This is a genomic window from Brooklawnia cerclae (assembly GCF_011758645.1).
Lineage (GTDB): Bacteria > Actinomycetota > Actinomycetes > Propionibacteriales > Propionibacteriaceae > Brooklawnia > Brooklawnia cerclae.
In genome coordinates this window covers 1,891,889-1,949,559 of the sequence record NZ_JAAMOZ010000001.1, presented here as the reverse complement: position 1 = coordinate 1,949,559, position 57,671 = coordinate 1,891,889, and the positions used below count along the sequence as shown (strand labels likewise).

Below are 57,671 nucleotides of genomic sequence, written 5' to 3'. Positions count from 1 at the left end.
GAGGTCAGAGAGGCCATGTGATTCTCCTTGTCATTGGCTCAGTATCGGTTCATGTAGGCGAGTTGGGTGGAAGGAGTGCCGGATCTCCGGGGGATTCCGACGGCTCACGAGGGATGGACGCCTTGCCGGTCCGGACGACTCCGGGGTGGGCTCGCTCCGGCCGGGATCGGGTCTCCGGCTGTCAATGGCGCACGGGGCTTCGCCCGCGCGGACTCGGCGAGCGGTCAGTGGCGGCGACAGGAGGACGGACACGCGAGCATGCCGCCGGCGTACTGCACGGTGACCGGGCCGCGGTATGACTGTGCGTTCATCGGTGTCCTCCAAGAACTGATGCTGGGACCGTAGCACAGCAGCCGAAGGACTATCGATCCCCGGCCGCCCGTGCGCGGGCGCGTCCTCACCCGCGATCGGAGGCCCAGTGATGGATCGCCTCGGCGTCCACGTAGTCATGTGTGCTCACGCCCGGGACGGCTTCGACGGTGTAGGTGCGCGGGGCATGGGCGGCCACGAAACGGGACGCGTCGTCGGCCGACCCGAAGGGGTCGTGCTCGTTCTGCACCACCGTCAGGGGCGGGAGGTCGGTCAGGTAGGCGGTGGCCTCGTCGCTGTCGGCCCAAGCCTCCAGGGGAAGACCCAGGAACACCTCCCCTGCGGGGTGCAGCAGCCCTCGCCCGATGGCCAGAGTCGCGATGAGCGTGCCGACCGACTTGGCCACCACCACGGGATCGGTCAACGTCGCAGCCGCGTGCGTCACGGCTGCCACCTCGTGCTCCACGTCGGTCACACGAGTCTGGTCGAGCCAGTTCGCGTACTCCAGTTGGGAGACACGGTGCCCGTGTGATTCCAGGGACGCGGCGATGGCGCGCGACCACTCGCGGTGGCGGGGGCTCTGGCCGCCGAGCAGCAGGATGTCCATGTCACCCAACTTAGGGGCTTCGCCAACCGTTGCCTGCCGAGGTCGCCTCGCGAGCCCCGCACGGGCGGAAGGCCTCACGCCGCGGGCGAGGCCGTCCCCTTGACGAGCCGTCCGTCCTTGATGATCGCGGAGAACGCCTCGTCCGGCCTGGCGATCAACGAGATGTCGGCCACGGGGTCGCCGTCCACCAGGATCAGGTCGGCGATCGCGCCCGTCTCGACGACGCCGAGCGTCCCCGGATACGGGTTCCGTGGCCCCGACAGCGACAGCAGTTCCGCGTTGCGCCAGGTCGCCTGCTGCAGTACTTCCGCCGGGCTGTACCAGCGGGTGAGTTTTGCCAACTGCGCTCCCTGGCGTGCGGCGAGGGCGGCGTCGAAGAGGGTATCGGTGCCGAAGGCGACCTTGACCCGGTGCTTGATAGCCAGTTCGTAGGCGCTGTCGGTGCTGGCGACCATGCGGAGGAACTTGTCCCGATTCGGGCCGGCGGGCGGGAGCTGATCGGCCTCCAGGGCGAACGGCTGCAGGCACCACCAGATGCCCTGTTCGGCCATCGACGCGACAGTCTGCTCGTCCAGCAGTTGGCCGTGCTCGATGCAGCGAACCCCAGCGGTGATCGCCGTGCGTACCGCCCGGGGCGTGTAGGCGTGCACGGTCACGTAGGTGCCCCAGTTCTCGGCGGCGTCGACAGCGGCGCTGATCTCGCGCGGGGTGTACTGGCTGACGTCGAGCGGGTCATAGCGGGAAGCCACCCCGCCTCCTGCCATCACCTTGAGTTGCGAGGCCCCCTGCCGCAGCATCTCCCGCGCTCCGCGGAGCACCTCGGTCTCACCGTCGGCGATGACCGCGGCGCCGACGATCTCGCTGTAGCTGAGATTCCCGGCTATGCCCCGTGGCACGTCGTTGGGCATGCGGAAGTCGCCGTGGCCCCCGGTCTGCGAGATGAAGGCGCCCGAGGGATAGATGCGCGGCCCTGGGACGGCACCCTCGTCGATGGCCCGCTTGATGCCGAAGGACGGGCCGCCGAGGTCGCGCACGGTCGTGAAGCCCCGCAGTACGGTGTCGCGCGCGCCGGCCACCGCCCGGGCGACGACGTAGCCGATGTCGCTGGTCGTGGCGACCATGGCCGGAACCGTGGAGAACGCCGTGTGCCAGTGGGCGTCGATGAGCCCGGGGATGACGGTCTTCCCGGTGCCGTCGATGATCGCGCCGCCGGAGTCCGTGGGCGAGCCGGGGAGACCGTCGCCCACCGGGGTGACCGCCGCTATCGTGCCGTCCGCGACGACGACGTCGAAGCGCCCGGCGATGCGTCCCGCCCGGGCGTCGAACACGTTCACGTTCGTGATACGAAACATGTCACCCACGGTCGTCCGTCCTCTTCCGGTCGAGGTGCGCGGCCGTGCGGGGCGCCCGTTTCCTGAGGGATGACCCGGCTGTGACCACGCCGTTTCCTGGGCCTCGCGGCCTCCGGCCAGGAGCCGCTCGGTTGCCGCGGGCCTTGTGTGTTCCCGCGGGCGAAATATGGCCAGCGGGAAGCGACGGTACCCGCGTGAAGCGTCCGGGACACCTGTCTCCCGGTGCGCGAGAAGTGCCGTCGGAGGTTTCGGCTGCGGCGGAAGCCGCGATGAACAATGGGGCGCATGATCACCTACGTCACCAGGCCCGCCTACGACGATCTGCCGCCTGAGGCTCGGAGACGTTGGGACGAGGAGCATGCGGCTCACGGCATGACCCACATGAAGCAGACGCTGCTCCGCTCGGCACCCGCGTTCGATGCCCTGATGACGTGGTATCCGTTGCGCGATGCCTTGATCCCGTTCATCGGCGAGCGGGGCACGATCGTCGTCAGCCATGCCATCTCGACCGCCAACGAGTGCCTCATCTGCTCCTTGTACTTCCGGCGTGCCCTGCTCGCGAGGGGGGACGATCCGTCCGGTGAGCCGCTGAGCCCCGAGGAGACCGACCTCGCCGAGTTCGGGCGGGGCGTCGCGTCCCAAGGCCGGGCGGACGACGCCGTCACCGCCCGCATCCGGGATCGCCTCGGTGAGGAGGGACTGGTGCTGCTGGTCGCGTTCGCCGGGCTCATGGTCGCCACCAACATCGTCAACGAGGCGCTGGGCGTCGACCCGGACCAGAGCGCCCTCGAACTGTTCGAGGGGCCGGACGATCCGTTCGCGGCCTTCGCAGCGGCTCCGACCAGGAACTTCGCCGTCGCACCGGCGGTCGCCGAGCAGATCTCGGTGACGGTGCCGGACGACGCGGCACCTCGTCCCGGGGTGGCACCGCATGGCGTCAAGGAAGAAGCACGACGCCTCGACGCCGAGCCGGTGGCCGCGGGGCCGCGTCCGGGGGAGTTCGCGGGGAAGACGGTGCTGATCACCGGGGCCGGGAGCGGGCAGGGACGCGGGGTCGCCCGCGCTTTCGCCGCACAGGGTGCGAACGTCATCGGGTTCGACCGCCTGGCGCCGCTGGCCTATCCGTCCTACCTCGACCACCAGGAGGACGGCCTGGAGGCCCTCGCCGCCGAGATCGGCGCCGATCACTTCCTCGCCGCCCGTGGCGACGTGCGCGACCTCGCGTCCCTGGAACAGGCGGTCGCGGCGGGCGTCACGAAGTTCGGTGGTCTCGACATCGTCTTCGCCAACGCCGGTATCTGTGCCTACGGTCTGTCGCACGAGCTGACCGACCGGGAGTGGGGCGACATGATCGACATCAACCTCGGCGGGGTCTGGCACACCACGCGCGCTGCGACGCCCGCGCTCGTCGAGCGGGGCGGCGGCGTCATCATCACGAACTCGTCCATCGGTGGCCTGCGCGGAATGCGGCGCCTGTCGCACTACTCGGCGTCCAAGTGGGGAGTGATCGGCCTGACCAAGTCGCTGGCGATCGAGCTCGCCCCGCATGGCATCCGGGCCGTGTCCATCCATCCGACGGGGGTCGACACCCAGATGAACGACGGTCTGGCGGCCATGGAGGGAAAGACGCCGGAGGAGATCGCCGAGGCCTCCGCGGGCAACCTGCTGCCGGTTCCGTGGGTCGAGACCGCCGATGTCGCCGAACTGGTGCTGTTCCTCGCCAGCGACCGCGCCCGCTACATCACCGGCGCCCAGTACGTGCTGGACGCCGGCCTGCTGACGGCGTGATCCCGATGACGCTGCTCCGGTCGACACCGTCCGGCCCCACCGATCATGCGGTGGACCTTCGTCGTCGCGTCCGCCTCGGCGGTCGTCCACAACAGATCCAGGTACTCGCCGCGCGGGTGGGCTTGCCTGTGCTCCTGGTGTTGCACGGAGGTCCGGGTTTCGCGAACGGACGGGCATTCCTCGACCGGCATGCGGCGCTCGCCGAGCATTTCACCCTTGTCACGTGGGACCAGCGGGGAGCCGGAGCGAGCTTTTTCGGCGCGGGCCGCTCGCGGCTCACGGTGAACACGCTGGTCGAGGACGCCGCCGAACTGGTCTCCCGGGTGGCTGCCAGAAACCCGGGCGCACCGGTGTACGTGCTCGGCCAGTCGTGGGGCAGCGAACTCGGCATCCTGCTCGTCAAACGCCACCCGGAACACATCGCGGGCTATGTGGGATCGGGGCAGGCGGTGGACGGGGTACACGGTGAGGCGCTCAGCTGGTCGTGGGCGCTCGACCAGGCCGTTCGCGTCGCCCGCGACCGGACGGTGGCTGCACGTACACGCCGGGCGGCCCGCCGCGACGTAGCGCTTCTGCACCGTGTCGGCCCCCCACGCCTGGCCCAGTACCGACCCGTGCTGCTGGGGCTCGCGATCCAGCGCTCTGTCCTGGGACGATATCTTCCCTTGCCCGGAGAATATCCCGTTGATGCCGGCGAGGACGCGGCGGCGGTCGTCCCCCCGCGTCGCCGCTACGCATGGCCCGTGCCGCTCGCCGAACGGATCGGCAGCAGGCTCGGGGTGGTGAGGAGCCTCAGCCAGCTGTGGCCGACCGCCACGTCCTATGACTTCCGGTCGCAGGCACCCCGGCTGGGTGTTCCCGTCTGGTTCTTCCAGGGACGCCATGATCACACCACGCCGTCGGACCTCGTGGAGGAGTATGCCGCGCTGCTCGAGGCGCCGCGGGTGAATCTCGTGTGGTTCGAGGGGTCGGGCCATTCTCCGGCCCGCGACGAGCCGTCGCTGTTCCGGCAGCGGCTCGTCGACGCCCTGACGCCCGGCGACCAGACCGAATCCGACGAATCACCAGGGGAGAACAGATGAGCGAGACCACGGCGACCCCGCGCGCACCGGAGGAGGCCGCCGCGCCACCCGGCGCCGGGCCCGGCACACCGACGAGCGTCCTGATCAACTTCTGCCTGGCGGACTTCGCCCGTGCCCTGCTCTCGGGGCTGATCACGAGCTATCTGATGGTCGTCTTCATCCCGCAGCCGACCTCGTCCCTGCCTGTGCTTCTGCCCGCCGCGGCAGTGACCTTCGCGGTGGTGCGCGGTGTGGGCAGCGTCATCGACGCCGTCGTCGACCCGCTCATCGCCTACGTGTCCGATCGTGCCGGGGGAGCCTCCGGGCGCAGGATCCCGTTCATGCGGTGGGCGGTCGTGCCGTGGGCCGTGTCGACGGCGCTGCTGGTGTTGACCCCGACGGGCCACGCCAGTTGGGTCAACACCGTGTGGGTCTCGGTGTTCATGCTGGTGAACCTGGTGTCGTCCTCGGTCTATCTCGTGCCGTTCTACGCACTCCAGGCCGAGTTGGTCACCGACACCCACCGCCGGGTGTGGTTCTTCACGCTCAACACGCTCTTCTATGTGGTCGGGAGCGCGGTGGTGTTCCTCAGCCCGATCATCAAGGGCGCGCTGGACGGTGCGGGGCTGAGCGAACTCGATGCCTGGCGGGCGACCTTCGCACTGTTCTCCGTCATCGGTTTCGTGTTTGCCGCCATCCCCGCGTTCACGGTTCGTGAGCGCCGCTGGGTGAGGTTCGAGCCCGCCTACGTGCCGCTGCTGTCGTCCTTCCGGGCAACGCTGCGTTACCCGAACTTCGTGGTCCTGCTCGGTGCGTACCTGATCATGTGGGTGGCATTCACCTTGTTCAACGCGACATTGCTGTACTACGTCACGATGCTGATCGGCGCGCCCGAGTCGTTCGCTACCGTGGTCTCGGGCCTGGCGATCGTCGTCGGAATCGCCAGCTACTGGCCCATCAACGCGCTGGCCAGGCGATTCGGCAAGAAACCCCTCATGGTGGGGGCATGCTTGGCCTACATCGTGATCTATGCGGCCATCTTCTGGTACCCGGTGGTGCTGCAGGTCATGGGGTCCACCACGTTCGCCGTGCTCATCGGGCTGCTGATCGGGTTTCCCATCTCGGTGACCAACATCCTGCCGGCCGCAGCTTTCGCCGACCTGACGCAGTACGACACGATCAAGACCGGGGTGAACCGGGCGGGGATGTTCTTCGCGTCGCGCAACTTCATCACCTCACTGGGCCAGTCGCTGGTGCTGTTCGTCACACCGGCGCTCGTGGCTCTCGGGTCGACGACAGGCCAGGCCACTGTCGAGGGCGTCAGGCTCACCGCAGGTGTCGCCGCGGTGGCGATCGCGGTCGCCTCGGTGCTGTATTGGCGCTATGACGACAGGCATGTGACAGCGACGATCGACGAGTACAACGCGTCGGCACAAGACCGCGTGGATCACTCGGCGGCCTGACCGGGCCCGGTGGGGTCGGCCGGTAGGACGCCGAGTGCGGCCGGCATCGAGGCGAAACGCACCCACGCGGCCGAGCAGTGGCGGCAGGTGCTGATGTGTTGCATCGCGGGGTTGTCCGGCGAACCGGGGAACTCGACCGGAATGACCTCCGGCAGGTGTCGCGCGGTGACATGGCACTCGGTGGATGCGCTCTGTTCGAGCATGACGCGGAGCATGTTGCGGCGGAGGTTGACGCGTGCGCGCCGGGTGAGCGAATAGATGGCGGCGGGAGGACGCCCGAGTCGTCCGACGAGTTCCCGTGGCTTGCAGCCCTCCACAATCGTGGCGATGATGGCCGTGCGCTGGTCCTCCGGTAGGAGCCACATGGCCCGGCGGACGTACTCGAACTCCTCGCTCAGCTCAGCCTGGTGATGGCTTCTTTCGTCCTCGATCTCGGGCTCTGGGACCGTGCCGAGGGGGAGCACCCGCGATCGCGGCGATCGAGACTCGTCGATGATGCGATTCCGCATCGCCGACACCACGTACGCCCGCACGTTCCTGCGTGGTCCGGTGCCTTGAGCCCACTTGGCGAGCAGGTTCGTGATCGCCTCGGCCAGGAGGTCCTCGGGATCCATGGTCGTGCCGGCGATACGGCTCGCCATGGCGTGAAAAAAGCTCCCATGCCTGGTGATGAGGTATTCGGCGGCCGCATCCATGTCGCCGTCGGCGGCGGCGAGAACCAGATCTTCGTCATGCGGGGGAGCCGAGGACGTGTGGTCAACTCCGTCCATGGCTCGCCTTGTGGCGTGTCGATGGCTGGGTACGGCCGCGCGAACCTCGCTGCGGGCTCCCCCGGTACCGAGCCATGCCTCGCGATGGGGGGCGTCTCCGGCGCGTCAGGTCCACAACGTCAGTCCGACCAGTGCTGCTCTTCAAACCTCGACTTCCCCCTGGGGGGCGAGTCGTGGTGGTGGCTGTGACGGCACAAGGAGGACGCCCCTCCGACAAGTAGGACGACGACACGCCTCAAACCTGTCGCCCGCGAAGGTTTGTTGCGGTGCCTGTGGTGTGATGCGGAAGACTCGTGACAACAAGGGACTATGTGGGCAACGGGGGAAGACGGCCTTGTCCGCGTACTTTGTGGACAAGGCCGAGAGCCTACCGATTCGCGGGTGATCGGAGGTGAGGCGCCCCGTATCGAGGCGCGATGCGAAACGGCGCGGCCGAAGGAAAGACAGACGGACTGGGTGCCGTCTGTCGATGGGCACCCAGTCCGCCTCGGCACTTTGGGGCGTGCCATTCAATCCCCACCGGGGGACAGTGGGGCCAACACAGGGGGAACCAGTGAAGGGTGGATCATCCACTATCTTTCAGGACGGATCAGCACCCGGAATCTGACGGGCAAGGCGATTCGCGCCGTCAGCGACTCTTGACCGGAAGCAATCTATTGAATAATCTACAACCAAATGGTTGTAGATAGAGGTGCATCGGACGCGCTCACCGAGGACGAGACCGACCGGGTCTTCGGTGCCCTCGCCGACGCCACCCGCCGAGACATCCTGCGTCGCACCCTCGCGAGTGATGCGACGGTGACGCAGCTGGCGGCGTCCTACGACATGTCGTACGCCGCCGTGCAGAAGCACGTCGCCATCCTGGAGGACGCGGGTCTGGTGACGAAACGATCGCGCGGGCGCGAACGCTGCGTGTATGGCAACCCCGACGCGATGCGCCGGGCGCAGTCCCTGCTGAACCAGTACGAGCAGATCTGGCGCGGGCGCGTGGCCCGGTTGGATGCACTGCTCGCCGACCCTGAGCACTGATCGAGCGACGAAAGGCTCCGACATGCCCATCACAGAGGTACGCAAAGACCCTGGAACCCTGACCCTGACCGTCATCGCCGAATACCCGGTTCCCGTCCGCCGCGTGTGGGACGCGTACTGTGACCCCCGACAACTGGAGAAGTTCTGGGGCCCGCCCGAATGGCCCGCCACGTTCACGCGGCACGACATGACCCAGGGTGGCAGGTCCGACTACCGGATGACCGGGCCGCAGGGCGAGAGTTCGCACGGCTACTGGGAGTTCCTCCTGGTCGAGGCGCCCCGCCGCTTCGAGGTGATCGATGGCTTCGCCCATCCCGACGGCTCACCGAATGTCGAACTGCCGACGACCCGCATGTCGGTCGGGTTCGAGCCCATCGGGGAGGGGTCCCGGGTCACGACCGTGAGCACGTTCAACAGTCTGGACGAACTCGAGGAACTGGTCCGCATGGGCATGGAGGAGGGCCTGCGGACGGCGATGGCGCAGATCGACGCCGTCGTGGCCGACCTGTCGTCCTTCGCCGCCGGGAACGCGGTGCAGGCCCAGATCCTCGGCGACACGCAGGTGCGGACGGGTCGGGTGATCCGTGGCGATCTGACGGACGTCTGGCGGGCGCACCACGACCCCGACATCATGAAGCGCTGGCTGCTGGGCCCGGACGGTTGGACGATGCCCGTGTGCGAGGTCGCCGTGGCCGTCGGCGAGAGGTATCGCTACGAGTGGGAGAACGACGCCGGGAATCGCTTCGGGTTCACGGGGGAACTGCTCGCATCGAGCCCGCCGCGTCGCGCGGTCACGACCGAGATCTTGATCGGCGGCGAGGCGCCGGTCACCGTCAACGAGATGACTCTCACCCCGGTCGACGGCGGCACTCTGCTGGTGATCGTCATCACGTATCCGAGTGCCGAGGCACGCGACGCGATCCTGGGTACCGGCATGGTCGACGGCATGGAGACCAGCTACTCACGGCTGGAGTCGCTGTTGCCGGAGATCACTCAGACGAAGTCGTCCGGGTCCTTGCCCACGCGCTGACCGTTGTCGAGACCCGCGATCTGCTCGATCTCGCCGCCGGTGAGCTCGAAGTCGAAGACGTCGATGTTCTGGCGGATCCGGTCCTCGTGCACCGACTTGGGGATGACGACCAGGCCGTTCTGGATGTGCCAGCGGATCATCACCTGGGCGGCGGTCTTGCCGTGTGCGGCCCCGATCCCGGTCAGCAGCGGGTCACCCAACAGGGTGTTCGGCTTGGACGCCGGCCCCCAGCCCTGCCGGTCGCTGCCCCCCAGGGGGCTCCACGATTCGGTCACGACGCCGTGGTCCTCATCGAATTCCCTGGTCAGGTGCTGGGGCAGATGAGGATGCAACTCGATCTGGTTGACCGCCGGGACGACCGAGCCGTGCTCGAACAGGGTCTGCAGGTGGTGCGGCTTGTTGTTGGCCACGCCTATGGCACGCGTGCGGCCGGACGCCAGGAGTTTTTCGAGGGCCAGCCACGTCTCGATGAACCGGTCGGATCCTTTGAGCGGCCAGTGGATGAGATACAGGTCGACGTAGTCGAGGCCGAGCCGCTGCAGGCTGGCGTCGAAGGCCGCGATCGTCGAGCCATCGCCCTGATCGGCGTTCCAGAGCTTGGTGGTGACGAAGATCTCCTCGCGCGGCACGGACGACTCCCGCACGGCCTTCCCGACCGCGGCCTCGTTCCCGTAGATCCTCGCCGTGTCGATGTGGCGGTAACCGGCCTCGTCGATCGCGAAACGCACGGCCCGCTCGGTGTCCGCGTCCCCGGCCTGCCACACCCCCAGCCCGAGTTGCGGCATACGCACACCGTTGTTGAGGGTGATCAGAGGAACCGGGGCAGGTGTCCCGGCTCCCGTCGTCACCTCGGGGTGCTCGTCGAAGCGCAGGGAACGGGTGGTCCCGGTATGCACGACAACAGCCTCGTCAGTCACGTCCGACCTCCTTGCCAGACCCGGGCCCGCCGCCCGGAGTCACATTCTCACGCTAGTCGCTCGTGGTGGGCAGCCGCTCGTGGTGGACGAGCCCGCCACGCCGAGCTTCAGCGGACGAGCCGGCCGATCTGGAACGCGTCGATGATCTGGGCGATGCCGAGGACGACGGCGAGCACGCCCAGCCAGATCCACATCACCGCGATGAGCATGGGGGAGAACAGCAGCAGCACGCCGGCGAGGATGCTGATGACGGCGAAGGCGATCGTCCAACCACGGGGTCTGGCGATTCCGTTGAGGCCGAAGGCGAGCTCCAAGATCCCTTCGGCGATCCATGCGATGCCGACCAACACGCCGATGACAACGATGAACGCATCGGTGGCTGCGCCGATGTTGGCGAAGGCGATGATGCCCGCGACGATGAGGAAGATGCCGAGCACGACCGATGCGATCCGCGACCACGTCGCGTGCATCGTCGCGCGAATCCCTGTGCCCACGTAGACCAGCCCCGTGACCACCGTGTAGATCGCGAGCAGCGCCACGAGCACCTCGGCGGTGCGTCCCGGCCAGATCAGTATCGCCAGCCCGAGCAGGAGCGTCAGAATCCCGCTGACGCCGAGAATGGTGCGTACCACACCCAATCCTCGTGCGACAGGGTCGAACGTGTCGGTGTCGTTGGTCATGGAGTCCTCCACCTCTGGACGGGGGTGCGTTCTCAAGTCACGGCCCATCTGCCCGGCCTGACCCGATCCACGAAACCCGCCCGGCATTGTGCGTAGTCAGGTCGTGTCGATCCAGTGCCTCCAGCCTAGATCGGCCATCTGCCCGGTGTGCTGGATTCGTCTTTTCGGCGTGCTGGGGCCATGCGCTGATGCCGACGTCTCACCGCGGGGCTCCCGGTCTCAGATGCCGACCAGTGCCTCGCTGCGTACCCGGAGCACCCCGGCGGCACGTAGCGCCCGTCGGTACCGAGCCACCGATCGGGGCGAGCCCGCGACGTAGGCGAGCCGTTTCCCGATATCGGGACACAGGCGTTTCAGGGCCTCCGCGTCGGGGACGGACCCTGTGAGCCGAAGCCAGTCCTCGGGCAGCTTCCCGTCCGTGTCGGGGCTGACCACGATCACACGGAAGCCGGAGAGCACCTCCGGATGGATGATCTCGTCGACATGCCGGACGCAGTGGATCAGGACCACGTCCCGTACCTCGCCGCGGGCGCGAAGCTGGTTGGCGAATGCGATGAACGGGGTGATCCCGACCCCGCCGGCGAGAAGCACGAGGGGAATGCCCGGGTCGCCGGGCAGCGTCAGATCTCCGCGAACACCTTCCAGGCGCAGGGGGGCTCCGTCGGTCAGCAGGCTGCGCTTGAACGAACTGAGCGGCTCGCCGGCGCGGAATATGATCTGCAATCCCGTCCCCGGGGTGCCTGTGGTGCTGGTGGGAGTGAACGCGCGACGGTTCCCGCGTGCTGTCCACGGCCCGGACGGTGCCGTCAGCTCCACGTACTGGCCGGCTTCGATGCTGATGGGACGCGAGGTGATCAGGTCGACCTCGACGATGTCGCCACCCAATGACCGCGTCGCACCGACCCGGGCGTCCACGGCCCGGCTGCGCCGCGCACGCAGCCCGAGAGCGACGAGGTTGCCCACCAGCACAGCCGTCGCAGGGGAGGACGACACGGTGAGGGCGCCGATGGACAGGCTGAAGGGAATCGCCAGCGCGATCCCGGACGCCACCCCCGCGACCACCTGGTGCAGGCGTCGTGCGGGCAGCAGTTGGGGATCGGTCACCATGAACGCCGCCCAGAAGACGACCGGATACGACCCGAGGGCCGAGGCGGCGGCCTGCGGGACGCTCGCGCCCGAGCCGGCCAGCCATACGGTGAGGCCCACGAGGCCCGTGATGAAGGCACCGGCAGCGGCGGGCCAGGTCGCGGAGCGCTGGAGCACGAGCAGGCCCGTGACTGCGACCATCGGCAACAGCACGGGGGTGGCGACCCACCAGCTACCCGATCCCAGGCCGACGAGCCCGCTCACAGCGAGCCCGACGGCCGCCGGGTTGACGAGGCGGCGTCCCCTCACCACCAGCGCGTACTTCGACACCGCGGCGATCCCCGCGGTCACCACGACGGCCAGTAACGAGACCCGATCGGTTCCCGGCCAGGCGACCAGGTGGACGATCAGCCCGGTGACGAGGGCGGACTCGTCCCGCACGGGCGCATGCCACAGCGCGGCGCACGCCCTGTTGGCCACGATGCTGACTGCCACCGCGACGGCCAGGCTCATGAGCAGGTCGATCGGCCCAGCGAGCAACTGCCCGGCGGCGGCCGCGCCCAGCGCGCACACCTCGACCAGCGCGAGCCCGGCCGCGGTCCACCGGTACATCGACCAGCGGCCGCTCCGGGCGACGAGACGTGCGAGCGGGCCGGGGGAGTGGCCTGGTATCGCAACGACCTGGGCGGATGAGGCATTCATGTCAGCTCTCCTGATGTTCTGTGAAGATCTCCAACCGTGGATCGTCCAACCACTCGACGGACCCGTCGGCCCTGACCCGGACGCCCACAGCCATGAAGGCCGAACAGACCTCGTCGAGGTCGGCGAAGAACAGCGCGGTGGCTGCGGCGTCCGCCATCAGAGCGGTGGACGCCATGGCCCAGGTGGCGACGATCCCGGTGACCGGTTCCCCGGTTCGCGCGTCCAGCACGTGATGGCGTCCGGCCCAGGCGCGCCGTCCGACACCGGATCCGCAGACCGCACCGCTGCCGAGCGTGAACACCCCGATCACCCGTCCCGGCTCGAACGGGCTCTCCAGCCCCACCCGTTCGGCGTCGCGGCGTGCGCCGGCGTCACGGACGATGTCGCCACCGGCATCGACGACCACCGGTCCGTGCCCGACGGTGCTCTCGTCCCGCAGCATCTGCAGGACGAGGTCGGCTATCTGTCCCTTGCCGGCCGCGCCGAAATCGAGGTTCACCGGCTCCCGTGTGTGCAGACAACGGCCGTCCCAGTGGCATACCTCGCCGAAGACCGGTGCCGGTCTCGCGCCCGGTCGGGGACGAAGGGTCGGCACCGCCCCGTACCCGAGGTGGGCGAGGCTGACCCCCACGAGGGGGTTGACCGCCCCACCCGTGAGTTCGTCGAGACGCCGGTAGACGTCGAACAGCGGATCGGCCTCGGGCGGGAACATGAACGTCCCCGCCTGCCTGGCCGCGGCCGCCACCGTCGAATCGGGCCGGAACCGCGAGAAGGCGGCCTCATAGGAGTCGATGCGATCGCGTACGGCGTCGGCGACCCATGCATCCAGTGGACGCGCGGTGTCGATGCGCCAGCGAGTGCCGGTGGCATGGAACTCCGACTCGGTCATCACTCGCGGCCGGCTCACCCGGCCTGCTGCTCGATCTGTGCGAGGGCCTCCGCGAAGCCCTCGGAAGTCAGCGAGGCGCCCGAGATCCGGACGGCGCGGGCCTCGTCCAGCGTCTTGCCGAGCACCTGGTCGCTGATCTGCTTGGCGAAGATGCGCTGGAAACGGTTCGACTCGGAGTTGGTGGCCTGCGGTGTGAACGTCACCGCGGTGATCACGTTCTCGTCCAGCGTGACCTCCACCTCGAACGGCTCGGGCCCGCCGGGAGGGTTGTCCTCACCGCTCACCCGGTAGACGTCGCCGCCGGCGGTGGCCTCGGCGCTCGACCCGGCCGTTGCCGAGGCCCCGTTCGCGTGCGACGAGGATGCCGGAACCGTTGAGTCGGGCGAGTGGCTGGCCGAGCAACCGGCCAGGGACCAGACGACCCCGACCGCGGCCATGCCGCCCGCGCCGACCAGGGTGGCTCGGCGCGAACCGGCATGACCGCCGCCTCGGGACTGACTCATCGGCCGTTCCGCCCGGGGATCACGAGGCCGTGGGGGTTCCAACCGATCTCCTGGGCGTCCAGCACCGTGCTCACCGACGGACTCGCGTCGTCGAGTGTGGAGGTGTCGAGCACGTGGAGATACCCCTGTCCGGACTCGTTGTCGATCACCGTGTAGTACAGCCAGCCGGTCGCCTCGTCCCAGATGGCGTGGCTGCCGCCGAATCCCGGGGTGTCGTACGAGTAGACCTCGGTGATCGTGGAGTAGTCGGGGTCGGCGTCCTGGAGCGTCGAGACGTCGATGAACTGCAGTCGGTTGCCGAGGTCGGCGGCTCCCGCGTCGCAGTCGTTCGCCTTCGCCTGTGCCTTCAGTTCCGTGGAGGCCAGGTATGTGCCGTCGGCGGAGATGGTGAAGTTGTGCGGGCGCCCGGGAACCGTCGCGACGATGGTCGGGGTGCCGGTCGAGATGTCGATGATGTTCACACCGGAGCGCGGGGTGGCACCCTCGGGGATCTGCCAGTCGGAGTTGCCCACGAACAGGTAGTTCCCGGTGGGATCGATGTCGAAGGCGTGCAGGGAGCCGTAGCCGATGTCGAGATCGAGCACCCGATCGGCATCGGACGGCACCGTGTCGGGCAGGCCGCTGATGTCGTAGCCGACGACGTGGTGCTTCTCTGCCGTGGTGGTGTAGTAGGTCTTCCCGTCAGGCGACACGGCGCCCGAGTGCGGCGAGGTGTTGTCGTTGGGGATGTTGCCGATGAACTCACCGGTCTCGGTGTCGAAGATGTTGATGCCCTTGGTCCCTTGTTCGGACGATGTGAACAAGAAGCGCCCGTCCGGCGTGCTCACGTTCTGCACGCCGCTGCCGACGTCGAAGCTGTGCTGGATCGCGTCCGAGTCGTCGTAGCTGATCACGCCGGTCTCGTGGAGTGCGGCGAGGTCGTAGGCACGCACGGTGCCGTGACCGGCCTCGGTCTCGTCGGAGCGGGTGCCCAGCCACAGCTGGGTGCCGTCGGCGGAGATGTTGACGAAGTGGCCGACCTCGGCATGGTCGCCGTCGTTGGGCAGTTCGATCGTCTGGCTCACCTGGCCGGTCGAACGATCGACGACGGACAGGGACGGACCGGCGTCCGGGAGGCCGGCGTCGACGCCGCCGGTGTTGACGATGTACGCGTCGCCGAGTTCTGCGGAGGACTCGTCCGTGGGTGTCGTGCCGGACGAGCAGCCGGCGACCAGCATGACGGCGGCGATCGTGATGCTCGCCGGGGCGAGAGCGTGCCGATGCCGGAGGCGAGCGGGAATCGATGGTGTGGACATGGGTGGTGGGGATCCTTGTCGGAGGGGATGGATGGGGTAGGGACGCGCCGCGGGCTCATGGAGTCCACGCGGGCTGTTCGGACTGGCACGGCGGATCGGCGTGCGGTTCCCCGGGCGGGGGCGACCGCGGTCAGGGTCTCCGTGAGGGGACGCGCCGATCGGCGTTCGGAGGGACGTGTGTCAGTTCGAGAGGCTGGTGTCGCATCGGGTGACGTGGGCGAGGACGCGGGAGACCGCGTGACGCCGAGGGCGACAGCCGGGATGGTGCCGGGTCAACAACACGAACAAGCGACCCGGCGGCTCGTACAGAGCGCCGGGGGCATGCCGCCCCGCACCACGGAGCGCAGGGTGCGGCCGAGACGACCGGAGAGCGTTCCTGCGTTGATCATGCGGGACACTGTAGCCACACCCCCGGGGGGTAATTGTCGGGGGGTTACCCTTCGAAATCGTGTTTGCCCAAGTGGCGCGATGCATCACCTGGCCATCGCACCGAATTTCTCGTAGTGTGGGAATGGCCTTGGGAGCGGCGGCTGTTCGCCGTTAGTCTTCCGGCCAGGCCGCCGTCGATATCGGTGGGCTGTCGAAGGGATCAGAATGAGCCGAAACGCGATGTACCGGGCCTTGTCGGGCCTGGACTTGCGTGCGTCTGCGCCTGCGGGATCGTCCGCCACGCGTGGCCTCGTTCTGGTTGATTCGAACTCTTGCTGTCGCCTCTGATGCCGGCAGCGCGTTCCCAGTCTCCGTACTGGGCGAACTCCCACTAGCGCCGTATCGCGGTCGCTGGGAATGGGCTGCCACCAGTCCAGTAGCCATTTCCCAGCGAGCGGAGTCTGACATGTTCGGGCAAGCAGTGATCGGAGCCCTGCGGCATCGAGCCGGGGGACGTTATGAGTGAGGTGGAGGCGTCTGTCGGCCGGGGCACGTCCACGACCTCCGGCGACTCGGTGGCGCTGGGCCGTGGCCTGGCGATCCTCGACCTGGTGCGGGGTATGGGCGGCGCCAGTGTGCCGCAGATCATCGAGCGGATCGGCCTGCCGTCATCAACCACCTACCGCCTGGTGGGTCAGTTGGTGCGGGCCGGCTACCTGATGGAGGTCGATCATCGCGTCCTCCCCAGCGACAAACTGAGCGAGGCGCGGTCCGTGGACGCGGCGCGGGTGCGCCATCTCGCGACACCGGTGCTCGTGCAGTTGCGCAACTACACGGGTCTTACCGCGCTGATCGCGATCCGCGTCCACACGGTGGGCAAGTGCGTCGAGATCGTCCGGGGGCAGGGTGCCTACAGGATGGCCTTCCAGCCCGGCCAGTTGCGAGCGCTGCATGCGGGGGCGAGTGTGCTGCCGCTGCTCGCGTTCGCCCCGCCCCAGGTTGTCGAGGAGACCCTGAACGGCCCGTCCAAGCGGCCTTCGACCGCCAGGCCGGAGCCGGAGGAGCTCAGGGGGGAACTGCGCCGCATCCGCAAGCGTGGATACGCCTTCTCGTCCGGCAGTATCGGGCCGGGGATGGTCGGGGTGGGCGTGCCGGTGCTGGACGGACGGCACTGCCTCGGCGCGCTGTCGCTCGTCGGGGAGGCTTCGCAGTTCTCGAACCTGAGGCCGCTGGTGTCGGAGTTGACGAGCGGGGCGAATGCGCTCGCGGGCATGATCAACCAGCACGGCGCGCTCGGCGTTCTCCCGGTCGGTTCCGACGACCCTGCCCGCAGGCAGCCGGTCCGGTTCGAGTCCGGGATCCGGGGACGACGCCGGGTCGGGTGAGTGGCCTCAGGCCCGTGCGCGCAACTGCGCGAGCACGTGGGGCAGGCGTGTGAAGCCGTCCCTCCCGAGGAAATGCCCGGCTGAGGGAAAGGTCGTGGTCTCGGCGTCCAGCAGGCGGGCCAGGGTGAGCGCATGGTCCACCGGCACGAACGGATCGTCGGCCGACAGCAGGACGCGGCGGTACACCGTGCGCGACGTGGTTCGGTGCACGTCGGGAGCACGGACGGTGAATGCGTCCAGCGGCGGCAGCTCAGGCAGGGGCTGGACGAAGCCCGCCACCGCGATGAAGGCGCCGAGCGTCCAGTCGCCGTCGATGCGGTCGAGGGCGTGCAGGGCGGTCACGCCCCCGAGGCTGTGGGTGACGATCGCGGTGTGCTCGTCCGGTGCGCCGATCTCGCGGGCAGCCTGGGCGACCCAGCTTTCACGGTCGGGATCGTCCGAGTTCGGCATCGTGGGGATCCGGACGCTCGCCCCGGTGGTCGCCAACTCGTCGGCGAGCCATCCGAACCAGTGATCGGACGGCGAGGCCTGGTACCCGTGGAAGACGATGACGCGTTCGATGCTCACAGGCACACAACCGTAGTGCCGACGCCTGCCGCGTGTCGGGGGCGTTCACGGCCGGAGAACGGCGTTCACGGCTGATGCGTCACCAGGTGACCATCGCGTCCCTGGCCAGCATGAAGCCGTGGCCGGTGGTGGTGTTCCAGCAGGTCAGATTCGCCTCCTGGCTGAGGCAGACGAACTCGCCGAGCACCACGGACTGGCCGTAGGCGAGGATCTGCACGTTGTCGGCCGCCTCGTTGGCCAGCAGGCCGCTGCGGGAGACGCTGGTCGCGGCACCGGTCGTCCCGAGCCTGACGGTGACGCGCCAGCTGGGTTGGCCGGCGGGATCCTCCGACGGATCGGGGAAGGTGTGCTCGGCTATGCCACAGGTCACGTCTTCCACGGACAGGTCGCAGCCGATGTTCTCGCTCGGCGTTCTCAGCACGTACTCGTCGGTGCCGTTGCCGAGGGCGGCGGAGTCGGCCAGCACAGTGGGCGCCTCGGCGCCGTCGGGTGCGGACCCACAGGCCAGCGAGACCACTCCGTCCGGCAGTGTGATCCCGTTCGGGCACTCGGCTGCCGCGGTGGTGGCTCCCGGGGAACCGGTGCCCGAGGTGCTGGGACGCACGGAACTCGAGGCGGAGTAGGTGGACACGGGTGTGGCGGTCGGCGTTGGCGTCTGGACAGAGGTGGTGTCGTCCGACGTGCAGGCCGCGAGGGCGAGCACCAGAACTCCCAGGATGACGAGGGGAAGCCTTGTCGGCGTGCCTGATGTGGGGTGCATGAAGCGATATGTCATTGTCGTCTTTCCTGGCGAGACCTTCGTTGTGCCGGCCGGACTGTCGATGTCGCCAACTCTAGACGTGAGCCTCCGCGGGTGTGTCGCCGGGCGGAAAACAGCGGCGGACGGTGTCGGGTGCCGCTGGTGCTTCCGGGCGTCCGTCCACCGCCGGGACGCGTACCACCGCTGAAGTGGCGCGTGTATCGGTTCCTGCCGGACGGGCTGTGCCGGGCGGAACCCGGGTCAACCGCGCTCGAGCGTCCCGATCTCGCGTCCCTCGGCGTCTCGCACGTGCATCACGTCGCCGTCGACGGTCGCCGAGGCGGCATCGCGCAACCAGGTGTCCACACCTTCACAGAACATCAGGGTTGACACGAGAGGACCGAACTCGATGATCTCGTCCCGCAGCGACCAACCGCCCGCGAGCCGGTTGCAACCATCCGATCCGGCCAGCCTTCCGTCGCTTGACAAGGAAAGATGTGGAAGGCCCCGGCCAAGGCGGCCCCATGCCCCCACGGGCGAGGATCTCGGCATCGCTGCCACCTTTCTGTCCCCGGTGCCGGGGACGATCCGTCACACCCTTTTCCTCGGAGCCTAGTTCGCGGCTTCTTCCGGTTGGGGGTCCGCCGCGCACGCGATGGGTTCCGTTGTTCCGTCCGCCGCACATGTGGCAACAGACTTCGCTGTTCCGTCCGCTGCGCAGGCGCCGTCCGCCGTGATCTTCAGCCGTGCGTCGGGGTCGAGCTTCGCCAGGATCGCGTACGACAGATCGGCCAGTTGGTGGATTCCGCTCTCGTCCAGCCCGGAGAGCACGAGGCTCCGCACAGCCTCGGCGTAGCGGGGCCTGGCTGCACGATGGGCGGCCAGGCCGGCGTCGGTGAGCAGCGCGTTGGTCGCCCTACCATCCTCGGCGCAGGGCGCCCGGACGACCAGACCCTTGCGTTCCAGGGCGGTCACGACCCGCGAGAGGCGGGGGAGCGTGGCGTTGGTGCGGCTGGCCAGTGCGCTGAGCCGCAGCCTGTGGTGCTCGGCCTCGCTCAGGGCTTCCAGCAGCGTGTACTCGAACGAAGTGAGCCCGATCGACGCCAGTTCGCGGTCGAGCGCCGTGGGCAGCAACTCGAGGAGCGCGTGCAGCCGAGCGATGGCCACGCGCTCGTCCGGCGCCAACGTCTCGTCCGTCATGAACTCATCCTATCAAATGGTTGTATCTTCAATTAACCTGCTCTACAGTGTTGGTTGTAGATACAAGTAAAGCGTGGTGCGCAGGGCGCGCGGCACACGAATCACACAAGGAGCAACTCATGGCCACCATCACGATCATCGGAACCGGCACCATGGCGAACGCCATCGGCGGAGTCCTCGCCAACGGCGGGAACAGCGTCGCCTACGTTGCGCACGAGCAGATCGGCACCGCGCGGATCGAGGGCGACATCGTCGTCCTCGCCGTCCCCTACCCGGCGCTCGACGGCATCGTCAGCGCCCACGCCGATCAGCTGGCCGGCAAGACTGTGGTCGACATCACCAACCCTCTGGACTTCACCACCTTCGACTCGCTCGTCGTCCCCGCGGGGTCGTCCGCAGCGGCGGAACTGCAGGCCAAGCTTCCTGCCAGCGCAGTGCTCAAGGCGTTCAACACCACCTTCGCCGCGACACTCGTATCGGGCAAGGTCGGCGACCTGACCACCACCGTGCTCATCGCGGGGGACGACGCCGAGGCGAAGCAGGCCCTGAAGTCCGCGATCGAGGCGGGCGGACTGACCGCGATCGATGCGGGATCGCTCAAGCGCGCCCATGAGCTCGAGGCTCTCGGCTTCCTTCAGCTCACCCTGGCCGCGGGCGAGAAGATCTCGTGGACCGGCGGCTTCGGAATCATCCGCTGACCTCGATCGCATTCCGACAAGCAACTCTTCGATCAGGGAGATGATCATGACCGCAACCGACGGCATCCTTCGGTCAGTCGCGACCGATGAGCGCGTCCTGGACGCCGGAACCAGCATGGACGCGGTCACCCTGCGTGTGGGCGACCTCGAGACCATGACGTCCTACTACGGCAATGCGCTCGTGCTGGAACCCATCGCCGAACGCCCCCGTGGCAGGGAGGTGCACCGGGTGCTGGGGCGGGGCGCCGTCCCGATGCTCCGGCTCATCCACACCCCGGGTCTGCCTCCGGTCGACCCGCGCCAGGCAGGGCTCTATCACACGGCCTTCCTCTTCGAGAACGCGGAGGATCTTGCCGCGACCGTCTACCGGGCGGCACTCGAACCCAGGAGCAGGTTCGTCGGTTCGGCCGATCACCTGGTGAGCGAGGCCTTCTACTTCACTGACCCCGAGGGCAACGGGATCGAGCTCTACACCGACCGGGATCGTTCCGAATGGCGGTACGACAACGGCAACGTGAGAATGGACACGATCTTCCTCGACCCGAACACCTACCTGCGCGATCACCTGACGCAGGAGGCCGTCGATGCGGGTACCGCCCGGGCAGGTCGGGTGGGCCACGTGCACCTCCAGGTCGGTGACCTCGCCGCGGCGCGCGATTTCTATGTCGGTGTGATCGGGTTCGAGAAGACCCTCGACACATACCCCGGTGCGCTGTTCGCCTCGGCCGGTGGGTATCACCACCATGTCGCCATGAACACGTGGCAGAGTCGTGGAGCCGGTCCTCGCGCGGCGAGCCTCGGCCTGGGCGACGTGGCGATCATGGTGCCCGGTCGCGACGATCTCGACGCCCTGGTGGGGCGGCTGAGGCGTGCCGGGATCGAGTTCGTCGACGATGGGCGCGCCGTCGTCGCGGAGGATCCGTGGGGCACCCAGGTGACCGTCGCGGTTCCGGGGACGGACGCGGACGAGTTGCTCGATCGATGACAGAGCCGTCACCACAGCGGCCGTTGGCTCGCGCCACGGCGTCTGTGAGGTGACCGGCGGAGGCCACGGTGGCAACCCCACCTGCCGTGGCCTCCACCGCCACTTCTGAATCACCGCGAGGGTGAACGATCTACGCCCCGGGCCGGCTGGGACGCCGGGATACCTCCCCGCCAACCAGGCCCTGTGGCTGGGCGGCATCGTGCTCCGACTCCCCGGTGGCCGGGTGGACTTCCGGCGCGTCCGCTTCGCTCGTGCTTCCCTCCGGTGTCGTCCTCACCGTGTTCCCAGCCTGCTCGGCACGAGTCTCTACGGCAGACCCGTGCGTCGCAGTTAGGTGAGGCTTACCTATTTAGATAGGAAGATCTAAGCAGACGCGCCGGGCACAGACAACTCCTGCTCGCCTCGTGGGACGGAGCGGGGCCTCTCGCCGGTGGTGAGGGACGATCCGCGAGTCAGTTCCTGCGGGTGGGCGCGTCCCAGTCGACGGCATATCCCGCGGCGATGATCCGGGTCGGGTTGATGTGCGGATGGGTCACGAAGTAGTGGCGCTTGATGTGGTCGAACTTCGTGGTGACGCGGAACGCGGGCTGCGCGTACAGGAATCGTGCGTAGTCCCACAGGTTGGGGTAGTCGACCAGGCGATGGATGTTGGCCTTGAAGTGGGTCGCATAGACGGCGTCGAACCGTGCGAGCGTCGGATACAGCCGGATGTCGGCCTCCGTGATGGCCTCCCCGAGCAGGTAGGTGCGATCCGCGAGTCGGGCCTCCAACAGGTCGAGGGTGTCGAAGAGTTGGACGACGGCCGCGTCGTAGGCCTCCTGGGTGCGTGCGAAGCCGCACCGATAGACCCCGTTGTTCACGGTGCGATAGATCAGGTCGTTCAACTCGTCGATCTGGGGACGCAGGGCTTCGGGATAGAGGTCGAGCCCGGGATCGCTCGCCCACTGGTTGAACTGCGAGCCCAGGTCGAGTGAGATGTCGGGGAAGTTGTTCGAGACGATCCGTCCGCTCGTGGTGTCCCACAACACCGGCACGGACACATGACCCGCGTAGCCGGGCTGGGTCGCCTCGTAGGCGTCCCGCAACAGGGTGAAGCCGTTGTAGGGGTCGAGGGTGAGATCGGGCCCGGGCCGGAAGGCCCATCCGCGTCCGTCGCGCACCGGGTCGACCACGGCGAGGCCGATGACGTCGGTGAGCCCTTTCAACTCGCGGACGATGGCCTGCCGGTGCGCCCACGGGCAGGCGTAGGAGATGTAGAGCACGTATCGCCCGGGCTCGGGGGGAAACTCGCCCCCGGGCTGGATTCGTCCCCGAAAGGGATAGTCGGTGCGGACGAAGGCTCCCTTGTCCTCGGGCTTCGCGTTCTTCGCCCAGCCCGACGCCTCTCCGTACTTCTCGAAATCGACGGGATCGGCCTGTGGCAGGACGGTGGTTTCTGTGGTCATTTCTGCTCCTCGGGAATGTCGAGAACGAATGCGAACAGGGGCACGTCGGAGCCGGGTATGTGCGAGTCGCGCCACGGCTGTCGCACGAAACCCAGCCTGCGATACATCGCATGGGCCTGCAGCATGTGCTCGGCCGAGTAGATCCCGACACGCTGGGCGCCGCGCTCGCGTCCCAACTCGATCACGTGCGCGATGAGGGCTTTCGCGACGCCCTTGCCCCGTCCCGCGGGATCGACGCCGAGCATGCGGAAGCCGATCTCGGGAACGGGCGGATCCACCACGTAGTTGCTCGGTTGACCGGCGGCAGGCGTGATGAGCGCTCCGACGAGGTCGTCGTCGATGCGCGCCGCCCACACGTCGGCCAGCCCGTCGAAGCGCTCCAGGTGATGCAGTTCGTCGCGGTAGTCGTCGTCGATGCCGTAGGACGTGTCGTAGGCGCGGTCCAGCACGTCACCGATCGCCCCGAACTCGTCGTGACCGGCTTGGCGGACGACCACGCGTGGGTTCGGAGGCGCCCAGGCCGATCCGATCGACTCGGTTGTGTTCGAGTGGACGTGTGACATGTCTCTCCTTGTCGACACAGACGATTCCAACAGGCCGGGTGGCCGCGAGGCCGGCAGCCTGATGCCGGGCGGATCGCGGGGCTCGGGGACCGTGGGTGACCGGTCCCCGAGCGCTCAGGGGATGGCACGAGCAGGCCCATTCGACCGGCTCGGACTCGGCGTCCGGTGGGCCGGACGCCGTCCGGCCGAAGAGCTGTGCCCTCAGGCCGGATGAGTGTTCGTGGTGTGGTGGACCGACTTCTCGCCGCTTCGCGGCTCGGAAGAAGCCTTCGCGGGTGGGTGACGAATCACAGGGGCCGTCGGTGGTTCGGTGTGCACAGGGTGGCAGATCGAACCGGGGGCGGTCACGATCGTCGGATCAGCGCGGGGCTGGCGCCTCGGCTCGATTCCGGGCAATACGGATGCGGACGAGCGGTCGGTCAGCGGTGACGACAGGGACAACACACCCGCACGGCATATGCCTGCGGGACCGAGCGCACGATTGCGTTCACGGTTGCTCCTCGCCATGACGATCTGGTTACCGGGGGTATTCAATCCCCCGTGGCGACCGATGTCAAACCTCTGCCCAGTACGGGCGGGCCTCGTGTCGGGACGCCTCGGGGGCCCCGCGATCGCTGCCGGAGGTGCGATGGGCTTGGCGGTGGGGCATGCGCGTAGTAGTCTGCGGTGCCATGGTGACGAACAGGACCCCGATGGTGACCGCTCCGCGCGTCGCTGTGTCCTGTTGTCCCGTGTGCTGACCGCGACGAGCACGCATCCCCTGTGCGGCCCCCATCGGGTGGCCCTCGGAATCCCAGTGATCTCGTCGTCTTTTGCCGCCGCGTGAGATCTACGTCCTCGTGGACTCCGCACCTTCGCAAGAAGACGACCGCTCCGCCTGAAGGGCCTGTCGGCCGACGTCTTCGCGATTCCCGATCATCGACCCGGGAGCACAATCAATGTCTTTGCCGCAAGCTCTCATCGTCCTGGCCGCGCTGGTAGCCGCAACGGGCGCGCTCGCGATCGTCCTGCGCGCCCGCGCAGGTCATGGCCGGGCCGTCTCGCGCGCCACCGTGGTCGCCGCATCCGATCTGGGATCCGGCGAACCGCTCGGCGAGCTCGCCACCTTCGTCCAACTCGGGACGACGTTCTGCGCGCCCTGCCGTGCGACCGCCCGCCGGCTGTCCGACTTCACCGCGACGCGTCCCGGGGTGGCGCACCTCGACATCGACCTCGCGGAGTCTCCGGAGCTGGCCGACCGCTTCAACGTCGTGGAGACCCCCACCACCCTGCTGCTGGACCGCGGAGGAGTCGTCCGGGTCCGGTTCGCGGGGGTCCCACGCCCCGACGACCTCGAACACCACCTGCACGTGATCACCACAGGAGACAACCATGACCGTTCCTGAAACCAGGCCCCGGCAGATCGACCCGCGTGGGCCGCGATTCGGTGCCGCCATCACCAGCGTCCTGCTGGCGGTGGACATCGTCCTCGCCCTCACCGGCCAGAGGCTCGCGGCGCTGATTCTGCTCGGCGTCATCGCCGTGCTGTTCGCCATCGGCGCGTCCGGCGCACCCTTCCACCCCTGGAGCCTGATCTTCGCCCGGCTCGTCCGCCCGCGCCTGGCCCCACCGGCCGAGACCGAGGACGCCGCCCCACCACGGTTCGCGCAACTCGTCGGGCTGGTCATCACGGGTATCGGGTTCGTCCTCGGCCTCGTCGGAGTGCATGCGGCAGTGCCGATCAGCGCCGCGCTCGCCTTCATCGCAGCATTCCTCAACGCGTCCATCGGGTTCTGCCTCGGCTGCCAGCTCTACGGCCTGCTCGTCCGCCTGCGTTCGAAGCCGGTGTCAGGCCCGAGCCAGGCCTGACACCGGCCGGGTTCGCCGCCTCGCGCGATTCCGCCGGCATCCACACGACACCCGAGGACATCTTCCATGGCGATTCTGCCTCCACCCGTCTTTGTTCACTCCCTGATCGGCCATCTGCCGTTGTTCGCCGCGATCGGGCACACACCGCTGATCGAGCTCACCCGAGTCGGTCGCCTGCCCCTCGGCGTCCGGCTCTTCGCGAAGGCCGAGTTCATGAACCCCGGGGGCTCGGTCAAGGACCGGGCCGCCGCGGCGATGGTGCTCGACGGGATCGAGCGCGGGCTCCTGCCCGATCCGACGTTTCCGCTCGCGGATCGGCCACGTGGCTCGGTGCCGACCATCATCGACGCCACCAGCGGCAACACGGGGATAGCGCTGGCGATGATCGGTGCGGCGATCGGCGTGCCCGTGGCACTCGTGATGCCGGAGAACACCAGCCCGGAGCGGAAATCGACCATGCGGCACCTGGGCGCGCGGGTGATCGACACGGTGAGCGCTGCTGAAGGCTCCGACGGGGCTTTCGAGGCCGTGCGCGAGATCGTCGGGCGTGATCCGGATGCCTACTTCTACCCCGACCAGTACAACAATCCGGCCAACGCGCGGGCCCACGAGTTCGGCACGGGCGCGGAGATCTGGGAGCAGACCGACGGCACGGTGACCCATTTCGTCGCGTCCATGGGCACGTCGGGTACTTTCACCGGCACGGCCCGGCGGCTCAAGCGAGAAGATCCCCGCGTGCGGGCGATCGCCGTGCAGCCGGATTCGCCGCTGCACGGTATCGAGGGAACCAAGCACATGGGCTCGACCATTCGTCCGTCCATCCTCGACGAGACCCTGATCGATGCCGTGCAGCCGATCTCGACCGAAGATGCCTACGACCTGACACGGAGCCTGGCGCGCCACGAGGGGTTGTTCTGCGGGATCAGTTCGGGAGCGAACGTCGCGGCGAGCCTGCGGGTGGCCGCCACGGCGCCACCTGGATCGACCCTGGTCACCGTCCTGCCGGACTCGGGGTCGCGGTATCTCAGCGACCGGTTCTGGGGCACCGAGGGGGCACGGTCATGATCACCGTTCCCGATGTCGTCCTCGAACGAATCCGCATCGACGCCGTGCAGGCCTACCCGGACGAGGGTTGCGGGGTGCTCCTGGGGCGGTTCTCCGAGGACGGGCAGGAGCGCATCGTCCAGGACGTGCAGCCGCTGGTCAACTCGCGTGAGCCGCAGGAGCGGTACCACCGGTTTCGCATCGAGCCCCTGGACTACCTGAAGGCCGAGCGCCAGGCCGCCGAGTGGGGCCTGGAGATCGTCGGCATCTACCATTCCCACCCGGATCATCCGGCGGTTCCCTCGGACTACGACCGCGATCACGCCTTACCCGGCCTCAGCTACATCGTGGTCGCCGTCCGCGGCGGACAAGCCGACGAGCCCGTGGTCGCCGTCGAGCCGGTAGCGGAGCGGACGACCAGTTGGACGCTGGCCGAGGACCGCTCGCAGTTTCGGCTGGAAGCCGAGCTCGACCCCGTCGACGCACGCGCGTCAATCGATCGTCAGTCATTCGACAAGGAGCAATACTCATGGCCATCGTGACCATTCCGTCCGTGCTGCGTACCTATACGGCGCGCCAGAGCCGCCTGACCGTGCCGGGAGCCACCGTGGAGGAGGTCGTGTCGACGCTGGCGGCCTCATATCCCGATCTGGCCCCGCACATCCTCGACGACCGGGGCGACCTGCGCAGCTTCGTCAACGTGTTCGTGGGGGAGCAGGACATCCGCTCTCTCGACGGGGTGACCACACATGTGGACGACGACTCGGCGATCCTGCTCGTCCCGGCGATCGCCGGCGGTGCGCCGGAACCGGCCGGGCGGGCGGAGTGAGCCCGTGTCGCCCAGCGAGTCGATAGTCCCCGGGGATCGGCTGACCCCGCTCACGCAGGCCGAACTCGGCCGCTACAGCCGCAACATCCTTCTTCCCGAGGTCGGGATCGAGGGACAGGAACGCATCAGATCGGCCCGCGTGCTGATCGTCGGCACCGGCGGTCTCGGCGCGCCGATCGCCCTCTACCTGGCCGCGGCCGGGATAGGGACGATCGGCCTGGTCGACTTCGATGTGGTCGAGGAGTCGAACCTCCAGCGTCAGATCATCCACACGACCCGCGACGTCGGTCGTCCCAAGACCGCTTCGGCGCGAGACCGGATCCGGGCGATCAACCCCGCTACGACGGTGATCACCCACCAGGTGGCTCTCACCAGCGAGAACGCCCTCGACATCCTCCGGGACTACGACGTGATCGCCGACGGCACGGACAACTATCCGACCCGCTATCTCGTCAACGATGCCGCCGTGTTCCTCGGCAAGCCCGTCGCCTACGGATCGGTGTACCAGTTCGACGGGCAGGTGACCGTCTTCGACTCGACGCGAGGCCCGTGCTACCGCTGCGTCTATCCGACGCCTCCTCCGCCCGACCTCGTGCCGTCGTGCGCCGAGGGTGGTGTGCTCGGGGTGCTGCCGGGTCTGGTCGGTGTGCTCCAGGCCACCGAGGTGCTCAAGCTCGTCGTCGGCGGCGCCGACCCGCTCATCGGGCGGTTGCTGCTGGTCGAGGCGTGGAGCACCAGGTTCCATGAAGTGGGCATCGCGAAGAACCCGAAATGCCCGGTCTGCGGCACCGATCCGAGCGTCACGGAACTGATCGACTACGAGCAGTTCTGCGGCCTGCGCCCGCAGGCCGAGGCGAAACCCGTGCCCGGCATCAGCGCCCACGACCTCAAGGCGCGGCTCGACGCCGCCGAACGGCTCCAACTCGTGGACATTCGCGAGCCGCACGAGCGGTCCCTCGCCCCGTTCCCGGGCTCGCGCCCGGTGCCCTACGGACAACTCGTCCGGCGCATCGACGAGTTCGACCCCTCCGTCGACCTCGTCTTCCTGTGCACGATCGGCCAGCGGTCCGTCTTCGCCATCCGCGCGTTGCAGCGGGCCGGCTACAGCGGGCACATGCTCAACCTCGTCGGCGGCGTCGCCGACTGGACGAGCGAATTCGGCGACTGACGCCCGGGCAGGCGCGAGCGTCAGGGCTAGCGGCAACGACACAACCATCCATCCGAGAGGACAACCCACATGGCCACCAAGGATTCCCCGAAACCTGTCGCGCTCTCGCACGAAGCCGCCTATCAGCTGGCCGACGTCACGAAGACACCGCCACAGTTCGGTGCCCTCACCCCGAAATGGGTGACGCGGCTCCTCGAGTTCAAGGGCCTTGAGACCGGCCTGTTCCGGGTGAACAAGGTCGTGGAGGGCGACAGTCCCCTCGAGGTACTGTGCAGCCGCGATCCCGCCCAGACCGATATCCCGCAGGGGTTCGTGGACTACCAGACCAAGCCGCGGGAGTACCAGCTGTCGTCCATCGCCACGATCATCAACGTCGACACGGCGGTCTCCGACATCTACAGCGCCCCCTACGACCAGACTGCGACGCAGATCGGGCTGGCCATCGAGTCGCTCAAGGAGCGTCAGGAGTCGCAGATCATCAACAACGACGACTACGGGCTGCTGAAGAACGTCGCCGACTCGCAGCGGGTACAGCCCCGGTACGGCGCGCCCACCCCCGATGACCTGGACGAGCTGATCACCAAGGTGTGGAAGGAGCCCAGCTTCTTCCTCGCCCACCCGCGAGCCGTCGCGGCGTTCGGCCGCGAAGCGACCAAGCGCGGTGTGCCGCCGGTCACCGTGAACATTCAGGGCGGCACCTTCCTGTCCTGGCGGGGAATCCCGATCATCCCTACCGACAAGCTGTTCGTGGACGGGCTCAAGAACCCGACCGCCAAGTCGGGCAGGACGAACATCCTGCTCGTCCGCACCGGTGAGGCCAAGCGGGGCGTGGTGGGCCTCTACCAGACCGGGCTGCCGGGCGAACAGTCGCGCGGTCTGTCGGTGCGCCTGCGCGGCATCGACGACAACGGGCTGGCGTCCTACCTGCTGTCGATCTACTGCTCGGCCGCGATCCTCGCCGACGACGCTCTCGCGGTGCTCGAGGACGTCGAGGTCGGTGAATACCATGACTACGAGTGAGTGGCGGGCTCCCTCACTCGAAGGCCAGATCGGCCGGCTGGCTTCCCTGTACTTCCCCGAGTTTGCGACCGCCCCCTCGGCGGGGCCGTCCGCTGCACCAGCGATCACGCCCACGGTCCCCTCGGCTTTGTCGCCACAGGTCGTCCCGGCAGCGGCCGCATCGCTGGGGCACGTCGTGACCCGGGTACCGACCGGGCCGTGGGCGCCGGAGATCCCGGCCCCGGCGGCCGACGCCGAGGAATACCGTCCGCGACTGGTGCGTCTCGGCGAGGAGCACAGCACGCCGCCGACCGTAGGCACCCGGGCCGACCGGCGTCCCACCCGTGGGCGTTCGCAGGCCTTCGTCGGGGCCCGAAGCGTGGAATCGGTTCGAGAGGACTTTCCGATCCTGGCCGAGGTCGTCGACGGCAAGCCGCTCGTGTGGCTCGACAACGCGGCCACGACCCAGCGCCCGCGTGCGGTGATCGATCGCCTCGTCCGCTACTACGAGCACGAGAACTCCAACGTCCACCGGGCTGCGCATGCTCTCGCTGCCCGGTCCACCGACGCCTACGAGGCGTCCCGCCGGACGGTCGCCGGCTTCATCGGCGCGGGCTCGCCCGACGAGATCGTGTTCGTCCGGGGCACCACCGAGGGCATCAACCTCGTGGCGCGGTCGTTCGTCAGGCCGAGGCTGGCGCCCGGGGACGAGGTCGTGCTCACCCGGTTGGAGCATCACGCCAACATCGTGCCGTGGCAGATCGTCGCGGCCGAGACGGGTGCGGTCATCAAGGTGGCCCCGATCGACGATGACGGCCAGATCGAACTGGGCGCCTATTCCCGGCTCTTCACGCCCCGCACCCGGTTCGCGTCGTTCGCGCATGTGGCGAACGCGCTCGGTACGATCACCCCAGCCGCCGAGATGATCGCCATCGCGCATTCGCACGGCGTGCCGGTGTTGCTGGACGCGGCACAGTCCGCGCCGCACCTGCCACTGGACGTGAGGGCGCTCGACGTCGACTTCCTGGTGTTCTCGGGGCACAAGATCCTCGGACCCACCGGCATCGGTGTGGTCTACGGGAAGGGCGAACTGCTCGAGGAGGCCGAGCCGTACCAGGGCGGAGGCAACATGATCGCCGACGTCACCTTCGAGCAGACGATTTATCAGCCCGCACCGGCGAAGTTCGAGGCGGGCACCGGGAACATCGCGGACGCGGTCGGGTTGGCGGCGGCCATCGAGTACGTACGGGGCCTGGGCATCGAGAACATCGCTGCCTATGAGCACGCGCTGCTTGTCTACGGCACCGAGGCGTTGCGGCGTGTCCCGGGCGTCCGCATCGTCGGAACCGCTGCGCAGAAGGCGACCGTGCTCAGCTTCGTGCTGGACGGGCACTCGGTCGAGGAGGTCGGCCAGGCGCTGAGCCGTGAGGGGATCGCCGTGCGTGCCGGCCACCATTGTGCCCAGCCGGCCCTGCGTCGTTTCGGGCTCGAGGCCACCGTTCGTCCCTCGATCGCGTTCTACAACACCTGCGACGAACTCGACGCGCTCGCGGATGTGGTAAGAAACGTGGCCGGGGGTGGCGTTTGGTGAGTAGATGGTTCGATGTGATGGGGCCGGTTCCGGCATCCGAGCACCCGGAGTTGTTGGGGGCGCCGGTGCGTGCCGCGTTGGGGTACGTGCCGGAGGCCTACGTCTTCGAGATCGATCCCACGATCTCCGACACGGATGCGTTGTGTCAGGCCCATGGCTTGCCGCTCGAGGTCATGGGCAACGCGGTGCTCGTGACAGGACGACGCCAGGGCGAGGAACGCCGGTGCTGCGCGATGGCGCTCGGCAGTCGCCGAGTCGATGTGAACGGCGTACTCAAGCGCAGGTTGGATGTGCGCAAGGCGTCGTTCGCCCCGATGGAGGAGGCGACGGAGTCCTCGGGCATGGAATACGGCGGGATCACACCGGTCGGGCTCGGCGCCCAGTGGCCGGTTTGGCTGGACGAGACGGTCCGCGACGTCGAGTGGCTGTGCATCGGGTCGGGGGTGCGCCGTTCGAAGCTCGTGCTCCACGGCGCGTCGCTGTTGGCCCTCCCGGGAGCCGAGTTGGTCGAGGGCCTGACCCGCTGATCCGGGTCCGTCCGGCCCGGGTCATGCGCGAGCGGCCCTGGCCACGATGGCAGCCACGGCGTCGAAATCCGAGCGCAGTGCTCCGAGTGTGATGCGCAGGTGGCCGCCGGAGCCAGGCGCAGGTGCGTTCTCCGGGTGCGCCAGGAACTCGCTGCCCGCCGAGGCGCGGATTCCGGCCGCCAGGAGACGCGCCATGGCCGCCTCCTCGTTCGCCACCGGGATCCACATCGTCAGGCCGTCGCCCGGGGTGATGACCAGACCGTTGTCCGCCAGGGCTTTGGCGAACAACGTGCGGCGATTGGCGTACTCCTGAGAGGCGTGCGCCACCGCGGCCTGGGCCCGGGTGTCGGTGAGCATGCTGGCCAGCACCATCTGGAGCACACGACTCGTCCAGCCGGCGCCCATGAGCCGCCGGGCGACGATGGCGTCCACGACGTGTGCGGGCCCGCCGACTCCCGCGATGCGCAGGTCGGGGCCGTGGGTCTTGGAGTACGAGCGGACGTGCACAACGCGGTCGGGCAGGTAGGTCCCCAGGCTCATGTCACGTACTGGTGCGATCCGGCCGCTGTGGTCGTCCTCGATGATCACGAGCCGGTTGCCGCCGCTGGTCCCGCTGGTGCGCGCCCGGATGATGGTGGCCAATTCACGCACTCGCGTGGGTGTCATCGACACGCCGGTGGGGTTCTGCGCACGTGGCTGCAGGATCATGGCCCTGGCGCCGGCCGCGATCGCGGCCTTGACCGATCCCGGTGTGGCGCCGGCATGGTCGAGGCCGAGCGGAACGCGAACCAGCCCGAGCTGGTCGAGTATGTCGAACACGGGGGGATAGCCCGGGCTCTCGACCGCGACGCGGTCGCCGAAGCGGACCACCTGGTTGAGCGTCCGGATCAGTCCGTCCATCGCGCCGTTGACCACGGTGATGCGCTGGGCCCGGAACGGCCAGGTGTCCTGCAGCAGCGATTCGAGCCGCGGCAGCACCGGGGGAGCCAGATACGAGTTCACCTGGACGAGTTCCAGGTTCGCCGCGGCGACCATGAGCGGCTCACGGATGTCGGGCAGCAACGAGGGATCCGGCGTGCCGGTGGACAGGTCGAGATGCACCTCGGTGTCGATGTTCCGGGCGCGCCGGTAGCGTGGCGGCAACCAGCTGGCCGGTGTGGGCAGGACGAACGTCCCCGCGCGTCCCCGCGACTCGACCAGACCGAGCGCCGACAACGTGTTCCACGCTGCCCCGACGGTTCCCGTGCTCACCCCGAGCCGAGTGGCGAGGTCGCGGACGATCGGCAGCCTGTCGCCGGCCGACACCGTGCCCTCGTTGACCATGCGGGCGACCCCGGCAGCGATCTGGGCGGGGCTGTGTCCTTCCAAGCCGGCGGCGATCTGGGCGGCGGTTATCTGGGGCATCGAGCGTCCTTCCTCGGCTCACCGGCGTGGGGCGCGGTCGCCGGCCTCGGCGACGAGCATTTACAGACCCGTGCACCTGCGGTTACGCCGCAGAAATATTCAACAACAACAGTGACACAAACAACAGACATAGCCGGTGGGTGTCGACAGACGCTCTCGCCGACGTACGACGGACTAAGGAAGGCATGTATGTCCTCGACAGCGCAGGTGATCACAGTGGACGATCCGACGGCCCCGGTGGGCGCTGGGTCGACCGGCGCTGAGCTGGATGCCGCGGTCATCGCAGCGGACCACTCCCGGGTGTTCCACTCCTGGTCGGCCCAAGCCCATCTGCCCGCGTTCAGCGTGGCCGGGGGGCAGGGCGCGACCTTGTGGAACCACGCGGGCGATCGCTGGGTGGATTTCTCCAGCCAGCTCATCAACGTGAACATCGGCTACCAGCATCCCAAGGTCGTCGCGGCGATCAAGGAGCAGGCCGACATCCTCACCACGATCGCACCCTCCACGGCCAACCTGACCCGGGCGGAAGCGGCGGGCAAGATCCTGTCGCACGCTCCGGCCCCCTTCGAGAAGGTCTTCTTCACCAACGCCGGCGCCGATGCCAACGAGAACGCGATGCGGCTCGCGAGGCTCTACACCGGCCGCGACAAGATCATCTCGCGCTACCGCTCGTATCACGGCAACACCGGGGCCGCGGTGGTCGCCACCGGCGACTGGCGGCGGATCCCCAACGAGTTCGCCCGTGGCCATGTGCACGTCTTCGGTCCCTACCTGTACCGGTCGGAGTTCTGGGCGACCACCCCCGAGGAGGAATGCGCGCGTGCGCTGCACCATCTCGAGCGGGTGATCCAGGCCGAGGGCTCCGAGACGATCGCGGGCATCCTGCTGGAGACGGTGCCCGGCACCGCCGGGATCATGGTTCCGCCGCCCGGGTATCTCGCCGGAGTCCGTGAGATAGCCGACCGCTACGGGATCGTCATGATCTGCGACGAGGTGATGGCAGGCTTCGGCCGCACGGGCAGCTGGTTCGCCTTCGAGCAGCACGACGTCGTCCCCGACCTGATCACCTTCGCCAAGGGCGTCAACTCCGGGTACGTGCCGGCCGGCGGCGTGCTGATCAGCTCGCCGATCGCCCACGCGTTCGACGAGCGTGTCTTCCCCGGCGGTCTGACCTACTCGGGCCACCCGCTCGCGATGGCCGCGATCATCGCCACGATCACCGCCATGGAGGACGAGCACATCGTCGAGAACGCGGCCGATGTGGGTGCCACCGTCATCGGGCCGGCACTGACCGCGCTCGCCGACACCAACCCCATCGTCGGCGACGTGCGGGGAACCGGCGTCTTCTGGGCGGCCGAACTGGTGGCGGACCAGGCGACCAAGGAGCCGCTGCCCGCGTCCAGGATGGCGGCGATCAAGTCGGCATGCCTGGCCGGCGGGCTCATCCCGACCATCGCCGACAACCGCGTTCACGTCGTCCCCCCGTGCGTCATCACGCCGGAGGAGGCGACGCACGGCATGCAGATCCTGGCCGACGTGCTGAACGAGGAGGCCGGCCGATGACCCGAGCCGCGTCGCGCCGCGTGCTGGTCACCGGCGCCTCGTCGGGCATCGGCGCCGCCACGGTACGCCGGCTGTGCGCCGACGGGTTCACCGTGGTCGCGGCGGCTCGCCGGGCCGACCGCCTGTCGGAGTTGGCGGCGGAGACGGGCTGCCAGACCTACCCGATCGACATCACGGACGATTCCCAGGTCGACGCGCTGGTCGCGCACCTCGAACAGACCGGTGGGCTGGACGCCGTGGTGAACAACGCGGGCGGTGCTCTCGGGCTCGATCTGGTCGAGAACGCCGACATCGACGGTTGGCGGCGGATGTACGAACTCAACGTGCTGGGTACGCTGCGCGTCACCAAGGCCGTGCTGCCCCTGCTGCGTGCGGCCGGGGAAGGCGATGTGTTGGTGGTCACCTCAACGGCGGCGCACGGGGCCTACGAGGGCGGGGCCGGCTACACCGGTGTCAAGCACGCCGAGCGCATGCTGGCCACCACGTTGCGCTGGGAGATCGTCGGTGAGCCCATCCGGGTGCTGGAGGTCTCGCCGGGCAACGTGGCGACCGAGGAGTTCTCTCTCGTCCGCTTCGACGGCGACCAGGACCGTGCGGCCAAGGTGTACGAGGGCTACCAGCCCCTGCTCGCCGAGGACATCGCCGATGTCATCGCGTTCGGGCTCACGCGGCCCGAGCACGTCAATCTCGACCTGGTGATCGTGCGTCCGCGCGCCCAGGCCCACAACACGAAGATCGCCCGAACCACCGGCAAGTGAACAGGCGGCTTGCCGCCGGGCGATCGGCACGACTCCGGTCGCCCGGCACGGGCGCGACAGAATCGAGGGGACGGAGAAGGATGTACGCGACCAGAACAACGACGGAATCACCGGCGCGGCCGGTCACGACCAGGACGGGAGAGCTCAGCGGCATGGGCGTCGAAGACCTGATCGCGGGCTACCGCTCGGAGACGTTCTCGCCGGTCGACGTGGTGACCGACGCCCTGGCATTGATCGACGAGGCCGACGGCACACTGCACGCCATGGAGCAGGTCTACGCGGATCGTGCGCTCGCCAGCGCCGAGGAGTCCGCCGGGCGGTGGCGTGCGGGCGCGCCTCTCAGTGAGGTCGACGGCATTCCGGTGACCCTCAAGGAGAACCAGCAGGTGGAGGGGATCCCGACACCGTGGGGGTCCGCGGCGACCGTGCCTGTGCCCGCGACCGAGAACGCCCCGCTGGTCGACAAACTGATCGCGGCGGGCATGCCGCTGCTGGGACGAACGGTGATGCCCGAGCTGGGCATGCTGTCGTCCGGGGTGTCCAGCCTGCATCCGATCGCGAGGAACGCCTGGAATCCCGCCTGGAGCCCGGGCGGGTCCACGAGCGGCGGCGGTGCGGCGGCGGCCGCCGGGTACGCACCGATCAACTTCGGCAGCGACATCGGTGGGTCGGTCCGGCTGCCCGCATCGTGGAACGGCGCCGTCGGCTTCAAACCCACCTTCGGGCGCATCCCCGTCGACCCGCCCTATTTCGGACGCCACATCGGCCCGCTGGGTCGCAGCGTCGCCGATCTGGCTCGCGCGATGACCGTGTGCACCGGCCCGGACTATCGCGATCCCTACAGCCTGCCCGCGGTCGAGGTTCCCTGGACGCAGGCCTCTTTCGAACCCCGGGGCGCGAGGATCGGCCTGGTCCTCGACGTCGGGGACGGGGCCGACGTCGACCCGGAGGTGGCGGCGGCCGTCAGCGGGGCGGCGAAGGTCTTCGAGGCGGCCGGGGCGATCGTCGAGATCATCCCGCCCTATCTGGAACGTGGTGAGATCGACCTCATCGATCTGTTCTGGCGCATCGGGCACTGGAACGACTACCAGCGCCTTCCGGAGGACCGCCGTGGCCTGATGCTTCCGTTCATCGCCGAATGGTGCCGTGGGGGAGCAGGCATCGGCGGTGAGGACGCGGTGCGCAGCGCGGACGAGCAGCTTCACATGGCGCGGACGACCCTGGCGGCCACGAAGGGCTACAACGTGATCCTCTCGCCGGTCTCACCCGGGGCGGCCTTCCCCGCGGAGTGGCCGATGCCGTCCAATGACGTCAACGATCCGATGTCCCACATCGGCTTCTGCGTGGTCTACAACATGTCGGGTCAGCCGGCGGTGTCGATCAACTGCGGGTTCACCAGCACCGGCAGCCCGATCGGCCTGCAGGTGGCGGCCCAGCGTTACGACGACCTGACCGCGCTGGGTGCGGCCGCCTTCTACGAGGCCAACCGCCCGGCGGAGGCAGTGAGACCTTGGCCGCGGGTGTGGGAGACCATGCCAGCATGAGCGCCAACCCGAACCACCGATCCCGAACGGCACGTGCCGAGGGCAGCACGAATCCCGTCCGAATCCAGCCCGAACCGAGCTCCACGAAAGGACTCCGATGACAAGAAGACACCACCGGCGACTCCTGGGGGTTGCCGGCCTGATGATCGCAGGCGCCATGCTGCTGGGCGCCTGCAATGCCGGCAGCACCACGTCCGACTCCTCGAGCAGTTCGCAGGGGGCGACAGCCTCGGACGCGACGCTCCGCGTCGGCCTGGCGGCCACCCCGGCCAGCCTCGACTTCACGCAGACCAGCGGCGCGGCCATCTTCCAGGCTCTCGTCGGCAACGTCTACGAAGGTCTGGTTGCGGTCGACAGCGAGGGCGAACTTCAGCCGCTCCTCGCGAAGTCGTGGACGGTCAGCGACGATGGCCTCACCTATGACTTCGTCCTGCAGGAGGGCGTGACCTTCCACAACGGCGATCCTTTCACTGCCGAGAACGTGAAGTTCTCGCTCGAGCGCCTGGGCGAGTGGACGGCGAACACGCCGGGTAACCTCTCGGCGATCGACCACGTCGAGGTAGTCTCCGACACCGAGGCGAAGGTCGTGCTGAACACAGCCGACTACAACGCGCTGTTCTGGCTTGCGGGTCCGCTGGGCGCGATGTTCGATCCCAACACGGTCGACAGCCTCGCGACCGAGGCCAACGGCACCGGCCCGTTCACGTTCGAGTCGTACGAGACCGGCGTGAAGATGGTGCTGCAGCGCAACGACGACTACTGGGGCGATTCGGCGCTGGTGAAGACGGTCGAGCTCGACTACTTCGCGGATGCGAACGCCGCTGCCAACGCGTTGAGGTCCGGTGGCGTGGACGCGCTGTACCAGGCCGAGGCCTATGACCAGATCGCTTCGTTCGAATCGAGTTCCGAGTTCACGGTCACCACGGGAACGACTCAGGGAGTTGTCGTCATGACGATGAACTCCACCGAGGCACCCTTCGACAACGCCGACGTGCGGCACGCGGTGATGTACGCCATCGATCGGGAAGCGATCCTCGCCGCGGCTACCGGCGGCTACGGGACCGTTCTCGGAGGCCCCGCGGTTCCGACCGACCTCTACTACGAGGATCTGGCCGACACCTACCCGTATGACGTCGACAAGGCCAAGGAACTCATCGCATCGTCCGGCGTCACGGACCTGAACGTCACGTTCACCGTTCCGAGCCGACCGTACGCCCAGGCGATCGCCCAGGTCGTCCAGCAGGAACTGGCTGAGATCGGCATCACCGTGACCTTGGAGCAGCAGGAGTTCCCCGCCGTCTGGCTTGAGAAGACGCTCAACCAGCACGAGTTCGATCTCACGGTGACCAACCACATCGAGCCCCGCAACGTGACGAACTACGCCAACCCCAACTACTACTGGAGCTACGACAACACCGATGTCCAGGGGCTGTTCGCGGACGCGAAGAAAGCCACGGACGATGCGGCGTACAACGAGGCCACCAGCAGTGCCATCGACCAGATCGTCGAGGACGCCCCCGGCGACTGGCTCTACAACCCGCCGAACATCATCATCACGACGACCGGCGTCAGCGGGTTCGCCCCCAACTACATGGGTGTGGGGATCAACCTGGCAGGCGTGAGCGTTAGCGAGTGAGTGGAGGTGTGGGGCCCCGCCCGTGGTGGTGGGGTCCCACACGACCACCGCTCCCGACGATCCCGGCCACGGCCGGGCATTACACGAGGCGATCCGTCGATCACAGAGAGGGAGGATTCATGCTCGTCAAGGTCGTTCGCCGGCTCGGGGTGTTCGTCGTCACCGCGCTGGTCGCGTCCGTCGTCGTTTTCCTCATGCTCAGCGTCCTGCCCGGAGACCCGGCCCGCGCACAGCTCGGGGTGGACGCGACGCAGGCAGATGTGGACGCGTTACGTGCCGAACTCGGCCTGAACCGGCCCCTTGTCGTGCGGTACGTCGAATGGCTCGGAGGGTTGCTGCACGGGGATCTCGGGCAGTCCTACCTCACCAGACAGTCCGTGACGGGTGAGGTGTTCAACGCACTCCAGGTGTCGCTGCTGCTGGTGCTGGCAGGCATGATCATCGCGATCGTCATCGCGATACCGATGGGCACGCTGGCAGCCATGCGCCAGGGCCGCCCCGACGGGCTGGCGCTGGCCGGTCTCAGCCAGATCGGCATCTCCATCCCGAACTTCCTCATGGGCCTGCTCCTGGTGGTCGTGTTCGCCGTCGTCCTCGGTTGGCTTCCCTCGAACGGCTGGACGCCACCGGCGCAGGACCCCGCAGGCTTCCTCGAGCACCTCCTGCTCCCGGCGCTCTCGCTCGGGATCGTCCGCGGGGCGATCCTCAGCCGGTACACCCGCTCCGCCGTGCTCGACATCCAGCGGGACGACTTCATGCGCACGGCGAGAGCGAAGGGCCTGACCTCGGGTCAGGCGCTGTGGCGCCACGGTCTGCGCAACGCTCTGGTGCCCGTGGTCACCGTCACCGGCGTCGAGTTCTCCGGCCTGCTCGTCGGGGCCGTGGTCATCGAGACCGTGTTCGTCATCCCCGGTCTCGGATCGCTGCTTCTGCGCTCCGTGTCCAACCGCGACATGGTCGAGGTTCAGGCAGTGGTGATGATCGTGGTCTTCATGGTGCTGCTGATCAACCTCGTCGTCGACCTCGCGTACACCATCATCGACCCGCGACTCAGGAGCACCCGATGATCGAGCTGCAAGCGGCCGCACCCCTTCCTTCCGGTCCCGAACCGGAAGGGACGCAGACCTCCCGCGTGGAGCCACAGGCTCCGGACGCCCGGGTCACCGGTTCCGACCGGGGCGGGCAGGAGTTCCGCGCCGAACGGCGCAAGCGTCCCCGGCTGAACGCGACCCTGGTCATCGGGCTGGTGATGGTCGCCGTCGTACTGGCGATCTGCGCCCTCTCGTTCGTGTGGACACCCACCGACCCGTTGCGCACCGACCCCATCAGTCGGCTGCAGGGGCCCTCGGGAACCCATTGGCTCGGGACCGACGGCCTGGGCCGCGACGTGCTGAGTCAGTTGATCGCGGGGTCGCGCGTCCCGCTGCTGGTGGGCGTGGTGGCCGTGTTGATCGCCACGGTGGTCGGAGTGCCCTGGGGGATCATGGCCGGCATGACCGGCCGGGGACCCGGTGAATGGATGATGCGCTGGAACGACATCGTCCAGGCGTTCCCGCCGCTGCTCCTGGCGATCGTCTTCGCGGCGGTCTTCGGCGCGAGCACCTGGACCGCCATGGTGGCCCTGGGTATCGGATTCGCGCCGGGGTTCGCCCGGGTGGCGCGGTCGGGAACGATGCAGGTGATGAGCCGTGAGTTCGCGCTGGCCGCCAGGGCATCGGGACGCGGCCCGCTGTTCACCGCGGTACGGCACGTGCTGCCGAACATCTTGAGCATCGTCATCGTCCAGGCCACGGTGACTTTCGCCCTGGCAGTGCTCAGCGAGGCCGCGCTGTCGTTCCTCGGCCTGGGCACTCCGCCGCCCACCCCGTCGTGGGGACGCATGCTCCAGGAGTCGCAGGTCTACATCTACAACCAGCCGTTGCTGATCCTGTGGCCCGGTGTGGCGATCGCGTGGACCGTCCTGGCGTTCAACCTGCTCGGTGACGGCCTGCGTGACCAACTCGATCCCCGGATGAAGGGAGCCTCATGACCGTCTCAACCACGACCGGGCCGCTGCTCAGCGTTCGTGATCTGAGGGTGCGGAGCGGGCAGGCCGAGATCCTCCACGGTCTCGACCTCGACATCGCGCCGGGGGAGCGGGTCGGGTTGATCGGCGAGTCCGGATCCGGCAAGTCGCTCACCTGCCTGTCCGTGATGGGGCTCCTGCCCGGGAACCTGACGCCGAGCGGGGAGGTCCGGTTGGCCGGAACTCCCGGCAACCTGCTGGCGACCCCCGAGAAGGACATGGCCAGGCTGCGGGGGAGCCGGTTGTCGATGGTGTTCCAGGAGCCGATGACCGCGCTCAACCCGCTGCAACAGGTCGGCCATCAGGTGGCCGAGGTGATGGTGATCGACGGACGGGCGGGCAAGGGCGTCGACGTGGCGACTCGTGTCGTCGAGCTTCTGGACAGCGTGGGGATCCCGGATCCGGCCCGCGCCGCCAAGGCGTATCCGCACCAGCTCTCGGGTGGTCAGCGCCAACGCGTCATGTTGGCCATGGCGATGGCCAACACCCCCGACCTGTTGTTCGCCGACGAGCCGACCACCGCGCTGGACGTCACGGTCCAGAAGCAGGTGCTCGACCTGATGCGCCGGCAGGTCACCGACGCGGGCTCGTCCCTGTTGTTCATCACCCACGACCTGGCGATCGTGGCGGACGTCTGTGAGCGGGTCGTCATCCTGCGCCATGGGTCCGTGGTCGAACAGGGCCCGCTCGACCGGGTCTTCTCGGCTCCCGAGGCGCCCTACACGCGGGCTCTGCTGGCGGCATCGACATTGGAGACCGACCCGGCCTCGGGGCGGCTCGTGACGCTGGTCGACCTCGCTCCGGCGTCGAGGGAGATCCCTCCTGCCGCGCCGGTCGTCCGGGCTGCGGAGGACGCGGGGTCGCACGACCAGGCACCCTCCTTCGAGGCACCGCACGAGGTGATCCCGGAAGGGCACGAGGGATCATGGGTGTTCAACCGGACGCCTGCCATCGTCGCGTCACCTCCGCTCGTGGTGGCCACGGAGGTCGAGCGTACCTATCTGCGGGCGGGCCGTCGCTCGGCGCCGGTCCAGGCGCTGCGGAAGGTCTCCTTTGACGTGCGCCCCGGCCAGCATTTCGGGATCGTGGGGGAGTCGGGTTGTGGCAAGTCGACACTGCTGCGCATCCTCACCGGCCTGGACCGCGGGGCCGAGGGGTCGGTACGCATCGACGGTCAGGAGATCGTCGGTGTGCCCGAGCGGCGCCTCGGCTGGCTGCGCAAGCAGGTGCAGATCGTCTTCCAGGATCCGATGGGCTCGCTCGACCCCCGGATGAGGATCGAGGACATCGTCGCCGAGCCCCTGCGCGGGCTCAGCCGTGACGAGCGACGCGAGCGGGTCGGCCGGTTGCTGACCGACGTGGGGCTGCCCGCGAGCGCGATGGATCGTTATCCGCACCTGTTCTCGGGCGGTCAGCGCCAGCGCATCGCGATCGCCCGGGCGCTGGTCGGGTCCCCCTCGATCCTGGTGGCCGACGAGGCGGTCTCCGCGCTGGACGTGTCGGTGCGCGCCCAGGTGCTGAACCTGTTGTCCGACCTGGTGGACGAGTACGGCCTCACGCTGGTGTTCGTCTCCCACGATCTGCACGTCGTGCGGTATGTGTGCGACACGGTCGCCGTGATGAACCAGGGCCGGATCGTCGAGTGCGGGCCGACCGATGCGGTCTACGACGATCCGATTCACCCCTACACCCGTTCGCTCGTGGCGGCCGTTCCCACTCTGGAGGTCGCCTGACCCGCTCCGCAGGTGCGGCGGCCGGACCCCGCACCTGACGCAAGCGGCCGGTCTGCTAGCGTGAACGCGTCTTGAACAGTGTTCAAGTCTGGCGGGCGGGACGCTACCACCGATGGGTCGCGTGCTGCTGGTGCGAGGACCGGAGGGGTCGGATGTCGTGGAACGGGTTGGCCGAACGGATCGTCCATGGAGGGGCCATCACGCGCGAGGAGGCGCTCGGGCTGCTGGGCAGCGATGACGACGAGTTGCTCGCGGTGCTCGATGGTGCCTTCCGGCTGCGTCGGCACTATTTCGGACGCCGGGTGCGGCTGAACGTGATCTTCAGCGCACGCGGCGGGCGATGTGGCGAGGACTGCGGTTACTGCTCGCAGTCGGTCTTCGCGTCCTCGGAGGTCGAGGAGTTCTCGATGGTGGACGAGCAGGCCATCGTCGAGGCGGCGCATGCCGCTCGCGCGAGCCGGGCGGGTACCTACTGCATCGTCATGAGCGGACGCCGTGCCTCGCGCGTGGATGTCGACCGGATCTGCGGCGCCGTTCGCCGCGTCAAGGCGGAGTTGCCCGGCATGAAGATCTGCGTCAGCCTCGGACTGATCGACTCGGCGAAGTCGGAGGCGCTGGCGGACGCGGGGGTGGACCGTTTCAACCACAACGTGAACACCAGCCGCCGCTTCACTCCTCAGATCGTCACCACGCATCAATACGAGGATCGGCTGCGGACGGTCGAGACGATCAAGAAGGCGGGCCTGTCGCCGTGCTCCGGGGTGATCTGCGGCATGGGGGAGACCGACGACGACCTGGTCGACGTCGCGTTCGACCTGGCCCGCATCGGTCCCGACTCCATTCCCATCAACTTCCTCATCCCCGTCGAGGGGACGCGCCTGGCGGGCTTGCACGAGTTGACACCTGTGCGCTGCCTGAGGATCGCGGCTATGTTCCGGTTCGTGAATCCGTCCGCGGAGATCCGGCTGGCCGGCGGGCGCGAACTCAATCTCGGGAGCCTGCAGCCGTTGGCGCTCTTTGCCGCCAATTCCCTGTTCCTCGGCGACTACCTCACCTCCGAGGGGCAGGCCAAGGAGTTGGATCTGCAGATGATCCGCGATCTGGGCTTCACGATCGAGGACGATCCGTCCACCGCGGGGGAGCCGGATCAGGTCGTCAAGGTCCACGCCGACCGGATGCCCGTCGGCAGCTGAGCCTCCGGGATCTCCCGGCAGTCCGGGCCCGTTCCTCATCGCATCGCGCGGCGAGGGACGGGCCCGTCGTCGTTGTGGGAGCGGACCCTACACGGTTCTTCTGGATAAGGGAAGCCTTATCTATTCCCGCTCCGGGCTGGTGCGCCGAGATTGTTACACGATGCTGAAACTTGTTTCACCTGGCTGTAACAGACTGATGTTGAACTATTCGAAACGACGGCGACGGGGCCTGGCGGATCAACCGCACTTGCTGCGGTCCCGCAACCGAGACCGGACTGGTCCCGTCCCGGTAGCCCGCCCCCATCCGGACCCGCCTCTCTGGGATAACTCTGAGCTCGCATTCATGCGAGTCACCTCAGTATCAACTCGATCATGTGCGCGCTGTCCGTGCACCCCATGAAAGGTGATTGAACTCATGCGGAAGGTTGCTATCTACGGCAAGGGTGGCATCGGTAAGTCGACCACCACGCAGAACACGGTTGCGGCCCTGACTGAAATGGGCAAGAAGGTCATGGTCGTCGGCTGTGACCCCAAGGCCGACTCCACACGCCTCCTGCTGGGCGGCCTGGCCCAGCAATCCGTCCTCGACACTCTTCGCACCGAAGGCGACGACGTGGAGCTTGAGGACGTTCGTTCCCCCGGTTTCGCAGGCTCCCTGTGCGTGGAGTCCGGTGGCCCTGAGCCCGGCGTCGGTTGTGCCGGCCGCGGCATCATCACCTCCATCAACCTGCTGGAACGGCTCGGCGCCTACGACGCGTCCGAAGACCTCGAATACGTCTTCTACGACGTCCTCGGTGACGTCGTCTGCGGTGGTTTCGCCATGCCGATGCGCGAGGGCAAGGCTCAGGAGATCTACATCGTCGCCTCGGGCGAGATGATGGCCATGTACGCCGCGAACAACATCTGCAAGGGCATTCGCAAGTTCGCCCAGACCGGTGTCGTCCGCCTGGGCGGCATCATCTGCAACTCCCGCAACGTCGACAACGAATACGAGCTCATCGACGCCTTCGCCAAGGAGCTCGGGACGCAGATGATCCACTTCGTCCCGCGCAACAACGACGTGCAGCGCGCCGAGATCAACAAGAAGACGGTCATCGAATGGGATGCCACGTGCACCCAGGCGGACGAGTACCGCGCGCTGGCCACCAAGATCGATCAGAACGAGATGTTCGTGATCCCCAAGCCGATGGCTACTGAGACCCTGGAGGGTCTGCTGCTCGAACACGGTGTCCTCGCGGCCTGACGGCCCCCTCGTCCGACCTTTCTTCATCGTCTTAGGGAGCCATCATGAGCCCTGAAGTCCCTTCAGAGAACACCGCGACGAAACTGGCCACGCCCCCCACGCCGGTCAGCGTCGACGTGGTCTCCAAGTTCGATCTCTCCTCGCCGGCCAAGGCGCTGCCGTTGCCGGCCCGTTCCCCCGATCCCTCCGCAGTCATCTCCGATCTGGTGACCTCCTACCCGCCGAAGGTCATGCGGAAGCGCCGTCGGCACATCATCGTCAACGACCCCCAGGAACCCGACCAGATCGAGGCCAACGCCCGTTCGGTCCCCGGCATCATCACCACCCGCGGGTGTTGCTACGCCGGTTGCAAGGGTGTGGTCCTCGGGCCCGTGTCGGACATCGTCCATATCGTGCACGGGCCCGTCGGCTGCTCCTACTACGCGTGGATGACCCGGCGCAACCAGTCGGGCAACAGCGTCGATACCAACGGCGTGCCCAACTACATCAACTACGCCTTCACCACCGACCTGACCGAGCACGAGATCATCTTCGGCGGCGAGAAGAAGCTGATGCAGGCCATCCGCGAGGCCAACGAGATCTTCCATCCCAAGGCGATCGCGGTGTTCTCGACCTGCCCCGTCGGCCTCATCGGCGACGACGTCCACGCGGTGGCCGCACTGGCCAAGGCCGAACTCGGCATCAACGTGTTCGGGTTCTCCTGCGAGGGATACAAGGGCGTCAGCCAGTCCGCCGGTCACCACATCGCCAACAACGGGCTGTTCAAGAACGTCGTGGGTACCGAGGACCTTCCCGAGGAGGAACTCACCAACCCGTTCCGCATCAACCTGCTCGGTGAGTACAACATCGGTGGGGACGCGTTCGAGTTGGAGCGCGTCTTCGAGAAGTGCGGATTCGACCTCGTCTCCACCTTCTCGGGCAATGCCCAGTACTCCGACCTGGCACACGCCCAGGAAGCCAACCTCAACGTCGTCATGTGCCATCGCTCGATCAACTACATGGCCGAGATGATGGAGACCAAGTACGGCATCCCGTGGCTCCAGGTGAACTTCATCGGAGCCGAGTCGACCGCCAAGTCGTTGCGCAAGATCGCCCGCTACTTCGGGGACGAGGACCTCATCGCCCGGGTCGAGCAGGTCATCGCCGAGGAGATGGCCGAACTCGAGCCGATCCGCCAGGACGTGCGCTCCCGCACGCAAGGCAAGACGGTCATGCTGTACGTCGGCGGCTCGCGGGCCCACCACTACCAGGCGCTGTTCGCAGACATCGGCATGCCGACGGTCGCGGCCGGATACGAGTTCGCCCACCGCGACGACTACGAGGGCTCGCGTGTGACGCCGACCATCAAGATGGACGCCGACTCCCGCAACATCGAGGAACTGAGCGTCTCCGCCGATCCCGACGAGTTCCGCGCACGCAAGACGACCGAGGAGCTCCTGGCCCTGGAGGCCGGCGGCCTGAAGTTCGCCGACTACGAGGGCATGATGCCCGAGATGGCCAAGGACGCCTTGGTCATCGACGACATCAGCCATCACGAGCTCGAGGTGCTCATCGAGTACTACAAGCCGGCACTGATCTGCTCGGGCATCAAGGACAAGTACGTCGTCGAGAAGATGGGCGTCCCCTGCAAGCAGCTCCACAACTACGACTACGGCGGCCCGTACGCGGGCTTCCAGGGTGCTGTGAATTTCTACCAGGAAATCGACCGGGTGGTGAACGCCGCGGTCTGGCGGTTCATCACCCCACCGTGGGCCAAGCAAACCGCGAACGCCGACTGAGCCCTGATAGGAGACGATCATCATGTTGGACCACACACCGACCCAAGTGGTCGAGCGCAGCGCGCTGCGCATCAACCCGGCGAACACCTGTCAGCCCATCGGCGCCATGTACGCGGCGCTCGGGATTCACCGGTGCCTGCCCTACAGCCATGGCAGCCAAGGCTGCTGTTCGTATCACCGTAGCCACCTGACCAGGCACTTCAAGGATCCTGTGATGGCGGCGACAAGCTCCTTCACCGAGGGCGCGTCCGTCTTCGGCGGCCAGCCGAACCTGCTGCAGGGGCTGAGCACGGTGTTCACCACCTACAAGCCCGACGTGGTGGCGGTCAACACGACCTGCCTGTCGGAGACGATCGGGGACGACATCCCGCAGATCGTGGGGCAGGCGCAGACCGACGGGATCATCCCCGACGGCAAGTACGTCATCCACGCCAACACCCCGAGCTACGCCGGCACACACGTCACCGGGTTCTCGAACATGTGCGTGGCGATGGCCAAGTACTTCGCCAAGCCGATCGAGACCAAGCCGAAGGCCACCGACAAGCCGTGGGTGAACATCGTTCCCGGCTGGGTGGAGCCCTCCGACATGCGCGAGATCCGCCGCATCACCGAGGCCCTCGGAATGAAGGCGACCCTGTTCCCCGACACCGCGGGCGTCCTCGACTCCCCGCAGACCGGCCACTTCGAGATGTACCCGAGCGGTGGGGTGACGATCGAGGAGCTGCAGAACCTCGGCCGCGCCCAGGCGACGCTGGCCCTCGGCCAGTGGGCCTCCCGCGAGGCAGCCATCGAGGTCGAGAACCGGGCCTACGTGCCCCGCGAGGTGCTCGACCTGCCGATCGGCATCGGGGCGACCGACCGTTTCCTGGAGTGCCTGCGGTTCCGCGGCGGTGTGATCCCCAAGTCCATCGAGGAGGAGCGCGGGCGGCTGGTCGACTTCATCGTCGACACGCAGCAGCACTTCTACAACAAGAAGGTCGCGATTGCCGGCGATCCCGACCAGGTGATCGCGCTGACCGAGTTCTGCCGTGACCTCGGCATGATCCCCGTGCACGTGCTCACGGGCAACCAGGGCAAGGCCTTCACCCGGAAGGTCACCCAGGTGCTCGGCGACAAGGCCGCGGGCACGCACATCGAGCAGAAGGGCGACATGTTCCTGCTGCACCAGCTGATCAAGAACGAGCCGGTCGACCTGCTGCTGGGCAACACCTACGGCAAGTACATCGCTCGTGCGGAGGACCTCCCGTTCGTCCGCGTCGGCTGGCCGATCCTCGATCGGGTGGGCCACTCGTACCTGACCACCGTGGGGTACACCGGAGCCATCCAGCTCGGGTCCAAGATGCTGGACGCTCTGCTCGACCGCCGCGATCGCGACGCAGCCGATCCGAAGTTCGAGCTGGTGCTGTAACCATGACCACCGTGCTCTCCTCCCGTCTGGGACAGGTTGCGCGTGCGGGCGACGGCTCGGCCGACATCGTCTGTGACAAGCAGTCCGTGGCCGGCTCCGTCAGCCAGCGGGCCTGCACCTTCTGCGGATCGCGGGTCGTCCTCTACCCCATAGCGGACGCCCTGCACCTGGTCCACGGTCCGATCGGCTGCGCCGTGTACACCTGGGACATCCGGGGGGCATTGTCCTCCGGCCCGGAGCTGCACCGGCTCAGCTTCTCGACCGACCTACGGGAGAGACACGTGGTTTTCGGCGGCGAGGGCCGCCTCGAGGATTCCCTGATGGAGCTCATCGAGCGCCATCACCCCAGTGCGGCGTTCGTCTACGTGACGTGCATCGTGGGTGTGATCGGGGACGACGTCGAGGCGGTCAGCCGCAAGGTGTCGGAGCGCACCGGGATCCCCGTGATCCCGGTGCAGTCCGAAGGATTCCAGGGCTCCAAGCGCCAGGGCTACGACGCGGCCTGCGAGGCCTTGTTGCGCCTGATCGGCACGGGGAGCACCGAGGGGATCGGCAAGCACAGCGTCAATCTGCTGGGCGACTTCAACCTGGCCGGCGAGATCTGGATCATCCAGGAGTACCTGAAGCGCATGGGGGTCGAGGTGGTCGCCAATCTCACCGGCGACGGGCGTGTGGCCGACATCAGCCGGGCGCACGGGGCGGCGCTCAACCTCGTCCAGTGCTCGGGCAGCACGACCCAGCTGGCCAAGGACATGCAGAAGAAGTATGGAATCCCTTTCCAGAAGGTCTCCTACTTCGGTCTGGATGACATGGCAGGCGCGCTCTACGGCATCGCGGAACACTTCAAGGACCCCGAGATGCTGGCCAGGACGCGCGACCTGGTGGCCGAGGAGATCAGCCAGGTGCTGCCGGTCGTCGAGGCCTGCCGCAAGGACCTGGAGGGCAAGCGCGCGGCGATCTACGTCGGAGGCGCGTTCAAGGCGATCTCCCTGGTCAAGGCCCTGCGGCTGCTCGGGATGAAGACGGCGCTGGTGGGTAGCCAGACGGGCAACGCGGAGGACTACCGCTACCTGCGCGACCTGTGCGATCCCGGCACGATCATCGTGGACGACTCCAATCCCTCCGAGCTGTCGACGTTCCTGGCCGAGGAGAAGTGCGATCTGTTCGTCGGAGGCGTCAAGGAGCGTCCGCTGGCCTACAAGCTCGGCGTGGCCTTCTGCGACCACAACCACGAGCGCAAGCTGCCCCTGGAGGGCTTCCTGGGGATGGCGAACTTCGCCCGCGAGGTGCACGCCTCGGTGTGCAGCCCGGTGTGGCAGTTCGCTCCTCGCTTCCAGTCCGCCAACCCCGTGGAGGTCTGAGATGTCCACGACCGACCTGCGCGCCGCAGGAACGACCAGTTCCGGGGCGGTGTCGGAATCCACCACCAACGCCTGCCGCATGTGCATGCCGCTCGGTGCCAGCCTCGCCTTCTCGGGCGTGGAGGGCACGGTTCCGTTCCTGCACGGCTCACAAGGTTGCGCCACTTACATCCGGCGTTACCTGATCAGTCACTTCCGCGAGCCGATGGACATCGCGTCCTCGTCGGTGGGGGAGGACGCGACCGTCTTCGGAGGTGAGTCCAACCTGCGGCAAGGGATCGTCAACGTCACCACGGTCTACAAGCCGAAGGTCATCGGAGTCGCCACCACCTGCCTCACCGAGACGATCGGTGAGGACGTCGGGTCGATGCTCAGACGAGCCGTCGATCCTGACACGGGCCTGGCTCGGGAGTTCAGCGTCGAACCCCCGATCCTCGTCCATGCGCCCACGCCCTCCTACGCCGGCACGCATGCCGACGGGTACCAGGCCGCCGTGGCCTCGACCGTGGCGACCATCGCCACCGAGGGGGAGACGACGGACTCGATCACCCTGCTGCCGGGCATCGTGTCTCCCGCGGACATCCGCCATCTCCGCGAGATCACGGACGGGTTCGGCCTGCCCACCACGATCATGCCCGACTATTCCGAACGGCTGGACGGCGTCACTGTCGCCCGCTACAAGAAGCTGCCCCCCGGCGGGACCCCCGTCGACCAGATCCGGGCGACCGGGCACGCTCGTGCCTCGGTCACCATCGGCGGCCTGACCACCCCCGGCGTCACCATCGCCGGTGAGGTACTGGCCGCGCGCTTCGGCGTACCGCACCACCAGGTGCCCTTCCCGATCGGCATCCGCCTGACCGACGCGTTCTGCGACCTCCTCACCGAGCTGTCCGGCAATCCCATGCCCGAATGGCTTCTTGCCGAGCGCGGACGCCTCGTGGACGCCTACATCGACGGCCACAAGTATGTGGCCGAGAAGAAGGCTGCGGTCGTCGGGGACGAGGATCTGGTCGTCGGGTTGTCTGCGTTCCTGGCAGAGATCGGCGTGACCCCCGTGGTCATCGCCTCGGGCGGACGCTCGGGCAAGCTCGCCGAACGGATCACGGCATGCGCCCCGGAGCTGGAGGGACGCGTGGAGATCATGGACGACGCGGACTTCACCATGATCCAGAAGGCCGCCGAACAGGCGGGCATCGACTTCATGGTCGGCAACTCGAAGGGTTATCGCACCACTCGCGATCTGGGTGTCCCACTGGTGCGGGTCGGCATGCCGATCCACGACCGGATGGGCGCCCAGCGCGTCGGTCACCTGGGATTCCGGGGCACCCAGGAGCTGTTCGACCGGATCGCCAACGCCCTGCTGGAGAAGCAACAGAACGAATCCCCATTGGCCTACAGCTACATGTGAGGAGAGCCAACATGTCGACAGCTCCGATGACGCCCACCCGGGTCACCGTCAACGACCACCCGTGCTTCGACGAAGCGGCCCGGAACAGAACCGCACGTGTCCACCTCCCGGTGGCTCCTCGCTGCAATGTGCAGTGCAACTACTGCAACCGCAAGTTCGACTGTGTGTCGGAATCGCGTCCCGGGGTGTCCAGCACCGTGCTCACCCCCGAGGAGGCCGCCGACTACGTCGACCTGGTGCGCAAGGACGTGCCGAACCTCGCGGTGGTGGGCATCGCGGGCCCGGGCGATCCCTTCGCCAACGCCGAGAAGACCCTGCGGACCCTGCGGCTGGTCACACAGCGCCACCCCGACCTGCTGCTGTGTGTCTCCAGCAACGGCCTGGAGTTGCCCCACCACCTCGACGAGGTGGCCGAGCTCAACATCAGCCATGTCACCGTGACGATGTCGACCGTCGATCCCGAGGTGGCCGGGCGTATCTACCGGTGGGTGCGCGACGGACGCCAGGTCTATCGCGGCGTCAAGGCCGGGGAGTTGCTGATCGAACGGCAGATGGAGTCGATCATCGGGCTCAAGGAGCGCGGCATGGTCGTGAAGATCAACACCGTGCTGGTGCCGGGGGTCACGTTGGAGGGCATCGCGGATGTGGCGCGCATGGCCGGTGACCTGGGCGTCGACCTGATGAACTGCCTGCCGCTCTACCCGGTCGACGGCACGCCCTTCGGCGAACTGGACGCTCCGACGGCCGCCGAGATCGCGCAGGCCCGGGTGTCCGCACAGGACTACATCCCGCAGATGACCCATTGCCAGCGCTGCCGTGCCGATGCCGTCGGGATGCTGGGGGACGAGCACGGCGAGGACGCGGTCGCGCGTCTGATGGCGGTCAAGATGACGTCCACCTCACGGCCCTACATCGCGGTCTGTTCCCAGGAGGGTTACCTGGTGAACCAGCATCTGGGCGGCGCCGACCACGTCCTGATCTACGAGAACGCGAACATCGACGGGCGTATCACTCCTCGCCTGGTCGGCCGGCGCTCGACCCCTCCCGAGGGCGGCGGGGCGGGACGCTGGGCGATGCTCGCCGGCGTGCTGTCGGACTGCCGCGCCCTGATCTGCCATCAGCTGGGCGGCAGCCCGCGCATGGTGTTGCAGGGAGCCGGTGTCAGCGTCTACGAGTCCGACGGCCTCATCACCGAAGCCGTGACCGACGTGTTCGCCGGGCAGACTCCCCGGCGAGCCCTCCCGCCGAGGGATTGCGCCACCTCCTGCTCCGGCCCGGGCAACGGTTGCGGCTAGATCCGGGACGACCATTCGGACGACCAACCATCCATACGACCCCCCACAGCGCCTCACAAGGAGGAATGAGATGTCCGCTCTGACCAGTCCCGCCACCGCACCATCCACGTCATCACCCGCCCCCAAGCCACGCTTCGCGTGCGTGGACGGCAATGAAGCGGTGGCGAGCGTCGCCCACCGCCTGAGCGAGGTCTGCGCGATCTACCCGATCACCCCCGCCTCGCCCATGGGTGAGGCGGTGGACGTCTGGACCGCCAAGGGGCGGGCCAACATCTGGGGAGAGATCCCCCGGGTCATCGAGATGCAGTCCGAGGGCGGCGCTGCGGGCACCCTGCACGGGGCGGTCCAGGCCGGTCTGCTGGCAACCAGCTTCACCAGCTCCCAGGGCCTCCTGCTGATGCTGCCGAACATGTACAAGATCGCCGGCGAACTGACCCCGGCCGTGCTGCACGTCGCGGCGCGATCGCTGGCCACCCACGCGCTGTGCATCTTCGGTGATCACTCCGATGTCATGTCGGCCCGGTCGACCGGCTGGGCGATGCTCGCGTCCAACACCGTGCAGGAGGCCCACGACATGGCCGCGATCGCCCATGCGGCGACCCTGCTGGCCAGCGTGCCGTTCCTGCACTTCTTCGACGGCTTCCGTACGAGTCACGAGATCACGCGGATCAAGGTCCTGTCGGACGAGCAGCTGCGCGCGCTGATCAGCGAGGAGGCGGTGCTCGCCCATCGTGACCAGGGCATGCGTCCCACCAAGCCGGTGTTGCGCGGCACCGCCCAGAACCCCGACGTCTTCTTCCAGGGCCGCGAAGCGGCCAACCCCTACTACGAGGCGACCCCGGGGATCGTCGCCACGGTCATGGAGCAGTTCGCCGAGTTGACGGGACGCCGCTACGGGCTCGTCGAATACCACGGGGCACCCGACGCCGAGCGTGTCGTGGTGGCCATGGGGTCGGGTGTCAGCACGCTCAACGAGACCGTCGACCACCTGGTGGCGGCGGGGGAGAAGGTCGGCGTCCTGGCCGTCCACCTCTACCGCCCCTTCCCGGTGGACGCCTTCGTGGCGGCCCTCCCCGCCACGACCAAGGCGATCGCCGTCCTCGATCGGGCCAAGGAGCCGGGGGCTCCCGCCGAGCCGTTGCACCTCGACGTCGTCACCGCCCTGGCCGAGAAGGTCTCCGATCCGCCCGAGGTCATCGGCGGACGCTACGGCCTGGGCTCCAAGGAGTTCTTCCCCCGGGACGCCGCCGCCGTCTTCGACGAGTTGTCCAAGCTGGTCGCCGGCGAGCCGGTGCACCGTCGCTTCACGGTGGGCATCACCGACGACGTCACGAACCTGAGCCTGACCACGGATCCGGGCTTCGTGCTGCCGACCCGCGCTGTGCAGGCCGTCTTCTACGGCTTGGGCAGTGACGGCACGGTGGGCGCCAACAAGTCGTCGGTGAAGATGATCGGCGAGCACAGCGACTCCTGGGTACAGGGCTACTTCGTCTACGACTCCAAGAAGTCGGGCTCGACCACGGTGTCCCATCTCAGGTTCGGGCCCGACCCGATCGAGTCGCCCTACCTGATCGAGGAAGCCGACTTCGTGTCCGTGCAGCAGTTCGGCCTGCTGGAACGGCTGCCCCTGCTCGACATCGCCAAGCCGGGTGCCCGCGTGCTCATCAGCTGTCCCTTCCCGGCGGAGGAGACCTGGGACCACCTGCCTGCCGACGTGCGCCAGCAGATCCTCGACAAGAAGCTCGACGTATATGCGGTGGACGCGGCGTCCGTGGCGGCGGAGGTCGGTCTGGGCAAGCGGATCAACACCGTCATGCAGGCCTGTTTCTTCGCCGTCGCCAAGGTGCTCCCCGTGGACGAGGCCCTCAGTCTGGCCAAGGACTTCGCGAAGTACACCTACAGCAAGCGCGGCCCGAAGGTCGTCCAGGCGAACCTGGACGCCATCGACCATGCCCTGGCGTCCCTGCACCATCTGGCGATCCCGACCGACCATGTCGCGGAGGAGCCGGCACCGGTGGTCTCGACCTTGGCGACGCCGGAGGACGGCGTCCTCGGCCTGGTACGCAAGCTGATGGCCGGTCAGGGCGAGCAGGTGACGGTCGGTGAGATGCCGGCCGGTGGCACCTTCCCGACGGGCACCGCGAAGCTCGAGAAGCGCGCCCTGGCCACGGACCTGCCGCACTGGGACGCCCAGCTGTGCATCGACTGCGGCAAATGCTCCCTCGCATGCCCGCACGCCGCCCTGCGGATGAAGGTGTACGAGCCGGGGTTGCTGGAGGGCGCTCCCGACGGATTCGTGTCGAAGCAGACGATGGGACGCGACTTCCCGGCGGGCACCAGGCTCACCGTCCAGGTCGCCCCCGACGACTGCACCGGCTGCGGCGTCTGCGTGACGGTGTGCCCGGCCCGGTCGAAGACCGATCCCGAGCACAAGGCTCTCGACATGGTGCCCGCCGAAGCCGTGCGCGACCAGGATCGCGTCAACTTCGACTTCTACCTGTCGCTCCCCGAGACCGATCGCACGACCGTCCGCACCGAGACGGTGAAGGGTTCGCAGCTGTTGCAGCCGCTGTTCGAGTTCTCCGGAGCGTGCAGTGGATGCGGTGAGACTCCCTACGTCAAGCTGCTGTCGCAGCTGCTCGGCGACCGGATGATCGTGGCGAACGCGACGGGATGCTCGTCCATCTACGGCGGCAACCTCCCGACGACGCCGTGGACGACCGATGCGCAGGGCCGTGGTCCGGCCTGGAACAACTCGTTGTTCGAGGACAACGCCGAGTTCGGCATGGGCCTGGCGCTGGGAACCGCGCAGCGTGAGTCCATCGCCCGGGGCCTGCTGGGTGAACTCGCCGGCAGCATCGATCTGCCCGCCGAGACCGTCGAGGCGCTCACCGCCGGTGTGCTGGTCACCGACGAGGCCGCGATCGTGGCGCAGCGTGAACGTGTGGTCGCCCTGAAGACGGCTCTCGACGGCCTGCCCGAGGAGGGCAAGCAGGGCGAGCAGATCCGCAGGCTTCGCGCCGTCGCGGACGCACTGGTTCCCACCGCGGTCTGGGTGCTGGGCGGCGACGGCTGGGCCTACGACATCGGCTACGGCGGGCTCGACCATCTGTTCGCGTCCGGGCAGAACATCAACGTCCTGGTGCTGGACTCCGAGGTGTACTCGAACACCGGTGGCCAGGCATCCAAGGCGACCCCGCGGGGTGCCTCGGCGAAGTTCGCGGCGGCCGGCAAGCCCGCCCGCAAGAAGGATCTCGGCATGATGGCGCAGGCCTACGGGAACGTCTACGTCGCGCAGATCGCCCTCAACGCCAACGAGACCCAGGCCGTCCGGGCGATGCTCGAAGCCGCGGCCTACCCGGGCCCCTCGCTGGTGCTGGCCTACGCGTCCTGCATCTCGCACGGCATCGACCTGGTCAACGCCGCCGCCCGGCAGCGTGCGGCTGTCGCCTCGGGGCACTGGCCGTTGTTCCGCTTCCATCCGGAGCCGGAGCCCGGCGCCGCACCGTCCTTCCGCCTGGATTCGAAGGCACCCACGACGCCGGTGTCGGAGTTCTACGCCAAGGAGACGAGGTTCTCCTCAGTGGCCAGGTCGAACGCCGAACACGCTGCGGAACTGTTCGCGCAGGCCCAGGCCGACGTGGACGCTCGCTGGGCCACCTACGAGCGCCTGGCCCAAGGGTGATGCCATGCCGGGACGTCTGGTCGACACCACGCTGCGGGAGGGAGCCCAGGCCCCGGTCCCGTATCTCACCCCGGGCCAGCGCGGCGACCTGATCGCCGGGCTGGCCCGGATCGGCGTCGCGGAGATCGAGCTCGGGCACATCGTGGCCGATACGGCGATGGGTGCGGACGCGCTGCCGGATCTCCTGGCCGTCGCGGCCGCGCGAGCCCCCGGCGTACGGCGCGCGGTCTGGTGCCGTGCCACGGAGCCCGACATCCGGGCGGCTGCGGCGTTGGGCCCAGATGTCGTCTCGTTCGCGTTGCCGGTGTCCGACCTGCATCTGCGGGCCAGGCTGCACCGAGACCGGGCCTGGGCCCTCGCCCGGGTGCCGGTTCTGGTGGAGGCGGCTCGCTCCGGTGGCATCGGTTGCGTGTCGATCGGGCTGGAGGACGCGACCCGGGCCGATCCGGTGTACCTGGTCGACGTCGTCCACGCGGCCGCCGAAGCGGGTGCGGATCGGGTGCGGCTGGCCGACACCGTCGGCATCGCCGATCCTGCGACGATCATCGGTCTGGTCGAGACCACCCGGCGGCACTTTCCCGGCGACATCGGCGTGCACATCCACGACGATTTCGGGATGGCCACCGCGGGTTCCGTGGCAGCTCTGACCGCCGGCGCCGACTGGGCCGACGTCAGCCTGCTCGGACTGGGCGAACGCTCCGGGATCGCACACACCGAACAGGTCGCCGCGTGGCTGGCGATCCGTGGCGGCGACCCGTACGACGTCGCCGCGGCGGCCGAGCTGTCCCGATCGCTGGCCGAATGGGTGGGTCGTCCTGTGCCCGCCCAGGCACCCGTGATCGGCGCGGAGATCTTCACCGTGGAGTCCGGACTGCACCTGGCAGGGCTCTTCGCAGACCCGCACACCTATGAGCCCTATGCCCCCGACCTGGTGAGCACGTCGCGTTCCTGGCGGTTCGGACGCCAAGCGGGACGTGCGGCGGTGGCGGGTCTGCTCGGCGGACCGGACGGGACATCCCCGGTTCGCGATGTGACTGCCGCGACGGCTGCTGTGCGGGCTGCCGCTGAAGCTCGTGGACGCTCCCTCGCCCCCGATGAGGTGGCGGAGGTGCTGTCGCGACAGACCGCCGGACGCTGTGACATGTGACGCGACATGTGACGCGTCCGGCAAAAAGATCGGCCGTCCCGGAGACGCCTGGAGCGCAGGCGCCGCCCGGGGCGGCCGGTCACATTGTGGGTCGGTCTCAGTCGAGCAGATCGGCGTACAGCGGCGTCGACAGGTAGCGCTCGCCCCAGTCGGGGATGATCGCCACGATCGTCTTGCCCGCGTTGGCCGGGTCGGCGGCGAGGTCGGCAGCGGCGCGCAGAGCGGCACCGGCCGAGATACCCACGAGCAGGCCCTCCTCCTTGGCCGAACGACGTGCCCAGGCGAGCGCGTCCTCCGAGGCCACCTGGAGGATCCCGTCGATGACGTCGCGGTTGAAGATCGAGGGGACGAACCCGGGGCTGATGCCCTGGATCTTGTGAACGCCCTTCTGCCCACCGGACAGCACGGGCGACTCGGCGGCCTCCACTGCGTAGATCTTGACCTCGGGCTTGTACTTCTTGAGCACCTCGCCGATGCCGGTGACCGTTCCGCCGGTGCCCACACCGGACACGACGATGTCGACCTTGCCCTCGGTGTCGGCCCAGATCTCCTCGGCCGTCGTCTTGCGGTGGATGTCGACGTTGGCCGGGTTGTCGAACTGGCGGGCCAGGATCGCACCCGGAGTGCTGGCAGCGATCTCCTGAGCGCGCTTGTTGGCTCCGGGGACGCCGTCGGCGGCCGGGGTGAGCACCAGTTCGGCGCCGAAGGCGCGGAGGAGCGCGCGCCGTTCCTTGGAGAAGCTCTCGGGCAAGGTGATGATCACCTTGTAGCCACGAGCGGCGCCGACCCATGCCAGCGCGATGCCGGTGTTGCCCGACGTCCCCTCGACGATGGTTCCGCCCGGCTTCAGCGAGCCGTCGGCTTCGGCCGCGTCGACGATGGCCACACCGATGCGGTCCTTGACCGAGTTCGCAGGGTTGTAGAACTCGAGCTTGGCGAGCACGGTGGCCTGGGAATCGCCGTAGAGCCTGTTGATCTTCACCAGGGGCGTGCGGCCGATCAGTTTGGTCGC

Annotated in this window: 51 protein-coding genes (2 of these 51 running past the window's edge); 33 read left to right on the top strand and 18 right to left on the bottom strand. The window is 68.0% G+C overall.

Annotated features, from left to right (window positions below; genetic code table 11):
- The 3 genes from FB473_RS08975 to FB473_RS08965 all read right to left on the bottom strand — a co-directional run.
- Positions 1-17, bottom strand: partial view of a glutathione S-transferase family protein gene (locus tag FB473_RS08975; RefSeq protein WP_167166607.1) — the 5' portion only. 1,075 nt of this gene lie to the left of the window's left edge; the window shows 17 of its 1,092 coding nt (coding positions 1-17); its start codon is at positions 15-17; its stop codon lies off the left edge, out of view.
- 380 nt (positions 18-397) lie between these two features.
- On the bottom strand, positions 398-916 hold the full coding sequence (locus FB473_RS08970) for a hypothetical protein (protein ID WP_167166605.1): 519 nt from the start codon (positions 914-916) through the stop codon (positions 398-400).
- 74 nt (positions 917-990) lie between these two features.
- Positions 991-2,268, bottom strand: a complete 1,278-nt coding sequence (locus FB473_RS08965) for a metal-dependent hydrolase family protein (RefSeq protein ID WP_167169382.1) — start codon at positions 2,266-2,268, stop codon at positions 991-993.
- A 285-nt stretch (positions 2,269-2,553) separates the two neighbouring features.
- On the opposite strand from FB473_RS08965, the gene FB473_RS08960 reads away from it, so the two are divergent.
- Genes FB473_RS08960 through FB473_RS08950 form a run of 3 tightly spaced genes read left to right on the top strand, consistent with a single transcriptional unit; the run spans position 2,554 to position 6,580 of the window.
- Complete coding sequence (locus FB473_RS08960) at positions 2,554-4,056, top strand: SDR family oxidoreductase (RefSeq protein ID WP_208390498.1); 1,503 nt, start codon at positions 2,554-2,556, stop codon at positions 4,054-4,056.
- A gap of 5 nt (positions 4,057-4,061) precedes the next feature.
- A complete protein-coding gene (locus FB473_RS08955) occupies positions 4,062-5,138 on the top strand; it encodes an alpha/beta fold hydrolase (protein ID WP_243863885.1) in 1,077 nt (358 codons plus the stop codon).
- A complete protein-coding gene (locus FB473_RS08950) occupies positions 5,135-6,580 on the top strand; it encodes an MFS transporter (RefSeq protein ID WP_167166601.1) in 1,446 nt (481 codons plus the stop codon). The genes FB473_RS08955 and FB473_RS08950 overlap by 4 nt, the downstream gene beginning before the upstream one ends.
- Here the strand turns inward: FB473_RS08950 and FB473_RS08945 are convergent.
- Positions 6,565-7,350 carry an RNA polymerase sigma factor gene (locus FB473_RS08945; RefSeq protein ID WP_167166599.1) on the bottom strand — a complete coding sequence of 262 codons (786 nt, stop codon included), beginning with the start codon at positions 7,348-7,350 and terminating at the stop codon, positions 6,565-6,567. The genes FB473_RS08950 and FB473_RS08945 overlap by 16 nt on opposite strands.
- Positions 7,351-8,025: 675 nt before the next feature.
- Here FB473_RS08945 and FB473_RS08940 point away from each other — a divergent pair.
- Both FB473_RS08940 and FB473_RS08935 read left to right on the top strand, forming a co-directional pair.
- Positions 8,026-8,379, top strand: coding sequence for an ArsR/SmtB family transcription factor (locus FB473_RS08940; protein ID WP_167166597.1), 354 nt, complete (start codon positions 8,026-8,028; stop codon positions 8,377-8,379).
- 22 nt (positions 8,380-8,401) lie between these two features.
- Positions 8,402-9,409: an SRPBCC family protein gene (locus FB473_RS08935; protein WP_167166595.1), complete on the top strand. Its 1,008-nt coding sequence runs from the start codon at positions 8,402-8,404 to the stop codon at positions 9,407-9,409.
- On the opposite strand, the gene FB473_RS08930 is transcribed toward FB473_RS08935, so the two are convergent.
- The 6 genes from FB473_RS08930 to FB473_RS08905 all read right to left on the bottom strand — a co-directional run bounded on the left by FB473_RS08930 (position 9,373) and on the right by FB473_RS08905 (position 15,481).
- Complete coding sequence (locus FB473_RS08930) at positions 9,373-10,326, bottom strand: aldo/keto reductase (protein ID WP_341770080.1); 954 nt, start codon at positions 10,324-10,326, stop codon at positions 9,373-9,375. The two genes, FB473_RS08935 and FB473_RS08930, sit on opposite strands and share 37 nt — an antisense overlap.
- 107 nt (positions 10,327-10,433) lie before the next feature.
- A complete protein-coding gene (locus tag FB473_RS08925) occupies positions 10,434-11,006 on the bottom strand; it encodes an HdeD family acid-resistance protein (RefSeq protein WP_167166593.1) in 573 nt (190 codons plus the stop codon).
- Between the two features lie 219 nt (positions 11,007-11,225).
- Positions 11,226-12,794 carry an FAD-dependent oxidoreductase gene (locus tag FB473_RS08920; protein ID WP_167166591.1) on the bottom strand — a complete coding sequence of 523 codons (1,569 nt, stop codon included), beginning with the start codon at positions 12,792-12,794 and terminating at the stop codon, positions 11,226-11,228.
- 1 nt (position 12,795) lies between these two features.
- A complete protein-coding gene (locus FB473_RS08915) occupies positions 12,796-13,701 on the bottom strand; it encodes an FAD:protein FMN transferase (protein ID WP_167166589.1) in 906 nt (301 codons plus the stop codon).
- On the bottom strand, positions 13,698-14,186 hold the full coding sequence (locus tag FB473_RS08910) for an FMN-binding protein (protein WP_167166587.1): 489 nt from the start codon (positions 14,184-14,186) through the stop codon (positions 13,698-13,700). The genes FB473_RS08915 and FB473_RS08910 overlap by 4 nt, the downstream gene beginning before the upstream one ends.
- A complete protein-coding gene (locus FB473_RS08905) occupies positions 14,183-15,481 on the bottom strand; it encodes a YncE family protein (RefSeq protein ID WP_167166585.1) in 1,299 nt (432 codons plus the stop codon). Before FB473_RS08905 ends, FB473_RS08910 begins: the two co-directional genes overlap by 4 nt.
- A gap of 887 nt (positions 15,482-16,368) precedes the next feature.
- Between FB473_RS08905 and FB473_RS08900 the strand changes: the two genes are divergently transcribed.
- Positions 16,369-17,235 (top strand): IclR family transcriptional regulator, encoded by an 867-nt coding sequence (locus FB473_RS08900; RefSeq protein ID WP_167166583.1) that lies wholly within the window; start codon positions 16,369-16,371, stop codon positions 17,233-17,235.
- Positions 17,236-17,241: 6 nt separating this feature from the next.
- Here FB473_RS08900 and FB473_RS08895 read toward each other — a convergent pair whose 3' ends face one another.
- The 4 genes from FB473_RS08895 to FB473_RS08880 all read right to left on the bottom strand — a co-directional run bounded on the left by FB473_RS08895 (position 17,242) and on the right by FB473_RS08880 (position 19,741).
- The gene (locus tag FB473_RS08895) at positions 17,242-17,802 is read right to left on the bottom strand and encodes an alpha/beta hydrolase (protein ID WP_167166581.1); all 561 of its coding nucleotides are present in this window, start codon (positions 17,800-17,802) and stop codon (positions 17,242-17,244) included.
- A gap of 79 nt (positions 17,803-17,881) precedes the next feature.
- Positions 17,882-18,577 (bottom strand): hypothetical protein, encoded by a 696-nt coding sequence (locus tag FB473_RS08890; RefSeq protein ID WP_167166579.1) that lies wholly within the window; start codon positions 18,575-18,577, stop codon positions 17,882-17,884.
- Between the two features lie 225 nt (positions 18,578-18,802).
- Entirely contained in the window at positions 18,803-19,030 is a 228-nt protein-coding gene (locus tag FB473_RS08885) for an META domain-containing protein (protein ID WP_208390497.1), read from the bottom strand.
- 123 nt (positions 19,031-19,153) lie between these two features.
- A complete protein-coding gene (locus tag FB473_RS08880) occupies positions 19,154-19,741 on the bottom strand; it encodes a MarR family winged helix-turn-helix transcriptional regulator (protein ID WP_167166574.1) in 588 nt (195 codons plus the stop codon).
- 119 nt (positions 19,742-19,860) lie between these two features.
- On the opposite strand from FB473_RS08880, the gene FB473_RS08875 reads away from it, so the two are divergent.
- Positions 19,861-20,439, top strand: a complete 579-nt coding sequence (locus FB473_RS08875; RefSeq protein WP_167166572.1) for an NADPH-dependent F420 reductase — start codon at positions 19,861-19,863, stop codon at positions 20,437-20,439.
- A gap of 46 nt (positions 20,440-20,485) precedes the next feature.
- A complete protein-coding gene (locus tag FB473_RS08870; protein ID WP_208390496.1) occupies positions 20,486-21,424 on the top strand; it encodes a VOC family protein in 939 nt (312 codons plus the stop codon).
- Between the two features lie 452 nt (positions 21,425-21,876).
- Here the strand turns inward: FB473_RS08870 and FB473_RS08865 are convergent, their stop codons facing one another.
- Together FB473_RS08865 and FB473_RS08860 are read right to left on the bottom strand one after the other, a co-directional pair.
- Positions 21,877-22,869 (bottom strand): glutathione S-transferase family protein, encoded by a 993-nt coding sequence (locus FB473_RS08865; RefSeq protein ID WP_167166570.1) that lies wholly within the window; start codon positions 22,867-22,869, stop codon positions 21,877-21,879.
- Positions 22,866-23,432, bottom strand: coding sequence for a GNAT family N-acetyltransferase (locus tag FB473_RS08860; RefSeq protein ID WP_167166568.1), 567 nt, complete (start codon positions 23,430-23,432; stop codon positions 22,866-22,868). Before FB473_RS08860 ends, FB473_RS08865 begins: the two co-directional genes overlap by 4 nt.
- A 938-nt stretch (positions 23,433-24,370) precedes the next feature.
- Between FB473_RS08860 and FB473_RS08855 the strand changes: the two genes are divergently transcribed.
- The 9 genes from FB473_RS08855 to FB473_RS08815 all read left to right on the top strand — a co-directional run bounded on the left by FB473_RS08855 (position 24,371) and on the right by FB473_RS08815 (position 31,438).
- A complete protein-coding gene (locus FB473_RS08855) occupies positions 24,371-24,817 on the top strand; it encodes a TlpA family protein disulfide reductase (RefSeq protein ID WP_167166566.1) in 447 nt (148 codons plus the stop codon).
- Entirely contained in the window at positions 24,804-25,280 is a 477-nt protein-coding gene (locus FB473_RS08850; RefSeq protein ID WP_167166564.1) for a DUF4395 domain-containing protein, read from the top strand. Before FB473_RS08855 ends, FB473_RS08850 begins: the two co-directional genes overlap by 14 nt.
- Before the next feature lie 66 nt (positions 25,281-25,346).
- Positions 25,347-26,345, top strand: a complete 999-nt coding sequence (locus FB473_RS08845; RefSeq protein WP_167166562.1) for a PLP-dependent cysteine synthase family protein — start codon at positions 25,347-25,349, stop codon at positions 26,343-26,345.
- Positions 26,342-26,866 (top strand): M67 family metallopeptidase, encoded by a 525-nt coding sequence (locus tag FB473_RS08840; protein ID WP_167166560.1) that lies wholly within the window; start codon positions 26,342-26,344, stop codon positions 26,864-26,866. The genes FB473_RS08845 and FB473_RS08840 overlap by 4 nt, the downstream gene beginning before the upstream one ends.
- Positions 26,854-27,153 carry a MoaD/ThiS family protein gene (locus FB473_RS08835; RefSeq protein ID WP_167166558.1) on the top strand — a complete coding sequence of 100 codons (300 nt, stop codon included), beginning with the start codon at positions 26,854-26,856 and terminating at the stop codon, positions 27,151-27,153. Before FB473_RS08840 ends, FB473_RS08835 begins: the two co-directional genes overlap by 13 nt.
- A gap of 4 nt (positions 27,154-27,157) precedes the next feature.
- On the top strand, positions 27,158-28,321 hold the full coding sequence (gene moeB / locus FB473_RS08830) for a molybdopterin-synthase adenylyltransferase MoeB (protein ID WP_341770079.1): 1,164 nt from the start codon (positions 27,158-27,160) through the stop codon (positions 28,319-28,321).
- A gap of 69 nt (positions 28,322-28,390) precedes the next feature.
- On the top strand, positions 28,391-29,341 hold the full coding sequence (locus tag FB473_RS08825) for a family 2A encapsulin nanocompartment shell protein (RefSeq protein ID WP_167166554.1): 951 nt from the start codon (positions 28,391-28,393) through the stop codon (positions 29,339-29,341).
- The gene (locus FB473_RS08820) at positions 29,328-30,911 is read left to right on the top strand and encodes a cysteine desulfurase (RefSeq protein WP_167166552.1); all 1,584 of its coding nucleotides are present in this window, start codon (positions 29,328-29,330) and stop codon (positions 30,909-30,911) included. Before FB473_RS08825 ends, FB473_RS08820 begins: the two co-directional genes overlap by 14 nt.
- A gap of 17 nt (positions 30,912-30,928) precedes the next feature.
- Entirely contained in the window at positions 30,929-31,438 is a 510-nt protein-coding gene (locus FB473_RS08815; RefSeq protein ID WP_167169368.1) for a YbaK/EbsC family protein, read from the top strand.
- A gap of 21 nt (positions 31,439-31,459) precedes the next feature.
- Here the strand turns inward: FB473_RS08815 and FB473_RS08810 are convergent, their stop codons facing one another.
- The gene (locus FB473_RS08810; RefSeq protein ID WP_167166550.1) at positions 31,460-32,842 is read right to left on the bottom strand and encodes an aminotransferase-like domain-containing protein; all 1,383 of its coding nucleotides are present in this window, start codon (positions 32,840-32,842) and stop codon (positions 31,460-31,462) included.
- 189 nt (positions 32,843-33,031) lie between these two features.
- Here FB473_RS08810 and FB473_RS08805 point away from each other — a divergent pair, with 189 nt between their 5' ends.
- The 16 genes from FB473_RS08805 to FB473_RS08730 all read left to right on the top strand — a co-directional run bounded on the left by FB473_RS08805 (position 33,032) and on the right by FB473_RS08730 (position 56,659).
- Positions 33,032-34,405, top strand: coding sequence for an aspartate aminotransferase family protein (locus FB473_RS08805; protein WP_167166548.1), 1,374 nt, complete (start codon positions 33,032-33,034; stop codon positions 34,403-34,405).
- Positions 34,402-35,163 carry an SDR family oxidoreductase gene (locus tag FB473_RS08800; RefSeq protein ID WP_167166546.1) on the top strand — a complete coding sequence of 254 codons (762 nt, stop codon included), beginning with the start codon at positions 34,402-34,404 and terminating at the stop codon, positions 35,161-35,163. Before FB473_RS08805 ends, FB473_RS08800 begins: the two co-directional genes overlap by 4 nt.
- 152 nt (positions 35,164-35,315) lie before the next feature.
- Positions 35,316-36,707 (top strand): amidase, encoded by a 1,392-nt coding sequence (locus FB473_RS08795; RefSeq protein ID WP_167166544.1) that lies wholly within the window; start codon positions 35,316-35,318, stop codon positions 36,705-36,707.
- 97 nt (positions 36,708-36,804) lie between these two features.
- Complete coding sequence (locus FB473_RS08790) at positions 36,805-38,343, top strand: ABC transporter substrate-binding protein (RefSeq protein ID WP_167166542.1); 1,539 nt, start codon at positions 36,805-36,807, stop codon at positions 38,341-38,343.
- A 119-nt stretch (positions 38,344-38,462) separates the two neighbouring features.
- Positions 38,463-39,410 (top strand): ABC transporter permease, encoded by a 948-nt coding sequence (locus FB473_RS08785; protein ID WP_167166540.1) that lies wholly within the window; start codon positions 38,463-38,465, stop codon positions 39,408-39,410.
- Positions 39,411-39,592: 182 nt separating this feature from the next.
- Complete coding sequence (locus tag FB473_RS08780; protein WP_167169364.1) at positions 39,593-40,372, top strand: ABC transporter permease; 780 nt, start codon at positions 39,593-39,595, stop codon at positions 40,370-40,372.
- Positions 40,369-42,141 (top strand): dipeptide ABC transporter ATP-binding protein, encoded by a 1,773-nt coding sequence (locus tag FB473_RS08775; protein ID WP_167166538.1) that lies wholly within the window; start codon positions 40,369-40,371, stop codon positions 42,139-42,141. Before FB473_RS08780 ends, FB473_RS08775 begins: the two co-directional genes overlap by 4 nt.
- A gap of 152 nt (positions 42,142-42,293) precedes the next feature.
- Positions 42,294-43,334 (top strand): biotin synthase BioB, encoded by a 1,041-nt coding sequence (gene bioB, locus FB473_RS08770; protein WP_167166536.1) that lies wholly within the window; start codon positions 42,294-42,296, stop codon positions 43,332-43,334.
- A 415-nt stretch (positions 43,335-43,749) separates the two neighbouring features.
- Positions 43,750-44,577, top strand: a complete 828-nt coding sequence (gene nifH, locus FB473_RS08765) for a nitrogenase iron protein (RefSeq protein ID WP_167166535.1) — start codon at positions 43,750-43,752, stop codon at positions 44,575-44,577.
- A gap of 44 nt (positions 44,578-44,621) precedes the next feature.
- On the top strand, positions 44,622-46,355 hold the full coding sequence (gene nifD / locus FB473_RS08760; protein WP_167166533.1) for a nitrogenase molybdenum-iron protein alpha chain: 1,734 nt from the start codon (positions 44,622-44,624) through the stop codon (positions 46,353-46,355).
- 22 nt (positions 46,356-46,377) lie between these two features.
- Entirely contained in the window at positions 46,378-47,763 is a 1,386-nt protein-coding gene (gene nifK / locus FB473_RS08755; RefSeq protein WP_208390495.1) for a nitrogenase molybdenum-iron protein subunit beta, read from the top strand.
- Between the two features lie 2 nt (positions 47,764-47,765).
- The gene (gene nifE / locus FB473_RS08750) at positions 47,766-49,124 is read left to right on the top strand and encodes a nitrogenase iron-molybdenum cofactor biosynthesis protein NifE (protein WP_167166531.1); all 1,359 of its coding nucleotides are present in this window, start codon (positions 47,766-47,768) and stop codon (positions 49,122-49,124) included.
- Position 49,125: 1 nt separating this feature from the next.
- Positions 49,126-50,532, top strand: coding sequence for a nitrogenase component 1 (locus tag FB473_RS08745; protein ID WP_167166529.1), 1,407 nt, complete (start codon positions 49,126-49,128; stop codon positions 50,530-50,532).
- 11 nt (positions 50,533-50,543) lie between these two features.
- Complete coding sequence (gene nifB / locus FB473_RS08740; protein WP_208390494.1) at positions 50,544-51,827, top strand: nitrogenase cofactor biosynthesis protein NifB; 1,284 nt, start codon at positions 50,544-50,546, stop codon at positions 51,825-51,827.
- A gap of 70 nt (positions 51,828-51,897) precedes the next feature.
- On the top strand, positions 51,898-55,512 hold the full coding sequence (nifJ, locus tag FB473_RS08735) for a pyruvate:ferredoxin (flavodoxin) oxidoreductase (protein ID WP_167166527.1): 3,615 nt from the start codon (positions 51,898-51,900) through the stop codon (positions 55,510-55,512).
- A 4-nt stretch (positions 55,513-55,516) separates the two neighbouring features.
- A complete protein-coding gene (locus FB473_RS08730) occupies positions 55,517-56,659 on the top strand; it encodes a homocitrate synthase/isopropylmalate synthase family protein (protein WP_167166525.1) in 1,143 nt (380 codons plus the stop codon).
- Between the two features lie 97 nt (positions 56,660-56,756).
- Here the strand turns inward: FB473_RS08730 and cysK are convergent, their stop codons facing one another.
- On the bottom strand, positions 56,757-57,671 hold the 3' portion of the coding sequence (cysK, locus tag FB473_RS08725; protein WP_167166523.1) for a cysteine synthase A. The gene runs 18 nt beyond the window's last position; the window shows 915 of its 933 coding nt (coding positions 19-933); its start codon lies off the right edge, out of view — the gene reads right to left on this strand; its stop codon occupies positions 56,757-56,759.

Coding starts and splice junctions, on each gene's coding strand:
- FB473_RS08970 (WP_167166605.1), bottom strand. CDS start 916: ATGGACATCCTGCTGCTCGGCGGCCAGAGCCCCCGCCACCGCGAGTGG.
- FB473_RS08965 (WP_167169382.1), bottom strand. CDS start 2,268: ATGTTTCGTATCACGAACGTGAACGTGTTCGACGCCCGGGCGGGACGC.
- FB473_RS08960 (WP_208390498.1), top strand. CDS start 2,554: ATGATCACCTACGTCACCAGGCCCGCCTACGACGATCTGCCGCCTGAG.
- FB473_RS08955 (WP_243863885.1), top strand. CDS start 4,062: ATGACGCTGCTCCGGTCGACACCGTCCGGCCCCACCGATCATGCGGTG.
- FB473_RS08950 (WP_167166601.1), top strand. CDS start 5,135: ATGAGCGAGACCACGGCGACCCCGCGCGCACCGGAGGAGGCCGCCGCG.
- FB473_RS08945 (WP_167166599.1), bottom strand. CDS start 7,350: ATGGACGGAGTTGACCACACGTCCTCGGCTCCCCCGCATGACGAAGAT.
- FB473_RS08940 (WP_167166597.1), top strand. CDS start 8,026: ATGGTTGTAGATAGAGGTGCATCGGACGCGCTCACCGAGGACGAGACC.
- FB473_RS08935 (WP_167166595.1), top strand. CDS start 8,402: ATGCCCATCACAGAGGTACGCAAAGACCCTGGAACCCTGACCCTGACC.
- FB473_RS08925 (WP_167166593.1), bottom strand. CDS start 11,006: ATGACCAACGACACCGACACGTTCGACCCTGTCGCACGAGGATTGGGT.
- FB473_RS08920 (WP_167166591.1), bottom strand. CDS start 12,794: ATGAATGCCTCATCCGCCCAGGTCGTTGCGATACCAGGCCACTCCCCC.
- FB473_RS08910 (WP_167166587.1), bottom strand. CDS start 14,186: ATGAGTCAGTCCCGAGGCGGCGGTCATGCCGGTTCGCGCCGAGCCACC.
- FB473_RS08905 (WP_167166585.1), bottom strand. CDS start 15,481: ATGTCCACACCATCGATTCCCGCTCGCCTCCGGCATCGGCACGCTCTC.
- FB473_RS08900 (WP_167166583.1), top strand. CDS start 16,369: ATGAGTGAGGTGGAGGCGTCTGTCGGCCGGGGCACGTCCACGACCTCC.
- FB473_RS08890 (WP_167166579.1), bottom strand. CDS start 18,577: ATGACATATCGCTTCATGCACCCCACATCAGGCACGCCGACAAGGCTT.
- FB473_RS08880 (WP_167166574.1), bottom strand. CDS start 19,741: ATGACGGACGAGACGTTGGCGCCGGACGAGCGCGTGGCCATCGCTCGG.
- FB473_RS08875 (WP_167166572.1), top strand. CDS start 19,861: ATGGCCACCATCACGATCATCGGAACCGGCACCATGGCGAACGCCATC.
- FB473_RS08870 (WP_208390496.1), top strand. CDS start 20,486: ATGACCGCAACCGACGGCATCCTTCGGTCAGTCGCGACCGATGAGCGC.
- FB473_RS08865 (WP_167166570.1), bottom strand. CDS start 22,869: ATGACCACAGAAACCACCGTCCTGCCACAGGCCGATCCCGTCGATTTC.
- FB473_RS08860 (WP_167166568.1), bottom strand. CDS start 23,432: ATGTCACACGTCCACTCGAACACAACCGAGTCGATCGGATCGGCCTGG.
- FB473_RS08855 (WP_167166566.1), top strand. CDS start 24,371: ATGTCTTTGCCGCAAGCTCTCATCGTCCTGGCCGCGCTGGTAGCCGCA.
- FB473_RS08850 (WP_167166564.1), top strand. CDS start 24,804: ATGACCGTTCCTGAAACCAGGCCCCGGCAGATCGACCCGCGTGGGCCG.
- FB473_RS08845 (WP_167166562.1), top strand. CDS start 25,347: ATGGCGATTCTGCCTCCACCCGTCTTTGTTCACTCCCTGATCGGCCAT.
- FB473_RS08840 (WP_167166560.1), top strand. CDS start 26,342: ATGATCACCGTTCCCGATGTCGTCCTCGAACGAATCCGCATCGACGCC.
- FB473_RS08835 (WP_167166558.1), top strand. CDS start 26,854: ATGGCCATCGTGACCATTCCGTCCGTGCTGCGTACCTATACGGCGCGC.
- FB473_RS08825 (WP_167166554.1), top strand. CDS start 28,391: ATGGCCACCAAGGATTCCCCGAAACCTGTCGCGCTCTCGCACGAAGCC.
- FB473_RS08820 (WP_167166552.1), top strand. CDS start 29,328: ATGACTACGAGTGAGTGGCGGGCTCCCTCACTCGAAGGCCAGATCGGC.
- FB473_RS08815 (WP_167169368.1), top strand. CDS start 30,929: ATGGGGCCGGTTCCGGCATCCGAGCACCCGGAGTTGTTGGGGGCGCCG.
- FB473_RS08810 (WP_167166550.1), bottom strand. CDS start 32,842: ATGCCCCAGATAACCGCCGCCCAGATCGCCGCCGGCTTGGAAGGACAC.
- FB473_RS08805 (WP_167166548.1), top strand. CDS start 33,032: ATGTCCTCGACAGCGCAGGTGATCACAGTGGACGATCCGACGGCCCCG.
- FB473_RS08800 (WP_167166546.1), top strand. CDS start 34,402: ATGACCCGAGCCGCGTCGCGCCGCGTGCTGGTCACCGGCGCCTCGTCG.
- FB473_RS08795 (WP_167166544.1), top strand. CDS start 35,316: ATGGGCGTCGAAGACCTGATCGCGGGCTACCGCTCGGAGACGTTCTCG.
- FB473_RS08790 (WP_167166542.1), top strand. CDS start 36,805: ATGACAAGAAGACACCACCGGCGACTCCTGGGGGTTGCCGGCCTGATG.
- FB473_RS08785 (WP_167166540.1), top strand. CDS start 38,463: ATGCTCGTCAAGGTCGTTCGCCGGCTCGGGGTGTTCGTCGTCACCGCG.
- FB473_RS08780 (WP_167169364.1), top strand. CDS start 39,593: ATGGTCGCCGTCGTACTGGCGATCTGCGCCCTCTCGTTCGTGTGGACA.
- FB473_RS08775 (WP_167166538.1), top strand. CDS start 40,369: ATGACCGTCTCAACCACGACCGGGCCGCTGCTCAGCGTTCGTGATCTG.
- bioB (WP_167166536.1), top strand. CDS start 42,294: ATGTCGTGGAACGGGTTGGCCGAACGGATCGTCCATGGAGGGGCCATC.
- nifH (WP_167166535.1), top strand. CDS start 43,750: ATGCGGAAGGTTGCTATCTACGGCAAGGGTGGCATCGGTAAGTCGACC.
- nifD (WP_167166533.1), top strand. CDS start 44,622: ATGAGCCCTGAAGTCCCTTCAGAGAACACCGCGACGAAACTGGCCACG.
- nifK (WP_208390495.1), top strand. CDS start 46,378: ATGTTGGACCACACACCGACCCAAGTGGTCGAGCGCAGCGCGCTGCGC.
- nifE (WP_167166531.1), top strand. CDS start 47,766: ATGACCACCGTGCTCTCCTCCCGTCTGGGACAGGTTGCGCGTGCGGGC.
- FB473_RS08745 (WP_167166529.1), top strand. CDS start 49,126: ATGTCCACGACCGACCTGCGCGCCGCAGGAACGACCAGTTCCGGGGCG.
- nifB (WP_208390494.1), top strand. CDS start 50,544: ATGTCGACAGCTCCGATGACGCCCACCCGGGTCACCGTCAACGACCAC.
- nifJ (WP_167166527.1), top strand. CDS start 51,898: ATGTCCGCTCTGACCAGTCCCGCCACCGCACCATCCACGTCATCACCC.
- FB473_RS08730 (WP_167166525.1), top strand. CDS start 55,517: ATGCCGGGACGTCTGGTCGACACCACGCTGCGGGAGGGAGCCCAGGCC.